Here is a 42,031-nt window from a genome sequence, read left to right on the forward strand (position 1 = left end):
GATATAATCAGCATTTCCGCGATTTCCAGACGCCCTCGCAACCAAACTAAATAATTAGCGAACCTGGAAATTCTGTAACAGGTGGACCCACACCCCAACATTCCACCTGTTCTAAAGTATGACGTGATAGAGGGTAAAACCGCAGATTATCTTCAGCCAACTTAACTATTTTCTGGAGTCGGCGACGCAGTTCCTTATATTTATCAGCAGACAATCGACATTCAAACACCGAATATTGAACACGTTGACCATAGCCTTCTAATAAATCTGATACTTTTTTGCGGCGTTTATCACAAGGAATATCATAAACCACCACATACAAAAACATATAAACTAACGAATCTGATAAGGCTGATAAAGTGAGCTAGGCTTATAGACAAACTGCTTATACGCCTTAACCTGCTGCGTCAACAAATCCCATTTCGGTTGTTTCTCTCCAGAGTCAGTTTGAATTTCTTCTTCCATCCTTTGTAAAAAAGCTTGAAGATACTTCCGCCGTCCAGAATCATTTAAATAACATCCTCCATCACGGTAATCAAAATCTTTTTGGGCATTCACCACCTTACTATTTACTAACCACAACACCAAAGAATCGACAATTGGGGCGCGAAATTCTTCAATTAAATCAGAAGCTAGCGCCGCATGACCATCATGTGCTTGGTGCAAACAAGCATAATAAGGATCAAGTCCTTGAAGTTCAATCAATGCTAATAAATGATTCCAAAGAACCTGATAGCCAAAACTCAACATTGCATTCACAGGATTTCCAGGAGGACGACGGCTACGCGCAGTAAACACAAAATCTGTATTAGTCAAACACTCAGCAAAAGCAGAAAAATATTGTGCAGCACCAGCACCTTCAAACCCCATCAATCTCTCAACTGAATCAGCCTCCGCCGCTTGGTTAGCCAAATAATCAAGACTTTGCAGCACATTTTCTAGAATCTGAGACTCTAGTCTTTTTCGCTGTCGTCGCATCAACACGCGACTATTTTTTAACTTTGCCTGCACAATCGCACGCGCAGAGATTAACTTTTCCACTGGTGACAATTGCTGCTGATAGCGGGATAATTGACGATATCCCCTAGCGATCGGTAAAATTCTGCCATAGCAGAAACCCATACGCGATAAATAGGTAATCGGAATATCTCGCCATAGACAAGCGCGAATTGCTTGGGTGCTAACTTGCGACTTACCGAAAATCAGAACTTGTTCCAATAAAGGTAATTGCACCTCACCGCAAATAGTCTCTCCTTGCTTAACAAGCAAAGTTTCCTGCTGCAAACACACATAACAATTTTGTTGAGAAACGTAGAGAGTTCGCATAGAATTATGAATTTTAAATTATAAATTATGAATTTGTTGTTACCCTAACTTTTCGCGTTGTCTGGTAAACCTCTCTCTAAATCTCTCTCCTAAAAGGAGAGAGACTTTGAATTTTCCCCCTTAGAGGATGTTTGAAAAGTATTTTTGGTAACATCAAAGCCTCCCAAACCTAACCCCTCTAAGGCGTGTTTTCAAACCTTTCTTGAAGCACCTGAGTTTTTGGAGATCCCCCCAACCCCCCTTAAAAAGGCTTGCTCTTAGAGTTTCTTTTCCCCCCTTTTTAAGGGGGGTTAGGGGGGATCTTCGAGTTTGAAAACGGTTAGATTTTTCGTAGGCTTTTCCAGATGAAAAGTCAGATTGTTACCGCCACCATCGCAGGAGATTAGATTTCCGTGAATTACGATTTATCGGCTGAGATGAAGCTGTTAACCCTGCATTCTGTCCTGATTCCAGCCCAGCAATAACCCTATCTGCCACGTTGGAAACAACATAACTAGCGAAAGTCACTAATAAAGTATTGATAATTACTGCCATCAAACCCAAAGGTGCAATCAGCAAAATCACCAAAGTAACGCTTCCATTGAAAAATGATACCAAAATATTACGTAGTTTAGCACCGCGACGAGAAATATACACAGTTATAAATATGACTTATGTAAAGGTTGATATTCCGTACCATTACTAACTACGATATCCCCTAACTCACCAAGAAGCCAGTAAAAGAAAATAATTGATGCTGTAACTATAACCAAGCTATAACTATTGTATATAAGGAATTCACGCTAGATTATTACTCGCACTACTAATATTTTCTAATTCCTCATGCCCAAAAAATCTATATCTCACCCCTACGCAGATCGCCTATCCTTTGAACGCCTGATGTTGCTAATTGCAACTTTGCTGAAGAATCCAGGTATAGGTTGTCCCGATTTAATCAACAGCAATTATGACAAACAACACGATGCACTTACTCAAGTACGAATATCCCTACAGCAATTAGCTGTCGAGTGTAGAATCAAATTACCAGAAGATTATCCGGCGATCGCTACTCTGCGAAAAGACTTACAAACCTTGCGCCGCTACAGCATCCTAGAACGCCGAATGTATCGTTGGGGATATTATCTGGGTACTGGTGCCATGTCTCAGACAGAATTAAAAGTAGCTTTTAATGCCTTAGCATCCCAAGCCAAATACCAGGGAGATCCGCAGTTAAGGCGAATTTGCGAAATACTTAACAAAAGACTGCGGGGATTAGACATGGAATTACAAGGTAAGTTTTTTTACCCTGTCAGACAGCATCTCAACCGTGCCATAGTTTATACATATCCTGAAGAAATGGCTGCACAGGGAGAGAACCGTAATACACTATTTCACCAGTTACCAATGCTAGAAACAGCCATTAGCCAAGGACAAACAATAGAAATTTCTCGTGCTAGTGACCCATATAACAATAGTTGTATTGGACTCTTACAGGTAGTTCCTTTGCAATTAATTTATCATGATATTGCTTGGTATCTGCTTTACGAAAACTCCGAAAATGGGCATTTAGCAATTGGACGGCTAAACCGCTTTAAAAATTACTGCAAAGCCTTGAATGATGGACTAGGTAGAGGTCTAGAAGCACAAAAAAATAGTCTAAACAAGGCTTATCAACTACTAAAAAATGGCTGGGGTTTGTATTTAGGTCAACCTCCAGAGCAGCAGCTAGAACTACAAGGACAGTTAGAATTGTTAACAGTAAAAGTGCGTTTTTTTCCTCCAGTTACAGCTTTCATTCAAGAGGGGGAACTACGTCACCTCAAGCAAAAAATTATCCCTGGTTTAAAAAATGAAACTACTGGTAATCCTAGCTACGTAGATTATATAATTACCCTGCCGCCTCGCTCTTGTGATGAGTTTAGTCTCTGGGTTTATCGCTATATGCACAGCGCACGAGTTATTTCCCCACCTCATTTGGTAGAAAAACATCGTCAAGCTGCTCATGCTTTACTATCTCAATATGCAACTCCTCTTCAGGATGCTAAGTAGACGTCACCGTAAAAGGGGGTTGAGGGTGAGGTTCCTTGCTCGCCGCAGGTGTTGCCAAGGGGCTTACGTGCCGTTGGGCGTTCTTTTTGTGAAATCTACCATATTTAACCTTGATTAAGTAATTGTATACTCGACTGAATTTCAAGTTACAAAAGAGAAAATGGTGTTGGGTGTTGCAATTTATGAATCTGCCTTTTCGGACATTGGGAGTTGCGCCAAATGCGTGGACAGTGAATCATGCGATCGCAGATATCACTCGTCTTCAAAAGACGCCACAACCGGTTATTTTATCAACTGAAACTAAAACCCTGCGCCTAGACTTGGCAAAAACTGCTATCCTCGTCATTGATATGCAAAACGACTTCTGTCACCCTGATGGCTGGTTAGCGCATATCGGTGTAGACGTAACTCCGGCGCGTCAGCCCATTGAACCTTTGAACAACTTACTTCCAGAACTACGTGAAACTGGTGTTCCAGTCATTTGGGTAAATTGGGGAAATCGTCCCGACTTGCTCAATATTAGTGCTGGTTCGCGTCACGTCTATAATCCCACAGGGGAGGGTGTGGGATTGGGCGATCCCCTGCCAAGCAATGGTGCTAGAGTACTCATGGCAGGTAGTTGGGCCGCAGCAGTTGTAGACGAACTAGAACAGATTCCCGAAGATATTCGTGTGGACAAATACCGCATGAGTGGGTTTTGGGATACGCCCTTAGATACTATTTTGCGGAATCTGGGAAGGACAACATTATTTTTTGCTGGTGTTAATGCTGATCAATGTGTGCTAACTACATTATGTGATGCCAACTTCTTAGGATATGACTGCGTTTTAGTTAAAGACTGTACCGCTACCACTTCTCCTGAATATTGTTGGCTGGCGACATTGTATAACGTCAAACAATGCTTCGGTTTTGTCACTGACTCGCAAGCAATTTTAACAGCACTGCAAAAGAGTTAGAAGTTAGGAGTTAGGAGTAGAGACGCGATTAATCGCCTCTCTACAGGAGTTAGGAATATTTAGTAATTAGTGATTCTGTGAGTTAGATATACAACTAACAACTGAATATTCAGGACTTGGATTTGAGGAATTTTCATACCCATCGATAACTTTAGAGGGGATAAATAAATGTACGCTACTCGTTGTGTAATTCCGGTTATCAAATCTCTCAAAGATTACCAAGTATATCGCATTAGTCCCAATGACTCTAATCGATTAGCAATTATCTTCGATTCCATAAATGCTAATACTTCCTTGACTTGCTGCATAGAAATTTTTGATGTTGGTGGCCAAACACCCCCAAATCGCCATCAGTGGGCGGTGGAAGTTTTTTTCGTGATCAAAGGGGAAGCGATCGCTATGTGTGATGGCAAGAGTGCCGTAATCCAAACTGGAGATAGTTTATTAGTGCCTCCCACTGGCACTCATTTGATTAAAAATACTGGTTCTACTCGCTTGTACACGTTGACTGTTATGGTTCCCAATGAAGACTTTTCAGAATTGATTCGCAGTGGTATTCCGACGGAGTTAGATGCAGAAGATATGGCAGTACTAGGAAGATTAAATGCTTTGATGCCCTGTTAAAATAATTCGGAATTCGGAATTGAATTAGTATACTAGCCCTAGCGAATAGAATTCGCGGCTATACAGACAAAACCCACACTTCTCTACGAGAGGCTGCGCCGACGACAAGCTCAGTGACCGCCTCCGTGGGTTAAAAACCCTTGGTACAAATCCCCTAATTTTAATTATGGGGATTTCTCTGTTCACTTTTAATGTATTTTGCTCAATTCAAAATTGATAATTGATAACTTTTGTCTTCTTGTACTTGTAACTTTCCATCTTTAGTTAGCTTCATCTTCTGCCCCCGCCACTCTATAGTGTTGCCAATAAAGGCAAAACACCAAATAGCAAAGCTTAACAAGTCGCACCAAGGAACCAGCCACAGAAACTTTTTGACAATTGGATCTTTCAGACTGATAGTACCAACAACCCAAGCCATTACCAATCTTGTTACCCAACAGATACATAGTGCTAGCCATCCTAGCATTGAACCATTCGTGGCAATTAGCAGCAGCAAGCTGGTGACGACACCATAGGTAAAAATTAGTCCTAGATAACCCCAAGGACGAGAAACTCGTTTACAAAGCGCCCAACGAATCTGGCGCTTGATGACATCAATTAAGGTACTGCCTTTATGTAGATGTTCAACTATGTAATCGGAAAGCACAACTTTGTAACCTGCTTGGACAGGTAGATAGCCAAGTTGGAAATCATCTGCCAGATAATCAGCGATCGCTTCAAATCCACCGATAACTTCTAGTACTTTTTTCGGCATGGCAATGGTGCAACCAAAGGCATATTTTATACCATTTTCCTGGATTTTGCTGACTAAAACCCCAGCATGAAACTCAGTAGTAATACTAATAGCCTCTAATGTCGATATCCATCCTTGAGTTAAGGTTCGATACATACAAGTAACTACACCCACGCTTTCGTCTTGCAATGGCTGGATAACTCTTTGCAAATAGTCTGTTCCAACTCGGATGTCACTATCAGCAAGGACTAAAATTTCGTATTTAGCTTTGGCTACGGCATTGGCCAAGTTGCTAACTTTCAGGTTTGTACCGATGACGCGATCGCTTACGATCAGCAGAATATCCAAATCTGAAAAATTGGCGATGATTTTCTCTACAACCTCTATGCAAGGGTCTTTAAAGTTTCGCACAGCAAAGATGATTTGATATTCTGGATAGTCTTGCTGACAAAATGAGGCTAGGTTTTCATAAGCATCGCTATCAAGCCCACAAATGGGTTTGAGGATACTAACAGGTGGATGAAACTCTAGATCAATTGGCCGGGGATCAGCAAAAAAAGTTCTTGCTGCATAAATTGCATAGCAATAAAACCAGATAGATGATATGCACAAAATTAGCAGGAAATCAATGATAATCAGGTGAAGATTTGTGAAGAAAGTAGATATAAACATGGAATTGATTAGCAGGCTGTAATGTTAGCATTTTCTCGATTCGCTGCTAAGAAGTTTAGGACTTTTTTATGTATATTAAATGAAATTGGGATGACAAAGTTATTACTGAATTCTGAATTCTGCCTTCTTCTCTAGGTGGCACGTTGGGATAGTAAATGGTGGTTGGTAATTTCAAAGCCGTTACTAAGGAGCGCTTCGCGTACCTGCTCACTTAATAAAGCAGCAAGTTCTGCTTCACCTGCCCCGATAGCTCCATTCAAAGGATCGTTATGAATAGCGGTCGCTGGATGAGAGTAAATCTCCACCAAGTTTGCCTGGATTTGGGGTATCAACCCAAGCAAGTATTCTTCTGTAATGCCACCAGTTTGCAATAAACCATAAACTCTTTGGGTAAAACTAATACCTTGGGATTTTAACATCTTCTCACCATAGCGGCGTAGTCTGCCGAATACTCCTGACCAAACTAGCTTTGTCAGCAGATGACTGCGATTAATTCTCAGGGTTAACCCCAACTCCTCACTAGGAAGACGAATTACTTTAATATCAAATTCTGGTGCCAAGTCAACTAAAATACGCAAGACTACTGGATGCATGTGCAAGTGCAAATGTCCATCCACATGAGAGAGAGGCAAACCAGTTGAACGGTATTTTTCCAACTGGGCGCGAATTTCTTGCCGCAATTCTTGACGGGTTTCCCTGACAAATTGATAGCGTAATCCGGCAAACAATGGACTGTTGGAAAAGTTACCTTGTTTGTCAACTAAATGGGGTATTTGCTCTGGCGGTAGGACAGAGCGCCCACATATCAATACAAGATGTAGACCAACAGCTAGGTTTGGGTGGGCATTTGCCAAAGTGACAGCCTCTTTTGCAGCATCAGCGCTCACCATCAGGCTGGTACTTGTTAGCACTCCTTGTTTGTGTGCTTTGATAATTGCTTGATTAACTCCTTCGGAGTAACCAAAGTCATCACCATTGATGATGGCGAATCGCTTTGCTTGCATAAGTTTTGTATTTTTTCTGATAATTGAGCTATTGAGTTAGGGATTTCCAAGAAATAAATTAAATCGAACCACAGAGACGCAGAGAAGCCAGTGCGTTGGGGAGCCAGTCCATTGCGGGGGTTTCCCCCGTTGAAGGAACTGGCGTCGGGTTCCCCGACTTGTAGCACCTGGCGCGACACAGAGGAATGAGGAAGAGAGAGTTTTTTGTCAGGGCCTTAGAGGTTGTTTGAAAAGTTTTTCGCTGTGACTTTAGGCACTTTTAGATCCCCCCTAACCCCCCTTAAAAAGGGGGGAACCGGAATCAAAGTCTCCCTTTTTAAGGGAGATTTAGGGGGATCTAGAACTTTTTGCTACTGATAAGAGGACTTTTCAAATATCCTCTTAGACTTATGCCGATCCCAATCCAAAATGGTATTATGTCAATTGCTCTAAAAAGAACAATCAACAACTAACTAACAACTACTGATTCGGCTTTCGCAGTTGCTTGGGTGCGACGATCTTTTAAGTAGGAGAAAAATTCCCGCCCCTCACGCAGGCGGCGCACTAACATTTGGGGATCGGTGAGCATTTCGCTGACAATTGGGATAATCGCTCTGGGACGGAAGTAGAACTTACGATACATCTTCTCAACAGCATCTTCAATCTCAGCACTGGAGAGATTTGGATATTGTAGTGGAGACATTTGAATTCCTGAACTGGCAACTAAGGAATTGTTGCTAAACCAATTATTTTCTTGGGCTTGACGATAAAGTTCTGTTCCGGGATAGGGAGCTGCGATCGAAACCTGAATTGTATGAGGACTAATATCGCAAGCAAAACGGACTGTTTCCTCAATTGTTTTTTGGGTTTCGTCGGGTAAACCAATGATAAATGTGCCGTGTACGGTAATGCCAAGTTTATGACAATTGTCCATAAACTTCCGCGCTACTTCTAGCTTGACTCCTTTCTTAATCCCATCCAAAATTTGCTGATTGCCAGATTCAAATCCTACTAATAGTAGGCGTAAGCCATTGTCACGTAGTTGTTTAAGGGTGTCATAGTCCAGATTGGCGCGGGCGTTGCAACTCCAAGTCAGTTTGAGTCGCTGCATGTGTTCGCTAATTGCGATCGCACGATGTTTGTCTATAGTAAAGGTGTCGTCATCAAACATATATTCTCGCACCTTGTCGCCGAAGAGAGCTTTAGCTTCTTCCATCTCGCGCCCAACAGCTTCTGGGCTTTTAGTGCGGTATATGTGTCCCCCAATTGTTTGCGGCCAAAGGCAGAAGGTACATTTTGCTGGACAGCCCCGCCCAGTATAAAAGGAAATGTATGGATGCAGTAAGTAGCCGATAAAGTATTTGGTAATATCCAAATCACGGTGATAAATCGGCAATACACTGGGCAGAGAATCCCAATCGTGAATCAAGGGGCGGTCTTCATTATGACGTATATTACCCTGGCGATCGCGGTAGCTTAAACCTGTGATTTCCTCCCAAGATTTACCTTCTGCTAATTCTTTGCAGGTATAGTCGAATTCGTGGCGACACACAAAGTCAATAATTGGGTTTTCAACCAGCGTCTGCTCTGGTAATACTGCTACGTGCGCTCCAATCAAGCCAATCTGGATATTAGGGTTTTGAGCTTTGATAGTCTCGGCGCACTTCACATCATTAGGCAGCGAAGGCGTGCTGGTGTGCATAATAATTAGCTCGTAATCTTGAGCAATTTTGATGACATCTTCGACTGTTTGCCCATGTGGTGGTGCATCTATCAACTTACTCCCAGGCACAAGGGCTGCGGGTTGCGCCAGCCATGTCGGATACCAGAAGGAAGTAATTTCGCGCTTGGCTTGGTATCGGGAACCTGCTCCACCATCAAACCCATCGAAGGAAGGAGGACTGAGAAACAAAGTTTTTTTCATAGATATATTTTCTCATATATAGTTCAGGGCTTCTACCTAACACTTCTTTAGGATAAAACCTCAAAAGTAGCATAACCGATCGCAGTCCTAAATGATTTATTTAAATGATGTCCCATAAGTCCAATGTGAATCAAGTTTTCAATATTACCTGCTTTTAGTGCTGGCTTGGCCATTTTTCAGAAAGTTGACGATAATGACTAAATATGTATATTCATAGCAAAATATTCGTTAAATAAGTTTAACCTTTGCGTCAGTCCTAACAATTTACGGTTTCTCGAATAAAACCTCACCCTGGTTTTGCTACGCAAAACCTGTCCCTCTCCTTAGTAAGGAGAGGGATTAAAGTCAGGACAGGGTGAGGTTTTTGTTTTGAGTAATTCGATGACTTGCGTATACACAAGTCTGAAATAGTTTACTCACCTAGTTTTTCGCGTCAGTTTTACCCCACCTCCCCGATGCATTGGGGAGGAAATTAGATTCCTCTTTCCCCCCTTTATAAGGGGGGATTAAGGGGGGTAATTTGACTTGTGTGTACACCGTAGCCTCCGCGTGGGTGAGAGATTTGGAGAGCAGGAAAAACCCATCCCACAAAACGAGAAATCCGGGTTATGTATTTTTGTTTTTTCCTATGAAACAACCCTGGAGTTAAAAAGGAGGCTTGGGGGAATTTATTATCTATAATCTTGGTTTTGAATACTCCCCAAACGAGCAGCATCCCGAATGTTATATTCTGGTCGAGTAAAGCGATTTAGCTGCATCTCAAAAAAATCTCGATTGGCTTGTAAATGATTAAGATTTTGGTCATCTAATGGATATAAAAGCGCAGTTCGCAAGGCTTGAATTACCGCAGAAGTGACACAGTACATCGACCGTTGAAAACTAACTCCCAACTGAATCAACATATCTTCTTCACCCCGGCAATGTTGGCTATAGTAATCAACAAGATATGGTGGCAGAAAATGCAACATATCTTGCATTAATAATGTGGGAGGAATACCAGCAGTACCCACTGGAAATACATCAGCGTAAAGAATGCCATAGTGAAAATCTTTTTGGTCTTCCGGTACTTGACGCGCTTGAGCATTATAAGATTTTGTGCCTCGGAAGGGTGCAGTGCGGTAGAAAACTGCTTCTACATAGGGTAATGCGGCTTCATATAGCCACATGAAACCCTTAGATTTGGGCACAATTTCATAGCATTCGCCACGAATATAAACATGATGGTAAATGGGACGACCTGCGATCGCAAATATACCATTAACTAAGAAGCTCATCGCCTCTGGGACGCTGCTAATTGTCCCTTCGTCATAGCGGTCGGACATTTCAAAGAATACTGGGGCCATGATTTCCCAGAATAAGCCCAGATTAGCGTAGTATGACATCTGGCGGCACTGTTCCAAAAACATATCGGGGAACAGCTTGTAAAGTCCCAGCATTACGGGATTCCCTTGGAAGTAAGCTTTAATTGCCTTGTCAGCGTTGGCTTTGTATTCTTCTGAATCTAGGTAAGGGTCAAATTGCCCACCCATCCCCCTGTGCCATAACATCGCCCGCATACAAGCTTCCGCAAATTCCATGTTAATGCGATCGTGGAACAAGTGATGCAACAACTTCGGCATTTTGAAAGTTTCACCCTTCTCAATAAATGCCAAAAGTTCTGGATGTGCAGTAGCTTCGCCGCGCCAAATTCGTAAATCGGCATCATCGCCAGCATAATGATTATGCAGTTCTAAATACTCTTTGGGTAAAAAGTATTTAAAGAAAGGCAACGGGTTTAAAAATTCGCGTTCGGCAATATAAAGTAGGTCACGCCAGTAAAAATCCATCGGCACAGCATAAGCTTTGTATAAACCGATGATTTGCATCAAATTTTCTGGGGTATCGGGTAACATTGCACCGCCTGCTTCTAAGCGGTGAATTACTTCGGCAAATTCGTGATTAGAAGGAGGTAATTTAATTGCTGTTTTAATTGCTGTCATGGTAATCGTAAATTGGTAGAGACGCGATTTATCGCGTCTGGGGGATAGGTTTTGAGACGCGATAAATCGCCGTCTCTACAAGTGTTTTGATTTATTTCCTATTTCACCGCTACTTCAGAGATGACGGTTTTTTCCAAAGAGGGAATTGCAGCCACCATTGTTGTAGTTGTGGATTCACTCCAACGCACTAACCAAGTGGGTTGTACTCCCAAAAAGATGATAAAAGCTGCCAAAATTAAAGCTGGTATTTTCTCAGACCATAAAACTTTGGGATAGTAGGCTAAGTTATCGAGTCTGCCAAAACAGGTGCGGTTGAGGAGAATGACAAAATAAACTGCGGTTAATCCACTAGCTACTACACACAAAATTGTCGAGATGGGAAAGATAGAGAAACTACCTTGAAAGACGATAAATTCGGCAATGAATCCTGTTAAACCGGGAATACCAGCACTAGCCATACCACTTAAAACTAGTAGCGCACTAATTAGGGGTAAACCGCGTATGGGACTCATCAAACCATTGAGTTTATCTAACTCGCGGGTGCCAACTTTAGCTTCCACGACTCCCACCAAATGGAAAAGAATCGCCAGGATGATACCGTGGCTAAACATTTGGGCGACTGCACCCACAAGTGCTAAAGGAGTACCGGCGGCAGCAGCTAGCACTACATAGCCCATGTGACCGATAGAACTGTATGCTACCATGCGTTTGATATCTTTTTGAGCGATCGCAATTACTGCCCCATAAATAGTGCTGAGTGCTCCCCAAATCGCTAGATTCGGTGCAATAATACTCCAAGCATGGGGAAACATACCCAACCCAAATCGCAACAATCCATAGGTTCCCAGCTTTGCCAACACGCCACCAAGAAGAATAGCAATTGGTGCTGAAGCCTCAACATAAGCATCAGGTAGCCAAGTATGGAAGGGAATTAAGGGAATTTTAATCCCAAAACCTAATACTATTCCTGTTAGTAAAAGGAGTTGTTTAGCTATTGACAAGTTTTCTGTAGAGACTGCATCAAAAGCAAAATTGGTAGAACCACTCAGCCACACCATACCCAAGAATGTCGCCAGAATTAAGGCTCCTGAAACAGCAGTATAAATCAGGAATTTAATCCCAGCATAACCCCGTTTTTCTCCTCCCCAAATTGAAATTAGTAAGTAGAAGGGGATTAATTCTAGTTCGTAGAATAGGAAAAATAGCAGTAAATTTTCCGCGACAAAAGCACCTGCGACTCCTCCACTAACTAATAAAATCATCGAGTAGAACAGCCGAGGACGTTCAGTTTCTTTACTACTGCTGTAAATAGCAATCCAGGTCAGCAGGCTATTTAACACCAACATCAATATCGAAAGCCCATCAACACCTAATTGATAGCTCAAACCAAGGGTTTCATTCCAGGGCAAATACTCTTTAAATTGCATTCCTGGATTACTGATATCAAATTTTAGCAGGATAAAAAGGTTCCACAATAGAACTATCCCAGAAAAAACTAATGCTGTTAAACGAATGCGATTTTTAGGGATATTTAGAGGTAGTACCGCTATGAAAATAGCAGAGAAAATCGGCAGCCAAATCAAGATACTTAACATGGTAATTTGGTAGTTTAAAAAATTGGTAATTTAAAGTTCGCTGTGTTCATATCCCAGACTTCTTAAAGAAGTCGAGGATCTAAGTTTTCACGAATGATTTAGGACTGCTGTAATTGTCTCGGAATTGGTGCCAGCACCGCAATAAGGTGCATTTACAAGTTCACCTGGGAACGAGATTCGAGATTTAAAAAGCTACTCTACTATACTGATTCTGCCAGTATCTAAATCGTAATAAGCTCCGACTATTTTCAGCTTTTCTGCCTTGATTAACTCAGATAAAACTGTGGATGATTTCAATGTTTTAATTTGTGCCAAAACATTTGCTTTGCAAGCGTTTTCTAACTTATCTCCTGATTTTCCTTTTGAGCTTTCTACACTTGGTTTAATTGCCTCAAGCAAACTTCCAATTTGCCCTGGTACTGGAGCGCCTTTAAGCGCGGCATCTACCGCACCACATCTTTCATGCCCCACTACTAAGATGACTTTGGAACCTAATACTAAACTGCCAAATTCTAGACTACCAATTTCTTCTCGTGTAGCAATATTCCCAGCTACACGGCAGACAAATAAATCTCCAAGTCCTTGGTCAAAGACAATTTCTGAAGGTACCCGTGAATCTGCACAACTGAGAATAGAAGCAAAGGGCTTTTGACCTTTGGCAATTTCGGCTAAACGTGAATAGGTTTGGTGTGGATTACGACGTTTTCTTTGGGCAAATCTTTCATTGCCATCTAGTAATTCTTGCAATGCTTTATCGGGAGTAATTTCATCCTCTGCTGGGGCTTTTTCGGCTGCAAGTAAGTTTGAGCTAAGTCCGGCTGTCAAAACACCTGTACCGATGGCACCTGCACCAAACTTAAATAAACTTCTTCTGGAAAGATTTAATTGAGAATCTTTTATGCTCATGGAATTATTCTCACAATATTAAACTGTTAATTTTTAGTAGCATAGTTACTACTACCCAACTGTCGAGATTTGAAAAATCACATTTAAAAACTGCACTCCCCAAAATGGCCAAGTTACCCACATTCCTAAAACACCTACTCCGAGAAGAACAGTTAAGGCATAAAACTGGGTTTGTCCAGAGGTGCTGTATTTGAGACTTTCGCCACCTAATAGCGAAAATAAACCAACTAAATTAACGATGCCATCGACTACAAAGCGGTCAATCATATCGGCAAGTTGGGAAATTTTGGCAACGCTGAAAATAATTGTCATTCGATAGAGTTTTGGAGTGTAAAAGTCGTATGCCAGCAAGTCTTGTAAACCTTGCCAAGGGAGACGGATCGGTTTAGGAATATTGCCTAAATAAATCACGCCAGTAATGCTACAACCGAAAATACTCGACGAAATTAAAAGTAGTGCGACATCTTTATTTAAAGTTGCCCAATCTGGTAAAATTGATAAGCTTTGCAACACTAAAGGAAGATGTAGACTGACACCAACTAAAATCATCATTGGCAGAATCATCGGCCAGTGTGCTTCAGGCGATCGCTGACTCATTTGTCTAGGTTTACCGCCAAAAATTAAACCGAATTCTCTGGTTAAACTCACGGCTGTTAAAGTATTTACCGCTATCACAACTCCCACTAACCAAGGTTGCGTTTCCCACAACCCATCTGCTAATTTGATCAATGCCCAAAAGCTACCCAAGGGTGGAAAACCAATTAATCCCAAAGTCCCGACGATAAAAGCTATTGCGGAAATCGGGCGACGTGTCCACAATCCGCCTAATTGGGTGACATCTTGGGTGATGCTATTCCAGATAATTCCCCCAGTACTCATCACCAACAGGGCTGCGGATATCGCATGGGTGAGTACTAATAACAGCGCCGTTTCGGATTGTTGCACTCCCACGGCGATGAATACTAAACCCATGTATGCACTGACAGAATAGGATTGGCAGCGTTTAAGATCAATTTGAGCGATCGCAATTAAAGAAGCACCCAACGCTGTCACAACCCCAATACCCACCATTGCCGAGGAAACTATGGGCGAGAGGGTTAACACAGGTTGCAATTTAATCAGCACCCATGCACCACTAGCGACTACTACCGAGTTCCGCAAAATCGTACTGGGAACAGGGCCTTCCATCGCTTCATCCAACCATAGATGCAGGGGGAACTGGGCACATTTGCCCATCGGTCCAGCAATTAAGGCTAAACCTACGAGTGCCATTGTTGTTGGGTTAACATTTGCAGTAGCCGCCCACTGCGCTAGTTCTGAATAATTCCAAGTTCCGGCGAGAGGCCATAATGCCAACACGCCCATCAGCAAGAATAAGTCTCCCACCCGCTTGGTTAAAAAAGCGTCTCTAGCACCTGAAACTACCAACGGCTGGCTAAACCATAAGCCCACTAAGAGGTAGGTTCCCAGTGTGAGGACTTCCAAAATTACATAGCTAAAGAACAAGTTATTACACAGAACAAGGGCACATAGTCCCGCTTCAAATAATCCTAATAACGAATAGAAGCGTCCCCAACCCCAATCCATTTCCATGTAGCCGATCGCATAAATCTGCGCCAGCAAATTCAAGCCACTAATCACAACCAAAGCGCCGACACTCACTGAGGAAATTTCTAAAGCAATGGTTAAGTCTAAACCAGCCGTAGATAACCAAGGAATAAATACATTTTGGGGTGGCTGATTCCAAGTTGCTTGTAAAGCGATCGCACTATGTACAAACGCCAAAAATGTCATCACCAAATTTACATAACCCGCCGGTCTTGGCCCGGTTTTCCGAATGATCCCCGGCGACCAAGGCACGGCTAATAAGCCACCTATTAAGGCATAGCAAGGAACTAGCCAAACAGTCTCAAGTAGAAACTGAGCCATCAAATTACCTCTACATTTTCATCAAAAATTTGGGGTTTAAAATCAACTGGTGTTGATCCCAGCTAACTCAGCGACCGCAGATAATGCAAATTTATCTTTATTTAATCTTGTTAGAAACAGCTTACCGTTATATCTGTCAAAATGGAATTACTTTATCTAAATAAATTTGAGATAATTACTCTAATTAATTCTTATATAATCGACTATTTGATTAATGAATAATAGCTATTGTTTTTTATCTATGAATTGCTCGTGATATTAATCAATGGTAATCATTAGTTTTATTAATTGATATACAGCAGAATTCAGGAGTCAGAATCTGACTTTTCACGGCATCTAGAAAACCTCTCTCTAAATCTCTCTCCTTTTAGGAGAGAGACTTTGAATTTTCCCCCTTCCTGTATCGGAGGTTGGTTTTTCGTGGGCTTTTCCCGATGACGTGAAAAGTCAGCCTTGAAATCCACTATAAGTAGGGGCGTACAGCTAGCTCTGCATTGGTGTTAACTTAATTAGGACTTACGCAAAATATCTCTCAAACTCTGATTTCCACCGTTCGCGCAGCGTCTCCCCAACTCTTGTGTGTCCTCTGCGCCTCTGTGGTAGCCTGCGGCAAGCCGAAGCGTCTACGTTATTCCGTAACTTGTGCGTAAGTCCTATTAATGTGAAAGCTCAGTCTGATAGTACAATTAAACAATTACGTCAAATCTACCAGATGCCGAAATCTGACCTATTAGTTTTTCAGGGTGATGCTTAATTGTTGTATTCAACTACTGGAAATAAAACTTTTGAGCATCGGATGATGAGCATTTGAGAGAGAATAAAGGCTGAAAGTGTTGATTTTACGATGGTTGGTGCGTTCTTCGTGGGGGATGGTAGCGATCGCGATCGCTACGGGATTCTTGAGTGGCGGTAGTAGTGCTGGCTTGATTGCCTTAATTAGCCATGCTGCTAGTAACAGTTCTGCTTACCGCCTCACATCGATAATTTGGGGTTTTGTGGGGCTAGCAATAGTTGCACTAATTACGAGTATCATTTCTCAAGTGATGCTGATTCGCCTTTCTCAGAATGCAGTTTTGAAATTACAGATGGGTTTGAGTCGTCAAATTCTCGCTTCAAAGTTGAGTCATCTGGAACGCTTAGGGAATCCTCGATTATTGGCAACTCTCACAGAAGATATTCAGGCGGTTGCTAATGCTGTTTATCAGATGCCTTTCATTTTTATTAATTTAGCGATCGTTTTGGGTTGCGTAGCGTATATAACCTGGCTCTCTTGGTTAGTATTGTTAATGGTTTGTGGTATTTCAGTAGTAGCGATCGCTAGTTGTCAGTGGCTACTCAACAGAGGAAGGAAATTGCTGGCTCTAGCTCGTGAAGATGAAGATCATCTATTTAAACATTTTCGCACCATTACCGAAGGAGTCAAGGAACTCAAACTAAATTACAGGCGGCGTGAAGACTTTTTAGAAGGAAAACTGCAATCAACTGCTACCGAGTTCCGTCATCACAACGTTAACGGTCTAACCCTTTTTGCCATAACTACAAGCTGGGGTCAACTTGTCTTCTTTTTTGCCCTCGGTTTTGTCTTGTTTGTGCTGCCTAATCTGCTTGCCATCAATAGCGAAACTCTCTCTGGCTACATTTTGACCTTCACTTACTTGGTGTTACCAATGGATAACATCATCAGCAAACTTCCCCTATTAAGCAAAGCCAGCATTGCCTTGCAAAAAATCGATTCATTGGGTTTATCTCTAGCTAGTCGAACTGAAATATCGACTGTTCCACCGACGATTAAATCTGACTGGCACAGCTTGAAATTTCAAAGTGTTACCCACACTTACTACACAAATCAAGAAGACAATAGCTTTATTTTTGGCCCCATCGACTTGACACTTTATTCTCAAGAATTAGTCTTCATTGTCGGCGGCAATGGTAGCGGTAAATCTACCCTAGCGAAACTAATTACTGGACTTTACATTCCTGATGACGGCGAAATTTTGTTTGATGACGAGTTAATTAGCGAACAAAATAGAGAATGGTATCGTCAGCATTTTTCCGTGGTATTTTCCGACTTTTATTTATTTGAAGAACTTTTAGGATTAAAAAATTATCACTTGGATGCTCAAGCCACAAAATATTTAAAACAACTGCAACTAGACCAGAAAGTGAAAGTTGAAAATGGGCAACTTTCCACCACAGCACTTTCTCAAGGACAACGTAAACGGCTAGCTTTACTCACAGCCTACTTGGAAGATCGACCAATTTATCTATTTGATGAATGGGCAGCCGATCAAGATCCAGTATTCAAAGAAATATTCTACACTCAACTTTTACCAGAACTGCGATCGCGGGGCAAAACAGTGCTGGTGATTAGCCACGATGATCGCTATTTTCATTTAGCAAACCGAATTATCAAACTTGACTATGGACAAATAGAGTATGACAAAACTTAACCCAAGCGTATTGGTTAAAGCAGGGCTATTTCATTTTTCATTTAATTCAACCACATATATTGTAGGGGCACAGCAATGCTCATTGGTGTCAAGGTAAAAGTCTTTTCAAATCTCGTTTCCAGCCAGAGGCTGGAAATGCTGCTCCTGGTGGCTCTGCCGCCAGCAAGGGAGGCGGAGCCTCTAGAACGGCATTCCCAGTCGGAGACTGGGAACGAGACAGTCTCTAAAAGCTAGTTATAGACTGGCTTTCACGTTAAGTTGACACGTATGAGCTTTTTCTGTGCCCCTACTGCCTGGTCTATTTAAGACGAAAATTGCGGTAAGAATAGCGGCCACAACCTATTCACTGGCAATAACTATATCGTTGGACTTAATAACGGCATAAGCCTCTTTCCCTTCAGACAAACCCAACTCTTCAACCGATACTCTGGTGATAATCGAAGTTAACACAACTCTGTGAACAATCTCCAGCGTCACCTCACTATTAACGGCTCCGGTGACAACTCGTTTAACAACACCCTTCAGAATATTGCGGGAGCTAACTTTGAGTGGTTTCTTTTGAATACTAATTTCTATCTCAGGCTTTTGAGTGTAGATATCTTCCTCTTCTGTGTTTATGGTTGGTAGCGAGTTGGATGGTGAAGAGTGTTGATTAAGACCACGTACCAATTCCCGAAGAATCTCAGTCTTGGTTCGCTGAGACTGTCCACAAAAGTCTTCCAAAATCTTTCGCTCCTCTTCTGAGGTTTGGAATGTGACCCACCCTTGTTCTTTTCTAGGCATAATTTTACCGATATAGTTGGGAAAATCTTGGTATTATTGTTACGATTCTACGTAGCATCAATTTTAGAAAAAAAACCTGTCAAGCACCTTTTTTATGAAAAGAAGACACATTTTTAGCTTCCTGGGTATAGCAGTTGCTGGCTTGCTGCTAGCAATTGGTTTACCGTTGATTACTCCTTCTCCTGTAATAGCACAGTCAAACACCAGCATACTCGTGTCCGCAGCCGCCAGCTTAAAAGAGGCAATGGAAGAAATTAAGCCTCTTTACCAACAAAGTAAATCAGATGTGAATATTAGTTATAACTTTGGGGCTTCTGGTGCTTTACAGCAACAGATTGAGCAAGGGGCGCCAGCAGATATCTTTATTTCTGCTGGCAAAAAGCAAATGGATGCCTTGGAAGAAAAAGGACTCTTGCTAACAGGTAGCCGTACTAACCTGGCAAATAACCGTCTAGTCTTGATTGTGGCTCAGGATGTTGTTGGCATCGCTAGCTTCTACGATTTAAGAGATAGTAAGATTAAAAAAATTGCGATCGGTGAACCCAGAAGTGTACCCGCCGGTCAATATGGAGAGCAAGTATTAAAGAAATTGAAACTTTATGATCAGGTCAAGTCAAAATTGGTTTTTGCTAACAATGTGCGTCAAGTTTTGGCAGCAGTAGAAAGTGGTAACGCCGAAGCGGGTTTAGTTTATGCCACTGATGCCAAAATCTCCAACAAGGTAAAAGTCGTAGTCGCTGCTGATGATAAGTTTCACTCACCGATTGTCTATCCGGTAGCAATAATTAAAAGCAGTAAAAATACTTCTGCTGCCAAAGAGTTTGTCGAGTTTCTATCTAGTAGTCAAGTCAAAACTGTACTCAAAAAAGATGGGTTTATTGTACCTTAAAGAAGAATAAGCCCCTTATCTAGTTAAGGGACTGACAAATAAAAATAATACTCAACTACTGATTGTGGGGTGGGCGTCTCGTCCGCCCATAGCCAGCCAAAAGCGGGCTTTTCGGCCCACCCGGCAAGATTGGATAATTTATTTGTTGGAAATCCCTAATAAAGGTCTAAGAAGTTGCGGACTGTAATTTTTCTAGTCGTGCTAGCACTTCTGAACTGTGAATAGTTGGGTTGACTTTGACAAAAGTCTCGCGCAAGACGCCTTGAGGATCGATGATAAAACTGTGGCGCATAGATAAAAAGCCGAGCCAGGAACCATAAGCTTTACTCACTGAACCATTAGTATCAGCCAACAGGGGAAATTTTAGTCCCTCTGAATCACAAAATTTGGCGTGAGAATCAATATCATCAGCACTTACGCCAATAATCTGGGCGTTTTTTTGCAGGTATTGGGGTAAGTCTTGCTGAAAACGACGAGCCTCTATAGTACAACCAGAGGTGAAGTCTTTAGGATAAAAGTAGAGGACTAGCCACTTACCGCGCAAGTCAGAGAGGGAAATTTTGCCATCACCTGTATTAGTTGGCAAAGTAAACTCTGGCGCGGGTTGATTAATTGCAGGAAGTTTACCACCAAGAGCATCAGCAGCAGGGGTAAAATTCAGCCAGCTGATCATAGAAATACAGCTGGCAAATAATATGCTTAAAAAAGTGCGGCGGGAAATCATGGTGCAAACCAGAATCACAACTTTACACAAGTTTACAATTATTGGTCACTACTAATCTCAGGGGTATCTGTGCTTTCGATGTATTGGCTATCTAAGAGAAAGGCTCCCCTAGCGAAGCGAATACCCCAATATCCACCCGGTCTGCGGTCAATGACTATACCCTCTTCGCCAATGTGAATTACATCAGGTGGGCGCAGCATCGGCATAGGTTCAGCAGTTTTGACGTAGGCTGGTAGTGCCACGACACGGACTTTACTACCAATTGCAAATTCTTTGGACATCTTAATCAAGCTAGGAGTTTTGAATTAACTCATAACTCATAACTCATAACTAGCTTAAAGTCTACTAAATTGCGTATGGGGATAAATAGGGAAAGGGAAAGGGGATGAAGTTTTTCCCCTTTCCGCATCTTCTGCAAGAAGTCTATTAATTTTTGACTATCGAAAACAATGTCTATCTTGGAATTAGATGGGCAGCACTGCCCACCCCAGATTAATTAAGTATTTTTTAAAAGATTGGGGATTATCCAGGATTCCTTTGTTGACGATTTGGACGTGATTGTTCTAGTTTTTGACGCTGTTCGGGGCTGAGGACTCCTTGAATCTGTTGTTTTTCTGACTCCCGAATTTGTCGTATTTCGGTTTTCTGTGCTTCACTCAGATTTAAGTCAGCAAAATCACCTTTTCCGCGACCATGATGTTGACCTGGTTGCCGTTGTCCTTGACCTGTTTGCCCCTGAGCCTTACGTGCTTGCCACTCAGCCCGATGCGCTTGTTTTGCTGCATCTAATTTTGCCTTTTGTTCTGGGGTGAAAACTGCCTCCATTTTGGTGCGGCTATCACGGCGAATTGTCTGAATTTGGCTTTTTTGGGCATCTGTTAGATTCAAGTCTTTCCAAGGGCCTCTTTCTTTTTGTGGAGTTTGTGCAAGTAGCACGGGTGAAGCAGAGGCTGTTTGGGCGTGAACAGCAAAGGAGGTTGCAGTTAAAGTTAGAGCGATAGCTCCAGCGACTAGTGATAATGCTTTGAGTTTCATAACTTGTCTCGTGGTTTTTTCTTGGTTGGATGCCACTATCATAAGAACTTATCTTCAGTAGTCACATGAGGAGAAAGTCATGGTTTTACCCGTGACTAAAGTCATGATTCAATTTTGACAAATGTGATTGACAATAAATAGTTAGGAGTGGGTAGTTGAAAGTTAAGAGTTAAGAGTTAGGAATTTGGAATGAGCAAGATTTTTATTATGATTGATTTATATAGCAATCCTATCTGAGTTGTGAAAATTATTTTGTTTAACGCGGCTCAAATATTCGGAACTCCTAACTCCTAACTCCTAACTAATCCATAACTGGAGCGAAGCAACTGATGATTCGTCTAATTCAAATTAAGAAACATCCTTTTCCGTCTCTGCTTTATCTGGAGTGGACACTACTAGTGATTACTGCATTGACAGCAGTTATACCACCTCCGTTACGGCAATTTCGTCATAGACCTCCACCTCCAGAACTATCAATTTGTGGTGTATTTCCAGACTTGTCAGTTTGTAACATATTGCCGCAACTGTCAATTTATAGTCTGATTATTTTTGCCTTAATGGGCTTAAGATTACCCAGGAATAACCAGATAACGAAGGTAATCTATACAGCTATTGAAATTTTGTTGATTTTAATGACTGGACTTTTTGGTGAGAGATTTGCTCGCCTTTTCCCCTTTCTTTACATAATTTTAGTGACTCGCAGTTGTTTAATTTTTCAGCTACCTGGGCGTTTATTCGTTACAAGTCTATCATTTACATTGTTTCTATTTACTACACAACTCAAATACCAGTTATTCAATTTTCAAGCATCACCACAAGCACAAGAACGATCTCGATTTCTGAGCTTGAATTGGTCGCTAGTATTTGGCTTAAGTTTAGTTTTTGTGTTGTTGATGATGAATGCAGTATTATCGGAACGGCACAGTAGAGAAAAATTAGCGATCGCTAACGAAAAACTCCGTCAATATGCCATGCGAATTGAAAATCAAGCTACCTTGGAAGAACGTAACCGCATTGCTCGTGAAATTCATGATTCATTAGGACACTCTCTAACTGCTTTAAATCTGCAATTAGAAACTGCTTTAAAACTGTGGCAATCTAACCCAATTAAGGCTGAAACATTTCTAGCAACAGCAAAAGAATTAGGTTCAAAAGCCCTAAAAGATGTCCGTCAATCTGTTTCTACTATGCGTTCTAATCCCTTACAAGAGCAGTCTTTAGAACGGGCGATCGCTAGTCTTTCAGAAAATTTTCATCACTCGAATGGCATTTTACCAATTTATCAAATCAACCTAGAATATTCTCTGCCACCTGAAATCAACACTGCTATTTACCGGATTACTCAAGAATCTTTGACAAATATATCTAAATATGCATCTGCAACCGAGGTTAAATTAGAACTTACTACGACAAGAGATAATTTACGATTGATAATTCAGGATAATGGTAGAGGTTTTGATTTAGGGCAAAATACTACCGGTTTTGGACTTCATAGTATGCGCGATCGCACTTTAGCACTAGGCGGTGAGTTTAATATTAATAGCGCTCTTGGTTTTGGTTGCAAAATTACAGTTAATATTCCCTTAGCGAGGTTGACATGATGATTAAAGTGTTGCTGGTAGATGACCAAAGTTTAATTCGTCAAGGTTTAAAAGCTTTATTGGAACTAGAACCAGATTTAGAAATAGTGGGAGAAGCAGAAAATGGGGAACAGGCGATTAATTTAGTTGCTCAATTACAGCCAGATGTAATATTATTGGATATCAGAATGCCGATTATGGATGGAGTTGCAGCCACGCGGGAGATTAAAAAACGTTTTGCCAAAACTAAGATTTTAGTACTGACGACTTTTGATGATGATGAATATGTATCAGCAGCGATGCAAAATGGAGCAATGGGTTATTTATTGAAAGATACACCATCAGAAGAATTAGCTGTTGCTATTCGTGCTGTTCATAAAGGATATACTCAACTAGGCCCAGGTATAGTTAAAAAACTGTTGACTCAGTTTTCTCATGTTGCACCAAGCCAGTCACTGCCTGTACCATCTAGTTTAGGTGAACTTACTCCTAGAGAAAAAGAGGTTTTGCAGTTAATTGCTAGAGGCGCTAGTAACCGAGAAATTGCTCACCAACTCTACATTTCTGAGGGGACGGTAAAAAATCATGTTACGAATATTTTAAACAGGTTAAATTTGCGCGATCGCACTCAAGCTGCAATTTGGGCAAATACATATTTATCCTATTTGAAAGAGCCAAGTTAATTAATTCGTAATTTATAATTATAACCTCTATAGCAATTCTATTTGATTCGTGAGAATTGCAGCAGATCCCCAACTGATCGTTAAACTTGAACCTAAAACTCTCTGGTGGACATTTATATACTACACTTGTACTATATAAATGAGTCTTGATTACGCTTAATTGTTTTATGGAAGTGATTTTAGGTGATATCACAAAGCTAGAAGTTGATGCGATCGTTAATGCTGCAAATACTAGTCTGCTTGGCGGTAGTGGCGTAGATGGAGCGATACACAAGGCATCTGGATCAGAACTAGTTGATGAGTGTAGGTCACTTAGAGGATGTAAGATTGGCGATGCTAAACTAACCAAAGGATATCGTTTACCTGCAAGCTTCATCATTCATACCGTAGGGCCAGTATGGCGAGGAGGTAATCACGGAGAACCTGAACTTCTAGCTCAGTCTTACCACAAGTGTATGCAAATTGCCGCAGATAAAGAGTTTAGTAGTTTAGCATTTCCTTGCATTAGTACTGGCATTTACAAATATCCTAAAGCTTTAGCAGCTGAGGTGGCAGTGAAAATATGCGATGAACAGCTACAAAAGAATGGTCGTCCCCAAAGAATAATTTTTTGCTGCTATGACCCAGAAAACTATGGAATATATACAAATATTTTAGGACTTACGCATTGACATCAGTAAATGAATATTGGTTAGATAAATTACTTTTAAACCGCAGATGCATAGAGGATGACACTTGCTTGGGAAGGTTTTGCAACTTGAGCAAAGTGGTCGTGGCACAGAGAGAAAGAACGAGATTTTTTGAGTTACTTTGAAAGGACTACTCCTAAAAATAAGTTTTTTTATAGCTTATTTAAATAACTCTAAACATTCATTTTTTAAAACGCCTTTTGTGACTTTGATGTTTCTAAATGATTTAGCAATCACTTCTTCGCAAGATATATTAATTTGTGATTGATTTACCGAGATTAAATCTTGAATTGAAGCACCATATACAATTTCTGATAAACCACTCCAAACACAAGCAGTTGCACACATCGGACAAGGTTCGCCAGTTGTATATATGCTATAACCTTCTAAAGAAGGATTTTTTAGTTTAGCTGTTAAACTGCGAATGGCGTTGATTTCTGCATGGGCTGATGGATCATTGTCTCTACTCACAGTGTTATGAGCTACGGCCATGACTTGGTTATCTTTAACAATCACGGCACCGTAAGGCGCATCACCTTCTTTTGCCTCTGCCAAAGCTAAACGCATAAAATATTCTGGGTTCATATAAGCTGGAGTTAATATAAGGATAATGGTTAATAATATCGTATTTCTAATGTTATAACTGGGAATTAAGATTAATTAATGGTCGAATATGTTACTAAGCAGACAAGATACAGAATTTTATTTAAAAGACCTGGAAACACCAATAGGTAAAGCGATTAATTTAACACTTGCCGCTATGGTGTTACTATCATCAGGAATTTTCGTGGCAGAAACTTATAATATTCCTGATTCTGTACGGTTTAAGTTGAATCTAGTCGATATTGCGATCGCGAGCATCTTCGCGGTGGAATATTCACTCCGTCTATGGAGTGCAGAAAATAAAATCAAATATATTTTTAGTATTTATTCGATAATTGACTTATTGGCGATTTTGCCATTCTTTCTAGGAATGGTGGATATTAGCTTTATCCGCCTACTGCGATGGTTTCGGATTTTACGATTAATCAGATTTATAGATAGGAAATTTTTATTCGCCACTATCAGCACCGAAGATGGGATGATTTTTACGCGAATATTATTTACATTATTTGCAATTGTTTTTATTTACTCTGGCTTAATTTATCAAGTCGAGCATCCGGTTAATCCTCAAAATTACGGTACATTTTTGGATGCCTTTTATTTCTCTGTTGTCACAATGACAACTGTGGGATTTGGCGATGTTATTCCAATTTCTGAATTAGGACGCTTGCTAACAGTATTAATGATTTTTACCGGAATTGCGCTGATTCCTTGGCAAGTGGGAGATTTCATTAAGCGAGTGGTGAAAACTGCTAATCAGGTAGAAACAGTTTGTTCAGGTTGTGGTTTGGCTTTTCATGATCTAGATGCTGGGTTTTGTAAAAGGTGCGGGACTAAATTATCTAGTCGCAGGATTGATTGAGACGCGATCGCGGCATATTGTGCTGTTGCTACCTGCATAATATTAATTTAGACTAAAATAATCATTCTCCGGCGATCGCTCAGGAAAGAGAATATAACCAATGCCTAACCTTAACCTCCTTTCAGAATATAAAAGCTTTGGTGGCAAACTCGGCTTTTACAGTCATTCCTCTTCCACCTGTAACGGTGAAATGCGCTTTGCTGTCTATCAACCACCACAAGCAACTCAAAAACCTGTGCCGATTCTCTATTTCCTCTCTGGATTAGCTTGCACAGAAGAGAATTTTATGGTAAAAGCGGGAGTGCAGCGCTTTGCGGCTGAGTACGGTTTGATATTGGTGGCACCAGATACTAGTCCGCGTAATACTGGGATTGCAGGTGAGGATGATGGCTGGGACTTTGGCACGGGTGCCGGCTTTTATGTTGATGCTACAGAAGAACCGTGGTGTCAACACTACCAAATGTATAGTTATGTCGTCCACGAATTACCTGCTTTAATTACCGCAAATTTCCCCACCCAACCGGAGAAACAAGGTATTCTCGGTCATTCGATGGGAGGACATGGGGCGCTTGTCTGTGCGATGAGAAACCCAGAACTCTACAAATCAGTATCAGCCTTTGCCCCGATTACTGCACCGATGCGTTGTCCTTGGGGTGAAAAGGCTTTCAGTGGTTATCTTGGCAACAATCAAGAAAGTTGGCGTGATTATGATGCTAGTGAATTAGTCAAAAAAGTAGGATATCACAGTTCAATTCTGATTGACCAAGGGACTGCTGATAAATTTTTAGCTGAACAATTACTGCCAGAGGTGTTTGAGCAAGCTTGTGCAGATGTTAACCAGCCGTTAAACTTGCGTTACCAAGAAGGCTATGACCACAGTTATTATTTCATCGCCAGTTTTATTGAAGATCATATCCGCCACCATGCGTTAGCGTAGCTTACCGTAGGTATCGCTTTATTAATTACAGCAGTTTTCATCTATTTAAACCCCATGTTTCTATAGAATTCTTATTTTATTTGGGAGCAAGACTACGAGAAAATACGGTGAGTGTATAAGTTAACCAAAAAATAATAACTCAGTATTTATCAACTACCGCACTTGTATTAATTTTTATATTGTAGTTAAACAAATAACCCCATAAATCAAACAGTATTCTGTCATGCTGTAGGAAAATCAATAAGACAACAGTCCTGATGTGCGATCGCTCAAGGGATTTTGGGTGATGTCGCTAGACATAGTGATCTAAGTCTTGGGCAACAACACATTTGCAACTAGATTAATCAATTAAATCTTTATTCTGGAGAATGACCATGTTAGATATTGATGAAATGGGTACAAAAGAGATGCATGATCTCTTGCAGAAAGTAGGACATGGACACTTAGGTTGTGCGCTTGAAGGACATCCCTATGTTGTGCCTATGCACTATTATTTTCAAGAGCCAAACATCTACATTTTCACGACGCTTGGGATGAAGACCAAGTATATGGACGCGAATCCAGAAGTGTGTTTGCAAGTTGAAGAAGTCCACGATCTAAAGCATTGGCGTAGCGTTACTGTGACGGGTCGAGCCGAACACATCACTCTTCAGCAAGATATCGATCGCGTGATGCAATTTGTCAAAACGCAAAATCCAACGCTTTCGCCTGCGATTAATCGAACCTGGATTGATGCCTGGGGTCGTGCGGAGGTCATGGCGCTCTACCGCATCCATCCTAGTGAGATGAGTGGACGAACCACTGATGGAGTCAGCAGTCAGTGAGAATCAAGATACCTCAACACTTGAGGTATCTCGATTCTACTAGGTCGAGGCTTTACCAATGACATTGCAGACTAACGGCAAAAACTCCACCAACAGGCTGAGGAACCGGACATTATAAGATTTTGAAAATCGGGAGTAGCTTACTACCCACCGCAAAATAACCCGCAATCGAGAGGTCAGTAATGCCAACTGCAACGGACTTTAAGGACTATTACACCATCTTAGGAGTGAGCAAAACCGCAACCCCTGAAGAAATTAAACGGGCTTACCGTAAGCTTGCCCGTAAGTACCATCCTGACCTAAATCCTGGAGATAAAGACGCAGAGGCAAAGTTTAAAGACCTGAACGAAGCGAATGAGGTACTCTCGGAGCCAGAGAAGCGGCAGAAGTACGATCAGTTTGGTCAGCACTGGAATCACCCTGGTTACAGTGAAACGCCGCCACCCCGCTCCAATAATGTTGCGACCGGCGACTTTGATCAGTACGGCGATTTTGATTCGTTTATCAACGATCTGCTGGGTCGATCGAGACGTAGAACCTCCACTGGTGGCTTTGATGATTTTAGTGGGGGATTTCGTTCTCAAGCTCCCGCACCAGATACCGAAGCCGCGATCGCACTCACATTTTCTGAAGCGTTTCACGGTGTCCAAAAGCGGCTGCAACTCGACGAGGAAACGATCAACGTCCGTATTCCCGCAGGCGCAAAATCAGGTAGTCGAATTCGGATCAAAGGTAAAGGTCGTGCTAGTCCGTTCTCTTCACAGCGCGGCGATTTGTATCTTACCATCGAGGTGTTGCCCCATCCTTTCTTCCGATTTGAGGGCGATAACCTCGTTTGTGACATTCCAATTCGCCCTGATGAAGCAGTTTTAGGGGCAGAAATCAGGGTACCAACCCCCGATGGAGGCGTGACGATAAAAGTTCCCAAAGGGGTGCGATCGGGGCAATCCCTAAGACTGCGCGGCAAAGGCTGGACATTGCCAAAAGGGGGACGAGGTGACTTACTTGCCAAACTTCAGATTGTCACGCCGAAAGACCTCAGTGCGATCGAGCAAGAATACTACGAAAAAATCCAGGCAAATAGCAGCTTTAACCCGCGTGCCCAATTAGAGGAGATTAAGTTATGACTTTCAGCCTTTCAAAAACTGTGGTTTCACTCGAAGGTGAGCAACTCTACACCTTTGAATATGCTGCATTGATAACTGAGACTTCGATTACGCTTGTGAAGTTTTATGTTGAGTTAGGTGTGATCGAACCGATCGGCTCTATGTTGCATTCCCGCGAGATTGCTAGAATTGCTCAGATTCAGCGTTTGCGTCAAGATTTGCGGCTGAACTTAGTTGGAGCCGCAATGGTGTTAGATATGGCGACTGAAATTGCCCAATTACGGGCACAGTTAAAAGTGTATCAGTCTCATCAATCCTAAAGCCGGGAATTTTAATCACTAATGACTTTTTACTATTTATAAATAATTAGTCAAATTGGTCTATGTCTCCAGTTATAAAACTTTTACAGTACCGCAAAAACTAATTACTAAAATAATAACACAGTTCGACTGCGCTCACTGTAAATGGAATAACAAAATATTGTTGCTTCTCTTCTTAGGCTCCGCCAACGCGTTTTTATATCGGTTTCGCTAACCCCACCTAAAATGTAGATGTTTTTATAGTATTTTTAGGTGGGGACTGCGCGAAACATTTTTTGTTCAAAATAATATAATAGAGTGTAAGCTGAAAAATCTCAGAGATAACTATGAATGTACAGCTTGTTAATTCTCTTGTCGAAGTAGTATTAAACCTCTCACCTGAAGACCAAAAACTCTTTCAAGAAAAGCTCTCTAATAGGCAAATAGAGGCAACCCCTCACAAAAATACAACCTCAACCGAAAAAGCCGAGCAATTTCGTCAATGGGTCGCTGAATTTCCTAAAAGTAATGCTAATCTATCTAACGGAGATATCCGCCGAGAAAATATTTATGATGATCAAGGCAGATGACAAACTATTTGCTAGATACGAATATTATTCTCAGGTTTACTGATACTGACTCCGTAGAGTGTGACCTGATAAACAATGCTATTTCACAAATCTTAGTAGAAGGTGGTCAGTGCTTTATTACCAAAAAAATGGGTAAAAGCCCCGTCATAAAGGACGGCTTTATATTAATATTATATTGTTTTATCTGCAATATTCCATGATAAAATATACAGATGATAGTGAGAGAAGCCAAGCTACTAGACGGAACTAAAGAACAATACCAAGCGTTTGACGATGCAATTCGCACTGCTCAATTTATTAGAAATAAGGCAGTCCGTTATTGGATGGATAATCGAAATATTGGTAAAGCGGACTTATATAAACTGTGTTCATACTTAGCCAAAGAGTTTGCTTTTGCATTAAAGCTAAACTCCGCCGCAAGACAAGCCAGTGCCGAAAGAGCTTGGGCATCCATATCTAGTTTCTACAATCGTTGCAAGAAAAAGGAGAAAAATATTGGATATCCCAAGTTTAAAAAGCATTGTCGTTCGGTCGAATACAAGGTATCAGGATGGAAATTATCAGATGATTGCAAGAGCATTGCCTTTACTGATGGGTTTCAAATCGGCTCTTTATCTGTATATTGCAATGCTCAAACAAGAGAAGATTTATTTAGACTCAAGATAAATCGCGTTCGTGTTGTACGCAAGGCAGACGGGTATTATGCTCAATTCTGTTTTGATGCTGACCGTACCGAAGTTGGGGTTTTTACTGGCAACGTTGTGGGCTTGGACTTAGGGTTAAAATACTTCACCAAAGACCAAAATGATAACGCTCTTATCTACCCCCAGTTCTTGAGAAAGTCTGAGCGCAAGCTTAAACGAGCGCAGAAACGCCTAAGTAAGAAATTTGTTAAGGGCAAAAAGCCTCAATCAAAAAACTACCATAAAACAAGAAAAAGTCTGGGTAAAGTTCATCTAAAAATCACTAGGCAACGTAAAGACTGGGCAATAAAACAAGCCCGGTGCGTAGTCCACTCTAACGATGTGGTTGTCTATGAGGATTTAAAGATTGCAAATATGGTCAAAAATCACCATTTGGCTAAGTCTATTTCTGACGCTAGCTGGTATCAGTTCACCCAATGGTTGGACTACTATGGAAAAGTTTGGGATAAAGCAGTGGTAGCAGTTTCTCCCAACTACACATCTCAGGATTGTTCCTCGTGTGGTCATCGAGTGAAAAAGTCACTTAGTACCAGGACTCACTCATCCTCTAGTTGTGGGATAGAAATTTGCCGCGATACAAACGCCGCAGTCAACATCCTTCAAAAAGGCATGAAAGTGTTGGGCATGGAGTGGCAAGCAAACAGTACCCAAGGGCATTGGGAATCTGCTTCGAGAGAAGAAAAGCTTGGGGAGAAGACCACCAATACTATTGATGAGCAATCTGATATAGCAAGCGGACTTTCGTGAACCAAGAATAAGAATCACCGACCTTTCACGGCGGTGAGTATGTCAAGTCTCAAGTTATTACTGAATTTTAGGTTGTAGCTACTCGTCCGATGACGGTCATTAATAAGTCCAGTTTTGCTTGGTCTGCAAGCTATAGGTTCCATCTTTCACATTTACCCGTTCAGGAATCAGATTTAAATCTCTAAAGGTATTTGCTTGGTGCTGTAGTGCAGTGAGCGATTGGTCGTCAATCGGGATAATGGCGCGTTCGCCACTATGTTTCTGTAAAGTTTCTACGATGGATGGATCGATTTCATGGTGTTCTGTTAATCGTTGAACAGCTTCTAATTCTTGTCTCTTAGCCCAAGTTCCAGCTTCGTTTACCTCTTCTAAAATCACCTTGAGCAGGTCGGGATAGTCGCGTACTAGTTCTGGAATCGCGTAGTAATAGGTCGGAACTTCTACGGAGGCTTTGTCACAAAATATACTCTCTAAGTCTGCAATCGAGCGCCCTGGATAAGCGCTTCGGGCTTGAGTTGCTGTGTAGGGAACCCAAATCACCCAAGCATCGACCTCACCCCGGCGGAATCGGGGCAGTGCCTCCGGCTGTGTCAGATAAACTGGCTCAATGTCGCTAAAATCAAGGCCGACTTTTGCCAGCGATCGCACAAGCACATAATGTGCGCTTGAGCCTTTATCAAAAGCAATCTTCTTACCCTTGAGATCGGCAAGCGTCTGAATTAGCGAACCTTCCGGGACTAGAATCGCTTGACCTTTGGGAGAGGTATATTTTTCTTTAGCTACCCGCACAAACACATGATCCGCCGCTTGAGAGAAGATGCTGGCCGTGCCACCGCCGCCGCAGAAGTCAATTGTCCCGTTGCTGAGTGCTTCTATCAGAGAAGATGCTGATAAAAAGCTTGACCAAGTGACACTCAGCCCATAAGGTTGCAAACGCGTTTCCAGCAAGCCTTGAGCACGGAGAACTTCCAGATTTGTCATCCCCTCTGGATATCCCATTTTGAGTTGCTTGAGCCGCCGCGCTTGCTCGGCTAAGGGCGTGTTGCTAGATTGACCCGAACGGCTAGAAAACCAGCGATCCAAAACTATACAAAAAATTATGCCTCCTATAAACAGTCCCACGGTTTCCAATAACTGCATTGTTGAGTTTTTGGGTAGTTTGAACTGATTCATTAAAGAGGATATCTGATTGCCAGATTCAGAAGCCGCAACAGCATAACCGTCAAAAACTAGAGTCAAGACCAAAATCGAGACAAGACCGATGCAAAATCTAACTGCAAACCTGTAGGTAGCCGATCTACGAGTGGCTGATTTGAGCGACCGTAAGATGTTTTGACCTGTGCTTTTAGGCAGAAGGTCAATCAAACGGCTAATCATAATGACTCCTTTGATACATATAGGTGATGGACATTGCCGGATGAATTGGAGATGGGGGATAAAGTCAAAACACCACTTGATATGTATAAACTACCAGATTTGCTCTGAATTACACCCAATATGGGATACTCACATTATCATATCGATATTGTGGGAATTCTCTACAACGGTTGAGCGATCGCTAGTTTTGGTGAGCAGATAGGTGTTGAGTGAGGGATAGTGATGGATTGGTTAATTGCAACAATTAAGATCGGGCTAGCTGCGGCTGTGGCAACAACCTTTGACGACAATATTTATCTGACTGCCTTCTTCAGTGAGGTTAATCGTACTTTTCGTCCTCAACATATTGTGGTTGGTGAGCTTCTAGGGTTCACGGCATTACTGACGGTAAGTTTGCTTGGTTTCTTACTGGGTCTAGCAATTCCGTCAACTTGGATTGGTCTACTGGGGATTCTGCCGATACTCATTGGGATTAATAATTTGCTCAACCTTAATAAGGATGACTCAGCCGAAGATAAGTCAGCCAATCTGAAAAGAAACTCTAAATTTCGAGGATTTGATTCCAGAAAGCGATCGCTCTGGGACGTAATCCGCGATCCGCAGACCTATCGCGTCTCTGCGGTAACAATTTCTAATGGCGGCAACAATCTTGGGATCTATATTCCCCTGTTTGCCACTAGCTCAATCCAAAGTCTGTCCGTAATTATACCTGTTTGCTATGCCATTCTTTTCTGCTGGCTGTTTATGTCCTATACTTTGACACATCTACCTGGTATCGCTTTAATACTCAGCCGTTATGCCCGCAAGATTTTCCCCTTCGTGCTGATGTGGCTGGGTTACAGAATTCTGATGGACAGCGAATCCTATCGTCTTTTTCTACCGAAAACTTGACAGACAAGGTTTTGGCGCTGATTGGCATTGTCTACAATTTATTTGTGGGGCGACGTATCTAATAACCGTTGTCGCTTGACTAACCCCAAAAAACCAAACCGATGAATCCCCAACTCTCCACGTTTTGGAGCTTACCCACGGAGCAGGTGCTTCAGCAGACGCGCTCGACAACCGCAGGGTTAAGCCGTCAAGATGCAAAACAACGCCTGAGCGAGTATGGTGCAAACAGCCTCAAACAAAAACACAAATCGAGCCTATTGATATTGTTACTCAATCAGTTCAAGAGTCCGATTATCTTGATTCTGATTTTTGCGGCGGTACTATCGATTTTTCTTAAAGATGCGGCAGATGCCACAATCATTTTAGCGATCGTGCTGATCAGTGGGCTATTAGGATTTTGGCAAGAGCGAGGAGCCTCGAACGCCGTCGAAAAATTATTGGCATTAGTGCAAGTTAAAGCAACTGTTTTGCGGGATGGTCAATCTCAAGAAATCCCCAATGAGGAAGTAGTTCCTGGCGATATTGTGTTGCTTTGTGCAGGTAAAAATATTCCGGGTGACTGTCTAGTTTTAGAGTCGAAAGATTTATCGGTGGATGAAGCAGCACTAACAGGAGAAACCTATCCGGTTGATAAGCTAAGTGGGGTATTGGCTGCGGAAACTGGACTGGCCAAACGCACCAATTCTCTGTATATGGGAACCAATGTAATTAGTGGAACGGCTTCATCAGTAGTCGTTCATACCGGAAAAGAAACTGAATTCGGCAAAGTATCGGAACGCCTGAAACTCAGACCGAGTGAAACGGAATTTGAAAGGGGACTGAGCAAGTTTGGCTACTTTCTCATGGAAGTAACGCTAATTTTGGTAGTTCTAATTTTTGTTGCTAACGTCTACCTGCATCGCCCAGTGCTGGAATCCTTTATGTTTTCTCTGGCGCTGGCGGTAGGTTTGACTCCTCAACTGCTCCCGGCGATCGTTAGTGTTAATCTGGCTCGTGGTGCTAAGAAAATGGCGAAAAAGCAGGTGATCGTCAAGCGCTTACCCGCGATCGAAAACTTTGGCAGTATGAATGTGTTTTGCACCGATAAGACGGGTACGCTGACCGAAGGAGAGGTGAAAATTCACTCTGCGGTTGATGTAAAGGGTCAAGAAAGCGATCGCGTTCTACTTTATGCTTATTTGAATGCCGCATCTGAGTCGGGTTATGTGAATCCGATCGATGCAGCGATTCGCCAATACAAAACATTCGATATTTCTAGCTATCAAAAGTTAGATGAAGTGCCTTATGACTTTAACCGCAAACGTCTAAGCATCCTGTTCAAGACAGAGAATACGCATCTGATTATTACTAAAGGCGCACTGAAAAATATTCTGGATATTTGCTCAACCGTTGAGACAGCTCAGGGAAAAACAATTCCCGTTGCAGATCAGCGACAAAAACTCCACCAACAGGCTGAAGACTTGGGCAGTAAGGGATTTAGAGCTTTGGGTGTGGCTTATCGCAATTTTAATCAAGATTCCTTCAGCAAAGACGATGAAACGAACATGACATTTATCGGCTACCTTGCTCTGTTCGATCCGCCAAAAGCTGGCATCGCTGACACCCTCAAAGAGTTGCAACTGCTAGGAATCACCCCGAAGATGATTACCGGAGACAGCAAGGCGGTTGCTATGAGTATCATTCAGCAGGTAGGACTGCCTGAACCAAAGGCGTTGACAGGCTCCGAACTAGAGAAGCTCAGTGATGAAGCCTTGATGCAGCGAGTCCAAGATACAAATGTCTTTGCCGAGGTAGAGCCAAACCAAAAAGAGCGGATCATCATCGCCCTGAAAAAAGCCGGGAATGTAGTTGGATATCTGGGAGATGGCATTAACGATGCCTCTGCGCTTCATGCTGCCGATGTCGGCATCTCAGTTGAGAGCGCAGTTGATGTCGCCAAGGAAGCGGCTGACATTGTGTTGATGGCAAAAGATTTGAATGTCCTCATCGAAGGCGTAAAGGAAGGACGGATTACATTTGCTAACACTTTAAAATATATATTTATGGCAACTAGCGCCAATTTTGGCAATATGTTTAGCATGGCGGGAATTTCTCTGTTTCTGCCCTTTTTGCCGTTGCTACCCAGTCAGATTTTGCTGACAAACTTACTAACGGATTTCCCGGAATTAACGATCGCTAGCGATCGCGTAGATAAGGAGTTAACTAACAAACCTCGGCGGATGGATATCAAGTTTATCCGCAACTTCATGATCGTGTTTGGTTTCCTGAGTTCAATATTTGATTATCTCACGTTTGGGGCGCTGCTGTTGCTGCTGCACGCTCAACCAGAACAGTTTAGAACAGGCTGGTTTTTGGAGTCTGTAATCTCTGCTTCGCTGGTTGTGCTAGTCATTCGTACCCGCCAATCCATTCTCAACAGTAAGCCAGGAAAATATTTGTTGACGGCAACCCTGGTAACTATTGGAGTAACAATCATCATTCCCTGGACACCTTTAGCAACCCGGCTCGGATTTCAAGCATTGCCGTTGAGTTTTGTGCTTGTCTTAGGGGCGATCGTCGCATTTTATATCATCGCAGCCGAAAGCGTTAAACATATATTCTACAACCACGTAAAATTTTGAGCCATCTGTACCCAAGGGAAGGTAAGTAGGATGTGGATTAAATGGATTAGCCTCATTTGTATTTTAATTTTAGTTGGGATTGGACTGGCTAGCATTTACGGTGGATATCGGTGGCAGTCAAATACCGATAAATTACGCGCCAAGTTAGCAAGTGGACGGCGGATAATTAAGCCCAAAATCTATGACCAAAAAGAGATTGAAGGCTTGCCAGCCCCAGTGCAGCGATTCTTTCGGGCAGTACTCAAAGATGGACAACCGATGGTGGCTGCTGTCAAATTTGCCCATCAGGGACAGTTCAATATGAGTGAGAAAGGAACCAAGTGGAGTCCGTTTACCTCCACACAACTTGTTATTACCCAGCGTCCAGGTTTTGATTGGGATGGACGCATCCAGATGGCACCAGGACTGAAGGTGTTTGTCCATGATACCTATGTGTTAGGAGTAGCCACCTTGCACGCATCATTACTCGGTCTGATCACCCTTGCAGATGTGCGCGGTACACCTGAAGTAGCCCAAGGTGAACTGATGCGGTTTTTAGCAGAGGCGGCGTGGTATCCCACTGCCCTATTATCCAGTCAAGGTGTGCGCTGGGAAGCGATCGATGATACCTCCGCTCGCGGCACTCTGACAGATGGTGCAACAACCGTATCCCTAATATTTTGTTTTAATACCGAAGGATTAATCAGTAGCATCCATGCTGCGGCTCGTTATCGTACTGTTGGCGGTGATCTGGTGGCAACGCCCTGGGAAGGTCGATTTTGGGACTATACGGTTCGCAATGGAATACAGATCCCCTTAGAAGGCGAAGTGAGATGGCAACCGCCAGAAGGCTCTTGGCCGTATTGGAGAGGGCGGATTACGGAGATTAACTATGAGTTTGCATCTTTTCTGCCTTTAAACCTTTGTGTCAGATAAAAAAGATGTGCTTTATTTACCTGATGTTAGCCGTACCATCGCTGAGTGCATAGCAGTCAACCGCCGCACAATCTGATCAATCTCTAAATCTAATATGCTGTAATCAATGACTGCCTGACGAATCGGTGTATGTCCTTGATTAACAGTTAACTCTTGGATACGGGCTGTACGCAGTGCTTGTAGGTGTGGTTGGATTTTTTGCAGCGTTTCTTCCAAGTCAGGCAAAGGCGGTGGGGTAATTTCCTGCTGTACTGAATCAGCTAACTGTTCTAAAAGCAGCGAAATTTGGCAGACAAAGGTTTCTAATTCTGGGAGTGGCACTGTTCCTCGAAAATGTTCCAGATGTACTGCCAAAACTGTCACGGCGTTAGTAAAACGTCCCATGTACATTAGCAGCGTCATCACTGGTTCTACTAATTCTTTGTGCATTTTGGGTTCGCGCAGTAATCCTTGGAATGAGGCTTGAGCATTGCCAATTGCCAGTCCAGTTTGTCGCCGTTGACTGATAATGGTAGAGTCACGCTCCTTTTTCCCCTGGTAAACAGCCATCACATCGCTAAAGTATTTGTGACATTCTCGTAGCGCCGTGGCGAGTTGACTGGGTAAACGATCGCGTTCCCAATTTGGCCAGATAAAGTAATGACTCGCAAAAGCTAATCCTGCCCCAATTAATGTATTCAACACCCGAAAGCCAGCAAATTGCCAACCAATCGGATGACCAATATCAATAATCAGTAAGACAAATATTGACAAGAAAACCACCGAATACCCATAGTTGAAACGAATCAGGGAAACGCCAAAAAATACTGTCAGCAGAATGATTGTATCTAGTACAGGCTGACTCGTGATGGTTGCAAGTAAAACAGCAGCTAACACAGCTCCCAAGATAGTCCCGCCAACTCGCTGGAAAAACCTCTGGAAAGTTGCACCCAAGTTCGGTTTGAGGACTAGCATGATGGTCAGTGTCACCCAATACCCCATTGGTAAATTGGTAATGCTGTATAATATTACGCCTACAGTTAGACTCAGACCAATGCGGAGAGCATGGCGAAAGATTGCTGAGTCTAAGGTGAGGTTTTCTTTGAGTAAATTTAAGAGCGATCGCTGTTCGTCTGCAACTAAAAGAAGTCTATCTACATCACGTTGACTCATCTTGCGATGATCGGCCAGAGATTTAGCTGTCTGAGCCGTGTATTGCAATTGCTTGATTAGCTTTTCGATCATCAACACCAGATTACTGAGAGCAACCAGAGTTGTATAATCTGTCTCACTCCCGGCAATTGCTGTTCTTTGCAGACTTTCTTGTTCTTTGAGTGCCTCATAGATGCGGTTGAGATTTCCCAGATCGATGCTGCTAGGCTTGCCAGATATGGCTTTCGCTATGGCTTGAAGAATCACTGATATTTGTGCGAGTGCATCGTCTACTAATTGCTGGACTGCGTGATATTGCTGTTGTTGGCAGTAAGTTTCTAGTAATTCTATTAAGCCAATAACTGAGCCAAGCAAGCGATCGCCATCCTGAATTAGCACCAATAACTGCTCATTCATCCAACTGCGAGCCGACTGTCCAATCCGTAATGTACCTAAAGTAGTCCGTGCTGTCTCTAATGCCTGTCTAATTTCGAGAATATTTTCAGGTTTTGCTACTTTACCTACAAATGCCTGAATGTAGTTGGCAATCGCACTGAAACAAGCAGCCACAGCTATCCGTAGTGGATCATAAGGTTTAAAAGGCCACATTACTAAAGAAAGTTGCATCGCCCATCCACCTGCAATTAGACATAGCAGCGATCGCATGAGTGCGACTTGCAAGTTTCCTGGCTGTGCGATCGTGGAAATAAATGATATCCCTACCACCAGACCGACATTTGCACCAGCATTACCGTACAGCGACCCCAAACCGGAAGCAAGTCCCCAGAGAAATGTTAGCACCACAGTTAGGGCTGGTACTTTCGCAACTAAAGTACCCACAAATACTGAAACAGCTATTCCCAAAGTAGCCGCCACCATCGCCCTAGCTTTGATCCGGTAAGGGCCACCAACATTCGCTAAGTTGACAAAGTAAGCTATTAAACCGATAAATAACCCGCTTTCCCTTTGGTTGATCAGTTGCCCAATTAGCATGGGAACCCCCAACGCTAACGCAGCTCGCAAACCGTTGGATATTGCTGGTTTTCCTGGCTCTGACTGGATCAGAAATATGAGGAAATTACTTCGATTTAACTGCATGGTTTTTGTAAACAAAACAAAATTTTTATCTGGATTTTCTTGATATTCTTATATATATAGCCGTCCTGGAAGCGATAAGATCAAAAATAAATTCATGTTGTGTTTATGGCAACCCAACTCAGTGAAGCCAAATCCCAAACTGAACTGGTAATCTCTTGGGAAGCCTTGCCCAAGGATTTTCAACTAGAGGATGAACCAGTGGAGAATACTGGTCAGCCACTTTTGGCTGGTGCTTTGCGTGAAAGCCTAGAAATCAGTGGATTCATCCAACCCCAGATGTTGATAGCTTCAAACTTTGGTCTTTGTGCGACAATCAACGGGCAATTTATTGCCAAAGCACCTGACTGGGTTTACGTGCAGTCGGTTAATCAAGTTTTGGGCAATCGCAAAAGTTATACACCCAATTTAGAAGGAAATATCCCCGCGATCGCCATCGAATTTTTATCCGAGACTGAGGGGGGAGAATATTCGGTAAAGCGAACTTATCCACCAAGAAAATGGTTTTTCTACGAGCAAATTTTGCAGATTCCCATCTACATAATTTTTGAACCAGATGGCGGTTTATTAGAATATTATCAACTAGAAAATAAACGCTATGAGTTAAAGCTACCTGACGAAAATGGTCGTCATTGGATTGATGTAATGGGCTTATTTTTGGGAACTTGGCAAGGAACAAAAGAAGGGGGAACTGGTTATTGGTTACGCTGGTGGGATCAAGCTGGTAATTTATTACCGTGGGCTGTGGAACAGATTGAACAAGAACGTCAACGCGCTGAACAAGAACGTCAACGCGCCGAACAAGAACACCAACGCGCCGAACAAGAATGCCAGCAAAAAGAACGACTGATTGCTTATTTACAATCTCAGGGTATTGACCCAAATAATTTGCCGCCGTTTGAGTAGAAAGTAAAAATCGCGTTTCTGAAATTAAGTAACGCCGTGTGCAACTTTCTCTCAAACCTAACCCCCAACCCCTTCCCTACCAGGGAAGGGGGGCAATAATCAAGCAGTCACAATATAAGGCGAGTCGATGGCTGCTAGACGTCCTGCATCTACCAAGGCTTGGTATACCATCACCGCTACCTCAGAGCGTGTAGCATCGTGGGTAGGATTAAGTTGTTTGAGATTCGGGTGATTGACGATAATCTTCTTTTGAGTAGCCTTGATTACTTCATCCTTGGCATATTCGGGAATCTTTGCTTGGTCATCGAAAGTTTTGATGGCGGTTGTACTATCAGCAGATAATTTCAATCCATTCACTAGGGAGACAATCACTTGCACGCGCTGGATATTTTTGTTGGGACTGAAGCTATTGTCAGGAAAACCAGAGAGAAATGAACCTTGATATGCCTGCTGAATTACCTTAGATGCCCAAAAGTCTGCGGGTACATCTTTGAATTTGATCGCGGGGCGGTTTGGCGATGGGTTGAAAGCTTTTACCAGTAATGCGGCGTATTGCGCCCGTGTCATTGTCGCATCTGGTTTAAATGTGCGATCGGGAAAACCATTAACTATCCCTAATTTGACTAATTCCCGAATAAACATACCTGCCCAATGATTACTAATATCGGTTAATTCGATAGTCGGCGTAGGTGTCGGAGTAGGCGTGGGTATCGGTGTAGGTGTGGGTATCGGTGTAGGCGTAGGCGTGGGTATCGGTGTAGGTGTCGGAGTAGGCGTGGGTATCGGTGTAGGTGTGGGTATCGGTGTCGGAACCGAACTATCTGCAAACTCTATATTTCCTGTGACTTTAGAGGCATCTATTTTATTTCCCACGGAAACCAGCTTGTTGGAACTGGCATTTTGCAAATCAAATTTACCGTTATTGTGTAGAGTATTGCCGCCTGGGTTATTAGTACTGCCGATATCTGGTAGGGCACTTGCAATCACTGTGATCCCATCGTCGGTGTTATTTTCACTGACATTGTTACGCAATACGGGACGAGCATTACCAGAGATGATAATCCCAGAACGGTTTTCAGAAATTTTGTTATCTATAAGTGTGGGTGATGCAGTATCACTAATCGCAATACCAAAACCTGTTTTGAAGCAAGTGTTACCTTGAATTTGACCTTTGGAATTTTTAGCGATCGCAATTCCATTGGCTGCATTCTGACTGAACACATTACCTAGAATAACTGGGTTAGCCTCACCTGTAGCAAATACTCCCTCCCGTTTACAGTTGGTGAAGGTGCTATTAGCAACAGTAGGGGCAGTTGATTCAATCCAGACACCACTACCACGACTAGCCAGATTTGTGACAGAGACACCCCGGAGTTCGGCTTTATCCAGCAACACAAATGTGACATTCTGACCAGCAAAAGTACGGCTCAAGTAGTTACCACTTCCTTCAATCAGAATGCGATCGCCTTTGTTTGCTTCATCACCCACTACTATTACCCCAGATGGAATAGTTAGCGGAAAGACTTCACCGCTAGCAGCATTATAATTTCCATCTGCCAGTTGAATCTTAGTGTTATCTATAGCTACCTTGAGGGCTTGGGTAATAGTTTTGAAAGGGGCTTGTTGGCTACCAAGGTTGGTATCGCTGCCTGTTACTGGATTTACGTAAAAAGTTTTAGCCATATTTATACTTTAAAAAACACATAGCTATCCTAGCGCTAACCATGAAAGTGGGTAGCGGTTGATGCATTAAATAACTTAAAGTACTTTTCATGTATTTGAACCACATCTGTCGTAGGGGCACAGCAATGCTCATTGGTGTCAACTTAAGCTAAAACCTGATGAGTGTATGAGTTTTGCCCTCACCCCCAGCCCCTCTCCCATCTTGGGAGAGGGGAGCAAATTCTCCAGTTCCCCTTCTCCCATATTGGGAGA

At 42.3% G+C, this 42,031-nt stretch carries 37 protein-coding genes; 19 read left to right on the plus strand and 18 right to left on the minus strand.

Annotation, left to right across the window (positions count from 1 at the left end; genetic code table 11):
• Positions 1-46 precede the first annotated feature (46 nt).
• From cas2 to csx18, 3 genes are all read right to left on the minus strand, one after another.
• Positions 47-328, minus strand: a complete 282-nt coding sequence (gene cas2, locus V7K15_RS01755; RefSeq protein ID WP_334902472.1) for a CRISPR-associated endonuclease Cas2 — start codon at positions 326-328, stop codon at positions 47-49.
• A 5-nt stretch (positions 329-333) separates the two neighbouring features.
• Complete coding sequence (gene cas1 / locus V7K15_RS01760; protein WP_334902474.1) at positions 334-1,326, minus strand: CRISPR-associated endonuclease Cas1; 993 nt, start codon at positions 1,324-1,326, stop codon at positions 334-336.
• Between the two features lie 360 nt (positions 1,327-1,686).
• Positions 1,687-1,962: a CRISPR-associated protein Csx18 gene (csx18, locus tag V7K15_RS01765; protein ID WP_334902476.1), complete on the minus strand. Its 276-nt coding sequence runs from the start codon at positions 1,960-1,962 to the stop codon at positions 1,687-1,689.
• 186 nt (positions 1,963-2,148) lie between these two features.
• On the opposite strand from csx18, the gene V7K15_RS01770 reads away from it, so the two are divergent.
• The 3 genes from V7K15_RS01770 to V7K15_RS01780 all read left to right on the plus strand — a co-directional run bounded on the left by V7K15_RS01770 (position 2,149) and on the right by V7K15_RS01780 (position 4,934).
• Positions 2,149-3,354, plus strand: coding sequence for a helix-turn-helix transcriptional regulator (locus tag V7K15_RS01770; protein WP_334902477.1), 1,206 nt, complete (start codon positions 2,149-2,151; stop codon positions 3,352-3,354).
• Between the two features lie 182 nt (positions 3,355-3,536).
• Entirely contained in the window at positions 3,537-4,310 is a 774-nt protein-coding gene (locus V7K15_RS01775; RefSeq protein WP_334902479.1) for a cysteine hydrolase family protein, read from the plus strand.
• Between the two features lie 168 nt (positions 4,311-4,478).
• Complete coding sequence (locus V7K15_RS01780; protein WP_334902481.1) at positions 4,479-4,934, plus strand: cupin domain-containing protein; 456 nt, start codon at positions 4,479-4,481, stop codon at positions 4,932-4,934.
• Positions 4,935-5,136: 202 nt separating this feature from the next.
• Here V7K15_RS01780 and hpnI read toward each other — a convergent pair whose 3' ends face one another.
• From hpnI to V7K15_RS01815, 7 genes are all read right to left on the minus strand, one after another.
• Positions 5,137-6,339 (minus strand): bacteriohopanetetrol glucosamine biosynthesis glycosyltransferase HpnI, encoded by a 1,203-nt coding sequence (gene hpnI, locus V7K15_RS01785; RefSeq protein WP_334902483.1) that lies wholly within the window; start codon positions 6,337-6,339, stop codon positions 5,137-5,139.
• 131 nt (positions 6,340-6,470) lie between these two features.
• Entirely contained in the window at positions 6,471-7,343 is an 873-nt protein-coding gene (gene hpnK / locus V7K15_RS01790) for a hopanoid biosynthesis-associated protein HpnK (RefSeq protein WP_334902485.1), read from the minus strand.
• Between the two features lie 448 nt (positions 7,344-7,791).
• The gene (hpnJ, locus tag V7K15_RS01795) at positions 7,792-9,246 is read right to left on the minus strand and encodes a hopanoid biosynthesis associated radical SAM protein HpnJ (RefSeq protein WP_334902487.1); all 1,455 of its coding nucleotides are present in this window, start codon (positions 9,244-9,246) and stop codon (positions 7,792-7,794) included.
• A 671-nt stretch (positions 9,247-9,917) separates the two neighbouring features.
• The gene (locus tag V7K15_RS01800) at positions 9,918-11,225 is read right to left on the minus strand and encodes a CO2 hydration protein (protein WP_334902489.1); all 1,308 of its coding nucleotides are present in this window, start codon (positions 11,223-11,225) and stop codon (positions 9,918-9,920) included.
• Between the two features lie 98 nt (positions 11,226-11,323).
• Complete coding sequence (locus V7K15_RS01805) at positions 11,324-12,820, minus strand: NADH-quinone oxidoreductase subunit M (protein WP_334902491.1); 1,497 nt, start codon at positions 12,818-12,820, stop codon at positions 11,324-11,326.
• Positions 12,821-13,012: 192 nt separating this feature from the next.
• On the minus strand, positions 13,013-13,726 hold the full coding sequence (locus tag V7K15_RS01810; protein WP_334902493.1) for a carbonic anhydrase: 714 nt from the start codon (positions 13,724-13,726) through the stop codon (positions 13,013-13,015).
• A 51-nt stretch (positions 13,727-13,777) separates the two neighbouring features.
• Complete coding sequence (locus tag V7K15_RS01815; RefSeq protein WP_334902495.1) at positions 13,778-15,655, minus strand: NAD(P)H-quinone oxidoreductase subunit F; 1,878 nt, start codon at positions 15,653-15,655, stop codon at positions 13,778-13,780.
• Between the two features lie 830 nt (positions 15,656-16,485).
• Here V7K15_RS01815 and V7K15_RS01820 point away from each other — a divergent pair.
• A complete protein-coding gene (locus V7K15_RS01820; RefSeq protein WP_334902497.1) occupies positions 16,486-18,105 on the plus strand; it encodes a cyclic peptide export ABC transporter in 1,620 nt (539 codons plus the stop codon).
• A gap of 339 nt (positions 18,106-18,444) precedes the next feature.
• Here the strand turns inward: V7K15_RS01820 and V7K15_RS01825 are convergent, their stop codons facing one another.
• The gene (locus V7K15_RS01825) at positions 18,445-18,888 is read right to left on the minus strand and encodes a TOBE domain-containing protein (RefSeq protein WP_334902499.1); all 444 of its coding nucleotides are present in this window, start codon (positions 18,886-18,888) and stop codon (positions 18,445-18,447) included.
• A 94-nt stretch (positions 18,889-18,982) separates the two neighbouring features.
• Here V7K15_RS01825 and modA point away from each other — a divergent pair, with 94 nt between their 5' ends.
• Positions 18,983-19,777 carry a molybdate ABC transporter substrate-binding protein gene (modA, locus tag V7K15_RS01830; protein WP_334902501.1) on the plus strand — a complete coding sequence of 265 codons (795 nt, stop codon included), beginning with the start codon at positions 18,983-18,985 and terminating at the stop codon, positions 19,775-19,777.
• A gap of 166 nt (positions 19,778-19,943) precedes the next feature.
• Here the strand turns inward: modA and V7K15_RS01835 are convergent, their stop codons facing one another.
• The 3 genes from V7K15_RS01835 to V7K15_RS01845 all read right to left on the minus strand — a co-directional run bounded on the left by V7K15_RS01835 (position 19,944) and on the right by V7K15_RS01845 (position 21,536).
• Positions 19,944-20,501, minus strand: coding sequence for a peroxiredoxin (locus tag V7K15_RS01835; RefSeq protein WP_334902536.1), 558 nt, complete (start codon positions 20,499-20,501; stop codon positions 19,944-19,946).
• Between the two features lie 38 nt (positions 20,502-20,539).
• Positions 20,540-20,782, minus strand: a complete 243-nt coding sequence (gene sipA / locus V7K15_RS01840) for a regulatory protein SipA (protein ID WP_292803662.1) — start codon at positions 20,780-20,782, stop codon at positions 20,540-20,542.
• A 241-nt stretch (positions 20,783-21,023) separates the two neighbouring features.
• A complete protein-coding gene (locus V7K15_RS01845) occupies positions 21,024-21,536 on the minus strand; it encodes a Spy/CpxP family protein refolding chaperone (protein ID WP_334902503.1) in 513 nt (170 codons plus the stop codon).
• A gap of 329 nt (positions 21,537-21,865) precedes the next feature.
• Between V7K15_RS01845 and V7K15_RS01850 the strand changes: the two genes are divergently transcribed.
• The 3 genes from V7K15_RS01850 (at position 21,866) to V7K15_RS01860 (ending at position 24,470) form a co-directional block, all read left to right on the plus strand.
• Entirely contained in the window at positions 21,866-23,137 is a 1,272-nt protein-coding gene (locus V7K15_RS01850; RefSeq protein ID WP_334902504.1) for a sensor histidine kinase, read from the plus strand.
• Positions 23,137-23,799 (plus strand): response regulator transcription factor, encoded by a 663-nt coding sequence (locus tag V7K15_RS01855; RefSeq protein ID WP_334902537.1) that lies wholly within the window; start codon positions 23,137-23,139, stop codon positions 23,797-23,799. Before V7K15_RS01850 ends, V7K15_RS01855 begins: the two co-directional genes overlap by 1 nt.
• Positions 23,800-23,966: 167 nt before the next feature.
• The gene (locus V7K15_RS01860; protein ID WP_334902506.1) at positions 23,967-24,470 is read left to right on the plus strand and encodes an O-acetyl-ADP-ribose deacetylase; all 504 of its coding nucleotides are present in this window, start codon (positions 23,967-23,969) and stop codon (positions 24,468-24,470) included.
• 177 nt (positions 24,471-24,647) lie between these two features.
• On the opposite strand, the gene V7K15_RS01865 is transcribed toward V7K15_RS01860, so the two are convergent.
• Complete coding sequence (locus V7K15_RS01865) at positions 24,648-25,073, minus strand: nucleoside deaminase (RefSeq protein WP_334902508.1); 426 nt, start codon at positions 25,071-25,073, stop codon at positions 24,648-24,650.
• Between the two features lie 88 nt (positions 25,074-25,161).
• Between V7K15_RS01865 and V7K15_RS01870 the strand changes: the two genes are divergently transcribed.
• From V7K15_RS01870 to V7K15_RS01900, 7 genes are all read left to right on the plus strand, one after another.
• A complete protein-coding gene (locus tag V7K15_RS01870; protein ID WP_334902509.1) occupies positions 25,162-25,953 on the plus strand; it encodes an ion transporter in 792 nt (263 codons plus the stop codon).
• A gap of 100 nt (positions 25,954-26,053) precedes the next feature.
• Positions 26,054-26,890: an S-formylglutathione hydrolase gene (gene fghA, locus V7K15_RS01875; RefSeq protein ID WP_334902510.1), complete on the plus strand. Its 837-nt coding sequence runs from the start codon at positions 26,054-26,056 to the stop codon at positions 26,888-26,890.
• A gap of 368 nt (positions 26,891-27,258) precedes the next feature.
• A complete protein-coding gene (locus tag V7K15_RS01880; protein ID WP_334902512.1) occupies positions 27,259-27,714 on the plus strand; it encodes a pyridoxamine 5'-phosphate oxidase family protein in 456 nt (151 codons plus the stop codon).
• Between the two features lie 182 nt (positions 27,715-27,896).
• Positions 27,897-28,841 carry a J domain-containing protein gene (locus V7K15_RS01885; protein ID WP_334902514.1) on the plus strand — a complete coding sequence of 315 codons (945 nt, stop codon included), beginning with the start codon at positions 27,897-27,899 and terminating at the stop codon, positions 28,839-28,841.
• A complete protein-coding gene (locus tag V7K15_RS01890) occupies positions 28,838-29,140 on the plus strand; it encodes a chaperone modulator CbpM (protein ID WP_334902516.1) in 303 nt (100 codons plus the stop codon). The genes V7K15_RS01885 and V7K15_RS01890 overlap by 4 nt, the downstream gene beginning before the upstream one ends.
• A gap of 326 nt (positions 29,141-29,466) precedes the next feature.
• Complete coding sequence (locus V7K15_RS01895; RefSeq protein WP_334902518.1) at positions 29,467-29,709, plus strand: hypothetical protein; 243 nt, start codon at positions 29,467-29,469, stop codon at positions 29,707-29,709.
• 212 nt (positions 29,710-29,921) lie between these two features.
• Positions 29,922-31,160, plus strand: a complete 1,239-nt coding sequence (locus tag V7K15_RS01900; RefSeq protein WP_334902520.1) for an RNA-guided endonuclease InsQ/TnpB family protein — start codon at positions 29,922-29,924, stop codon at positions 31,158-31,160.
• A gap of 99 nt (positions 31,161-31,259) precedes the next feature.
• On the opposite strand, the gene V7K15_RS01905 is transcribed toward V7K15_RS01900, so the two are convergent.
• Entirely contained in the window at positions 31,260-32,537 is a 1,278-nt protein-coding gene (locus V7K15_RS01905) for an ABC transporter substrate-binding protein (protein ID WP_334902522.1), read from the minus strand.
• 222 nt (positions 32,538-32,759) lie between these two features.
• On the opposite strand from V7K15_RS01905, the gene V7K15_RS01910 reads away from it, so the two are divergent.
• The 3 genes from V7K15_RS01910 (at position 32,760) to V7K15_RS01920 (ending at position 36,964) form a co-directional block, all read left to right on the plus strand.
• A complete protein-coding gene (locus V7K15_RS01910; protein WP_334902524.1) occupies positions 32,760-33,428 on the plus strand; it encodes a cadmium resistance transporter in 669 nt (222 codons plus the stop codon).
• Between the two features lie 101 nt (positions 33,429-33,529).
• The gene (gene mgtA, locus V7K15_RS01915; RefSeq protein ID WP_334902526.1) at positions 33,530-36,049 is read left to right on the plus strand and encodes a magnesium-translocating P-type ATPase; all 2,520 of its coding nucleotides are present in this window, start codon (positions 33,530-33,532) and stop codon (positions 36,047-36,049) included.
• A 30-nt stretch (positions 36,050-36,079) separates the two neighbouring features.
• A complete protein-coding gene (locus V7K15_RS01920; protein ID WP_334902527.1) occupies positions 36,080-36,964 on the plus strand; it encodes a DUF6920 family protein in 885 nt (294 codons plus the stop codon).
• A 12-nt stretch (positions 36,965-36,976) separates the two neighbouring features.
• Here V7K15_RS01920 and V7K15_RS01925 read toward each other — a convergent pair whose 3' ends face one another.
• Positions 36,977-39,193 (minus strand): FUSC family protein, encoded by a 2,217-nt coding sequence (locus tag V7K15_RS01925; protein ID WP_334902529.1) that lies wholly within the window; start codon positions 39,191-39,193, stop codon positions 36,977-36,979.
• 105 nt (positions 39,194-39,298) lie between these two features.
• On the opposite strand from V7K15_RS01925, the gene V7K15_RS01930 reads away from it, so the two are divergent.
• A complete protein-coding gene (locus V7K15_RS01930) occupies positions 39,299-40,096 on the plus strand; it encodes a Uma2 family endonuclease (RefSeq protein ID WP_334902531.1) in 798 nt (265 codons plus the stop codon).
• Between the two features lie 99 nt (positions 40,097-40,195).
• Here the strand turns inward: V7K15_RS01930 and V7K15_RS01935 are convergent, their stop codons facing one another.
• Positions 40,196-41,779 carry a DUF1565 domain-containing protein gene (locus V7K15_RS01935; RefSeq protein ID WP_334902533.1) on the minus strand — a complete coding sequence of 528 codons (1,584 nt, stop codon included), beginning with the start codon at positions 41,777-41,779 and terminating at the stop codon, positions 40,196-40,198.
• Between the last annotated feature and the right edge of the window lie 252 nt (positions 41,780-42,031).

Origin of the sequence: Nostoc sp. (genome assembly GCF_036919815.1) — a bacterium.
Taxonomy (GTDB): domain Bacteria; phylum Cyanobacteriota; class Cyanobacteriia; order Cyanobacteriales; family Nostocaceae; genus Nostoc.

Bases quoted from the DNA above. Each gene is read 5' to 3' on its own strand.
- cas2 (WP_334902472.1), bottom strand. From the start codon at position 328: ATGTTTTTGTATGTGGTGGTTTATGATATTCCTTGTGATAAACGCCGC.
- cas1 (WP_334902474.1), bottom strand. From the start codon at position 1,326: ATGCGAACTCTCTACGTTTCTCAACAAAATTGTTATGTGTGTTTGCAG.
- V7K15_RS01770 (WP_334902477.1), top strand. From the start codon at position 2,149: ATGCCCAAAAAATCTATATCTCACCCCTACGCAGATCGCCTATCCTTT.
- V7K15_RS01775 (WP_334902479.1), top strand. From the start codon at position 3,537: ATGAATCTGCCTTTTCGGACATTGGGAGTTGCGCCAAATGCGTGGACA.
- V7K15_RS01780 (WP_334902481.1), top strand. From the start codon at position 4,479: ATGTACGCTACTCGTTGTGTAATTCCGGTTATCAAATCTCTCAAAGAT.
- hpnI (WP_334902483.1), bottom strand. From the start codon at position 6,339: ATGTTTATATCTACTTTCTTCACAAATCTTCACCTGATTATCATTGAT.
- hpnK (WP_334902485.1), bottom strand. From the start codon at position 7,343: ATGCAAGCAAAGCGATTCGCCATCATCAATGGTGATGACTTTGGTTAC.
- hpnJ (WP_334902487.1), bottom strand. From the start codon at position 9,246: ATGAAAAAAACTTTGTTTCTCAGTCCTCCTTCCTTCGATGGGTTTGAT.
- V7K15_RS01800 (WP_334902489.1), bottom strand. From the start codon at position 11,225: ATGACAGCAATTAAAACAGCAATTAAATTACCTCCTTCTAATCACGAA.
- V7K15_RS01805 (WP_334902491.1), bottom strand. From the start codon at position 12,820: ATGTTAAGTATCTTGATTTGGCTGCCGATTTTCTCTGCTATTTTCATA.
- V7K15_RS01810 (WP_334902493.1), bottom strand. From the start codon at position 13,726: ATGAGCATAAAAGATTCTCAATTAAATCTTTCCAGAAGAAGTTTATTT.
- V7K15_RS01815 (WP_334902495.1), bottom strand. From the start codon at position 15,655: ATGGCTCAGTTTCTACTTGAGACTGTTTGGCTAGTTCCTTGCTATGCC.
- V7K15_RS01825 (WP_334902499.1), bottom strand. From the start codon at position 18,888: ATGCCTAGAAAAGAACAAGGGTGGGTCACATTCCAAACCTCAGAAGAG.
- modA (WP_334902501.1), top strand. From the start codon at position 18,983: ATGAAAAGAAGACACATTTTTAGCTTCCTGGGTATAGCAGTTGCTGGC.
- V7K15_RS01835 (WP_334902536.1), bottom strand. From the start codon at position 20,501: ATGATTTCCCGCCGCACTTTTTTAAGCATATTATTTGCCAGCTGTATT.
- sipA (WP_292803662.1), bottom strand. From the start codon at position 20,782: ATGTCCAAAGAATTTGCAATTGGTAGTAAAGTCCGTGTCGTGGCACTA.
- V7K15_RS01845 (WP_334902503.1), bottom strand. From the start codon at position 21,536: ATGAAACTCAAAGCATTATCACTAGTCGCTGGAGCTATCGCTCTAACT.
- V7K15_RS01850 (WP_334902504.1), top strand. From the start codon at position 21,866: ATGATTCGTCTAATTCAAATTAAGAAACATCCTTTTCCGTCTCTGCTT.
- V7K15_RS01855 (WP_334902537.1), top strand. From the start codon at position 23,137: ATGATTAAAGTGTTGCTGGTAGATGACCAAAGTTTAATTCGTCAAGGT.
- V7K15_RS01860 (WP_334902506.1), top strand. From the start codon at position 23,967: ATGGAAGTGATTTTAGGTGATATCACAAAGCTAGAAGTTGATGCGATC.
- V7K15_RS01865 (WP_334902508.1), bottom strand. From the start codon at position 25,073: ATGAACCCAGAATATTTTATGCGTTTAGCTTTGGCAGAGGCAAAAGAA.
- V7K15_RS01870 (WP_334902509.1), top strand. From the start codon at position 25,162: ATGTTACTAAGCAGACAAGATACAGAATTTTATTTAAAAGACCTGGAA.
- fghA (WP_334902510.1), top strand. From the start codon at position 26,054: ATGCCTAACCTTAACCTCCTTTCAGAATATAAAAGCTTTGGTGGCAAA.
- V7K15_RS01880 (WP_334902512.1), top strand. From the start codon at position 27,259: ATGACCATGTTAGATATTGATGAAATGGGTACAAAAGAGATGCATGAT.
- V7K15_RS01885 (WP_334902514.1), top strand. From the start codon at position 27,897: ATGCCAACTGCAACGGACTTTAAGGACTATTACACCATCTTAGGAGTG.
- V7K15_RS01890 (WP_334902516.1), top strand. From the start codon at position 28,838: ATGACTTTCAGCCTTTCAAAAACTGTGGTTTCACTCGAAGGTGAGCAA.
- V7K15_RS01895 (WP_334902518.1), top strand. From the start codon at position 29,467: ATGAATGTACAGCTTGTTAATTCTCTTGTCGAAGTAGTATTAAACCTC.
- V7K15_RS01900 (WP_334902520.1), top strand. From the start codon at position 29,922: ATGATAGTGAGAGAAGCCAAGCTACTAGACGGAACTAAAGAACAATAC.
- V7K15_RS01905 (WP_334902522.1), bottom strand. From the start codon at position 32,537: ATGATTAGCCGTTTGATTGACCTTCTGCCTAAAAGCACAGGTCAAAAC.
- V7K15_RS01910 (WP_334902524.1), top strand. From the start codon at position 32,760: ATGGATTGGTTAATTGCAACAATTAAGATCGGGCTAGCTGCGGCTGTG.
- mgtA (WP_334902526.1), top strand. From the start codon at position 33,530: ATGAATCCCCAACTCTCCACGTTTTGGAGCTTACCCACGGAGCAGGTG.
- V7K15_RS01920 (WP_334902527.1), top strand. From the start codon at position 36,080: ATGTGGATTAAATGGATTAGCCTCATTTGTATTTTAATTTTAGTTGGG.
- V7K15_RS01925 (WP_334902529.1), bottom strand. From the start codon at position 39,193: ATGCAGTTAAATCGAAGTAATTTCCTCATATTTCTGATCCAGTCAGAG.
- V7K15_RS01930 (WP_334902531.1), top strand. From the start codon at position 39,299: ATGGCAACCCAACTCAGTGAAGCCAAATCCCAAACTGAACTGGTAATC.
- V7K15_RS01935 (WP_334902533.1), bottom strand. From the start codon at position 41,779: ATGGCTAAAACTTTTTACGTAAATCCAGTAACAGGCAGCGATACCAAC.